Consider the following 56107-nt stretch of genomic DNA (forward strand, 5'->3'; position numbering starts at 1 on the left):
GTGTGGCAGACTCGCACTACGAGTGCTCCTGTCAAGCAGCTGGAACGGAACCTAAGCAGTCCTATCCTTGCTTGTCACAGGAGCATTCGCCATCAGACCCGCCCTACAGCATCGGCGGATCGAGGCTGAGTGCGCCTGCCCTGACTGCATTTCCGGGTGGAGAAACCCCAAGGATCCTTGGGGTTTCTCCACCCGGAAATGTTTCGGGAAGTGTCGCACGGCGGCCTTGACGCAGGTCTGTCCACAGGCTTGCGCGAGGGAGTGGGGGTGGCTGTGCACAGGCCCGGAATCCGAGTGACAGCAACGCCGCTGATCTGACCAACATCGGGGGCATGTCCGGCTTCCTGTTTCCCGACATCCCCGGCCAGATGGGCCTGGCCAGCACCCGGCAGCTCCTGAAGGCAGGGGCGTCCGAATGGGACCTGACCCAACTGGCCCTGCGTGGACAACGCGTGGTGCGCAGGGTCTATCGCTCCGGGACCGGCGAGCTCACGTCGAACCAGATGCTCGTGGCCGGGTCGCTGTGGGCGGGGCCGCACGCGGTCATGACCGGCGCCCACGCGCTCGCGGCCCACGGGCTGGTCGATGCCGATGACCTGGAGGTGAGGCCGAGATTCCTGGTCCCGGCCCAGCACCGCGCCCGTCGCAATGCCTTGGGCATGACCTCGGAGCGGACCCGCAGTATGCCGCGGAGCCTGTTGCGGGCCGGAGTCCCCGTCGCAACCCCCGAGCGGGCGCTCGTGGACACCGCCCACCGGCGAGAACTGACGGCGTCCCAGCTGAAGCTGCTGACGATGACGGTGTTGCAGCGGCGCCGAACAACCCTGGTACGCCTCGAAGCGGAGATCGCCGCACTGGGCGATGCCAACACCGGCCCCCTCCAGGACGGGATGCTCGGGTTCAGGAAGGGCGCCTGGTCGCCGCCCGAGGAGACGCTCGTCGCGGCGGTGGCGGCCGACGACCGCTTCCCACCGATGCTGGCGAACCCCCTCCTCGACGACCTCAAGGGCCGGCTGGTCGGGAGGCCCGACGGGTACTTCCCGGATGCCGGGGTCGTCGTTCAGGTGCACTCGCGCGCGTTCCACACCGGGAAGTCAGACGACGGTCGCGACCGCTGGGCGACGACCCTCGTGCGTGATGCGGACTACCAGACCTATGGATTGGTGGTCGTCCCGGTGGCGCCCGAGACGCTGAACAACGACCTGCCCAGCTTCCTGTCCACGTTGCTGCTCATCCTCGAGGCCCACCGCGGGCAGGGGGCCGGGCGAGTCCTGGTGCAGGTGCGGCCGGCCTGATCCCTGGCTTCTGGGATGGGGTGTCGTGCGGCGTTCCCGAGGACATTTCCGGGTGGAGAAACCCCAAGGATCCTTGGGGTTTCTCCACCCGGAAATGCAGTCAGGGCCGGGGCTACTTCCCGTCCGCCTCCGCCATCGCCTTGGCCAGCTGGCGCCACTCGCGCCACTTCCCGATGCGCTCGATGATCCAGCCGACCAGCAGGCCGAGGGCGACGCCGGTGATGATGCCCAGCAGCGGGCGGTCGTGGAAGATCGAGCCCGCGACGAGGCCGATGCCGACGGAGAACGCCGCCCACAGGATCGTGGCGGCCAGGTCGATGACCATGAAGCGGCGGTGCGGCAGGCGCACGTAGCCGGCGACCATGTTGATCGCGATGCGGTAGCCGGGGATGAAGCGGGCCGACAGCAGCACCTCGGGGCCCTTGTGGTGGATCAGGTGGTGGGCCCGGGCGAGGATCTTGCCGCCGCGCTCGCCCCGGAAGATCTTCTCCAGCGGGATGTGGCGTCCGATCAGGTAGGCGGTGTTGTCGCCGAGCCAGGCGCCCACGCAGGCGATCAAGATGAGGAGCCAGAGCTTCACCGGCCCGCCGTGCGTCTCCGACAGGGCCGCCATCGCGATCACGATCGACTCACTCGGCAACGGCGGGAAGAAGCCGTCGATCCAGCAGAGCATGCCGGTGACGAGGTAGGTCCACCACTCGCCGGCATGGCCGACGATCGCGTCCTGGATGGCGTCGTAGAACCTCATCGGTCAGGCGCTCCTCGGCGGGGTGGCTGGCATGGGCACGAGCATGCCAGAGGGAGGGCGTCCGACCAGCCCCCCGAGGGATGAATCGGGGCCGACCTCGGTCGCACTCCAGCCCTGATTCTGAGAGAAGATCAGCTTTCTCTTTGCTTTTTCTCAGGCTGCGTTTAGGCTGGACGGGCTGTCCGGGAGCAGGTCCCCCGGACGTCCCCATGAAAGGAAACCCCCATGAAGCTCAAGCGCACCATCGCCCTCGCCGCCTCGACGGCCGTCGCCGTCGGCGGCTCGGTCGCCCTGGCCGCGCCTGCCCAGGCCTCCTCGGTGTGGGACGCCGTCGCCCAGTGCGAGTCCGGCGGCAACTGGTCGATCAACACCGGCAACGGCTACTACGGCGGCCTGCAGTTCAGCGCCTCCACGTGGAAGGCCTTCGGCGGCCACCAGTACGCCTCGAACGCCCACCTCGCCACCAAGGCGCAACAGATCGCCATCGCCCAGAAGACGCTGGCCGCCCAGGGTCCCGGCGCGTGGCCGACCTGCTCCAAGAAGGCGGGCCTGACCAAGGCCGAGACCAAGAAGGCCGCGCCGAAGAAGGCTGAGACCGAGAAGGCGGCCCCGGAGAAGGCTGAGACCAAGAAGGCCGCCCCCAAGAAGGCCGAGACGAAGAAGGCCGCACCCAAGGCGTCCATCCAGCAGACTGCACCGAAGCGTGCGACGACCGTCAAGTCCGTCGCCACCACCGGCAAGCGGTTCATCACGGTCAAGGCCGGCGACACGCTGAGCCAGCTGGCCGCGACCCACGGCGTCCAGGGGGGTTGGAAGACCCTCTGGTCGCTCAACCAGGCCGAGATCAGCAACCCCGACCTGATCTTCGTTGGCCAGGAGATCGCCATCGGCTGACCTCCGGCCATCCTGATCGCCGGGCCGGCGTCCGTCTCCTCCCCCATGACGGACGCCGGGCCGGCTCATGTGCCAAGCGAAAGGCCCCCGCACCGTCTGGGTGCGGGGGCCTTCGTGACGGGACGGGGTCAGCGAGCGGCGGTGCCCTCGACGTAGTCGTCGTCGTGCGACTTCACCCAGCTCATCAGCTTGCGGAGCTCGCGGCCGGTGGCCTCGATCGGGTGCTGCTCACCCTTCTCGCGCAGCGACTTGAACTCCGGCGCGCCGGCCTCCTGGTCGTCGATGAAGCGCTTGGCGAACGCGCCCGACTGCACGTCGGACAGGACGGCCTTCATGTTCTCCTTGACGCGGGCGTCGATGACGCGCGGGCCGGAGACGTAGTCACCGAACTCGGCCGTGTCCGAAACGCTCCAGCGCTGCTTGGCGATGCCGCCCTCGTACATCAGGTCGACGATCAGCTTCAGCTCGTGGAGGCACTCGAAGTAGGCGACCTCGGGCTGGTAGCCCGCCTCGACGAGGGTCTCGAAGCCGGCCTGCACGAGCGCGGACGCGCCACCGCACAGGACGGCCTGCTCGCCGAACAGGTCGGTCTCGGTCTCCTCGGTGAAGGTGGTCTTGATGCCACCCGCGCGCAGCGATCCGATCGCCTTGGCGTAGGACAGGGCCAGCGGCCAGGCCTCGCCCGAGGCGTCCACCTCGACGGCGACGATCGCGGGCACACCGCGACCCTCGGCGTACTCACGGCGCACCAGGTGGCCGGGGCCCTTCGGCGCGACCATGCAGACGTCGACGCCCTCGGGGGCGGTGATGTAGCCGAAGCGGATGTTGAAGCCGTGCGCGAAGAACAGCGCGTCGCCCTCCTGCAGGTTGGGCTCGATGTCCTCGGCGTAGATCTTCCGCTGGTGCTGGTCGGGGGCCAGGATCATGATCAGGTCGGCCTCGGCGGCCGCCTCGGCCACCGACACCACGCGCAGGCCCTCGGCCTCGGCCTTCGCCGCAGACGCCGAGCCCTCACGCAGACCGACGCGGACGTCGACGCCCGAGTCACGCAGGCTGAGCGCGTGCGCGTGGCCCTGCGAGCCGTAGCCGATCACGGCGACGGTGCGACCCTGGATGATCGACAGGTCGGCGTCGGAGTCGTAGAACATCTCTGCCATGTGGGTTTCCTAACTTGTGGTGGTGGTCAGCGGACGCCCGGGCGCGCCCGGTCGACCTTGGCGGAACGATCGGTGAGGGACTTGCTACCACGGCCCAGGGCGACGAGGCCGGACTGGACCAGCTCGCGGACGCCGTAGGGGCGCAGCATCTCCAGCAGGGCCTCGAGCTTGTCGGGGCTGCCGGTGGCCTCGACGACCAGGGAGTCCTGGTGCACGTCGACGGTCTTGCCGCGGAACAGCTGCACGATCTCGATGATCTGACTGCGCGAGGCCGGGTCGGCCTTCAGCTTGACCAGGACCAGCTCGCGGCGCACCGCGGTCTCCTCGAGCTCGACGATCTTCAGCACCTCGACGAGCTTGTTGAGCTGCTTGGTGATCTGCTCGAGCACGGCCGGGGAGTCGACGGCGACCTGGATCGTGATGCGGCTGATCTCGGGGCGCTCGGTCGGGCCGACCGCGAGCGACTCGATGTTGTAGCCGCGCCGGGCGAACAGGCCCGAGATGCGGGCCAGGACGCCGGGCTTGTTCTCAACGATGACGCTCAGGGTGTGTGTCTTGTTCACAGGATCTCGTCCTCCCAGTTGGGCGCCAGGTCCTTGGCGATCAGGATGTCGTCGTTGCTCGTGCCGGCCGGGACCATCGGCCACACCATGGCGTCCTTGTGGACGATGAACTCGACCACGACGGGACGGTCGTTGATCTCGAGCGCCTTCGCGATGACCTCGTCGACCTCCTCGACCGTCTCGGCCCGCAGGCCGACCGCACCCATCGCCTCGGCGAGCTTCGGGAAGTCCGGGATGCGCCAGCTGTTCAGGTCGGTGTTGGAGTACCGCTCGCCGTAGAACAGGGTCTGCCACTGGCGGACCATGCCGAGGCTCTCGTTGTTGATCACCGCGATCTTGATCGGGATGTCGTTCAGCGCGCAGGTGACCAGCTCCTGGTTGGTCATCTGGAAGCAGCCGTCACCGTCGATGCCCCACACGAGCTCGTCCGGCTTGCCGACCTTGGCGCCCATGGCGGCGGGCACGCAGTAGCCCATCGTCCCGGCACCACCGGAGTTCATCCAGCGGCCCGGCTTGTCGAAGGGCAGCAGGTGCGCGGCCCACATCTGGTGCTGGCCGACGCCGACCGCGTAGTACGCGTCGGGGCCCGACATCTCGCCGATGCGCTTGATGACGTACTCGGGGCTGAGCATATCGCCCTTGGTGGGCTGGGGGTCCGGCGCGTACTTGGTCTTGAGGTTCGTCAGGTAGGCGCGCCAGGCCGAGTAGTCGCCCAGGTCCTCGCCGCGCAGCACCTCGTTGAGGGCGGCGATGGTGAGCTTCAGGTCACCCACGATCGGGACGTCCACGGCCCGGTTCTTGCCGATCTCGGCCGGGTCGATGTCGGCGTGGATGACCTTGGCGCCCGGCGCGAACGTGTCGAGCTTGCCGGTGACGCGGTCGTCGAAGCGCGCGCCGAGGGTGATCAGCAGGTCGGAACGCTGCAGGGCGCCGACCGCCGACACGTGGCCGTGCATGCCGGGCATGCCCATGTGCAGCGGGTCGCTGTCGGGGAAGGCGCCGCGGGCCATCAGCGTGGTCACCAGCGGGATCTGGGTGATCTTGACGAGCTCGGCGAGCTCCTCGTAGGCCTCCGACTTCACGACGCCGCCGCCGACGTACAGCGTCGGGCGGGACGCCGCCTTGATCATCTTCGCCGCCTCGCGGATCTGCTTGGCGTGCGGGTTGATCGTCGGGCGGTAACCCGGCAGGTCCAGCTCGTGCGGCCACTCGAACGGCGCGGAGCTGACCAGCGCGTCCTTGGTGATGTCGACGAGGACCGGGCCGGGGCGTCCGGTTCCGGCGATGTGGAAGGCCTCCTTGATCGCGCTCGGGATGTCCTGCGCGCGGGTCACCAGGAAGCTGTGCTTGGTGATCGGCATCGTGATGCCGCGGATGTCGGCCTCCTGGAAGGCGTCCGTTCCGACGGCGGTCGAGGCGACCTGACCGGTGATGGCGACGATCGGCACCGAGTCGAGGTAGGCGTCCGCGATACCGGTGACCAGGTTGGTGGCGCCGGGGCCGGAGGTGGCCATGCAGACGCCGACACGGCCGGTCGCCATGGCGTAGCCCTCGGCGGCGTGCGCGGCGCCCTGCTCGTGGCGGACCAGGATGTGGCGGACCAGCTGGCTCTGGCCGAGCGGGTCGTACGCCGGCAGGATCGCGCCGCCGGGGATGCCGAAGATGACGTCTACACCGACGCGCTCGAGCGACTCGACGAGGGCCTGCGCCCCGGTGAGTTCCTTGGGCCTGGTGTCATCTGCCATTGGTGATCATCCCCTTCGGTGTCGGTGTGCGGTGTGAGCTCTCGTTGCAAAGAAAAACCCCCGCTGCCGGTTTCGTGCACGGCAGGCGAGGGAGCGCGTCGGTCTGAGGCGGGACTCAGGCGACGCGCGCGGTAACTACGAGGAGGCTCATGTGCACGAGAGCCACCCTAGCGCCTTGTTCGGTTCACTTCACAACGTGGGCGTTCTGTGTCCATGATCCGGACGCCGCGGGCTGCGGCAGCGCTCAGCCCGTGATGCGCGCGTGCACCTCGTCGAGGTCGCCGGACGCCGCGCGCGTCAGCAGCGCGCCCATGCCGGCGTCGTCGGCGTAGCGCGGCACCAGGTGGACGTGGAGGTGGAAGACGGACTGGCCGGCGTCCTCCCCCACGTTCGACAGGACGTTCATCCCGGACGCGCCCAGCTTCTCGACGAGCAGGGTCCCGGTGGCGGCGATGGCCGGGGCGATCGAGGCCAGGACGTCGGCGTCCGCGAGGGCATCGCTGACGTGCGCGCGCGGGACGACGAGCGTGTGCCCGGTCTTGAAGGGGTCGAGGTCGAGGAACGCGATCGCGTGGTCGTCCTCGTACACCCGCTTGCTCGGGATCTCACCCGCGACGATGCGGCAGAAGATGCAGTCGGCCTGGGTGGTCATCAGCGAACCTCGAATCCGGCCCCGGAGAGGCCTTCCTTGACCTGGGCCACGGTCAGCGTGCCGTAGTGGAACACGGATGCCGCGAGCACGGCGTCGGCCCCGGCGCGGGCCGCGTCGACGAAGTGCTCGACGGTCCCGGCCCCGCCCGAGGCGATGACGGGCACGTCGACGACCGCGCGCACGGCCTCGATCATCTCGAGGTCGAAACCGTCGGTGGTGCCGTCGCGGTCCATGGAGTTGAGCAGGATCTCCCCCGCCCCGCGCTCGACGGCCTCGCGGCACCAGGCGATGGCGTCCAGCCCGGCGCTCTGCCGTCCGCCGTGCGTGGTCACCCCGAAGCCGGAGGGTTGGTCGGCCTCGCGTCGGGCGTCCAGGGACAGGACGATGACCTGCCGGCCGAACCGGTCGGCGATCTCGTTGAGCGCCTCGGGCCGGGTGATCGCGCCCGTGTTGATGCCGACCTTGTCGGCGCCGGTGCGCAACAGCCGGTCCACGTCGTCGGCACCCCGGACCCCGCCGCCGACGGTGAGCGGGATGAACACCGTCTCGGCCGTGCGCCTGACCATGTCGTAGGTCGTCTCCCGACCCTGCGAGGAGGCGGAGATGTCGAGGAACGTCAGCTCGTCGGCGCCCTGTCGGCCGTACAGCGAGGCGAGCTCCACCGGGTCGCCGGCATCGCGCAGGTTGAGGAAGTTCACGCCCTTCACCACGCGGCCGTCGTGCACGTCGAGACACGGGATCACCCGGATAGCCACACCCATGGGGTCAGACTAACCACAAGGCCGAGGGCCGGGAGTGTGCTCCCAGCCCCCGACCGCTCGTGGGTGTGGCGTCTCCGAGTGCATTTCCGGGTGGCAGGACCCCAAGGATCCTTGGGGTCCTTCCACCCGGAAATGCATCCGGGGGTCAGTCCTTCAGTCGTCCTCGAGGTAGGCCGCGTCCACGACCCCGCGGCGGAGGCGGCCGATGGCCTCGCGGGCGTTGTCGCGGACGACCGACTCACCGGCCGCGTCGGCGACCTGGCCGAGCAGGTCGATGACCATGCGCATCCAGCGGACGAAGTCGCCGGCGGTCAGCTCGGTCTCCTCGAGGATCTCGCCCAGCGCGACGCCGTTGCCCCAGCGGTACACGGCCTCGGCGAAGCCGATGTCGGGGTCGCGGCCCTGCTCGAGCCGGTGGTCGCGCTCGAGCAGCCGCACCTCGCGCCAGATGCGGCGCACCATGGTCTGGGCGACCTCCGACGACCGGGTGGGCATCCGTGCCGGGCGTTGCGGCTCGCCGCCGCGCGACTCGTAGGTCAGCGAGGACAGCACCGCGGCCAGCTCGGCGGGGTCGAGCTCGTCGAACGTCCCCGCACGGATGGCCTCGGCGGTGACCAAGTCGAGTTCGGAGTAGATCCGTGCCAGCATGCGCCCGGCGTCGGTCACCCCGGTCCCATCCGGGGACAGGTAGCCGAGCGAGGACAGCACGAGGCACACCTTGTCGAACCGGTTGGCGATCGTGTTCGACCGGCGCTCGGTCTGCGCGCGCAGGTCGGCGGTGTCGCGCTCCAGGCGCAGCGCCTTCTCAGCCGCGCGCGCGTGCGCCTCGCGGTCGGGGCAGGCGTGGCACGGGTGCTCCTTCACGGACGCCCTCAGCTCGGCGATCCGGCCGGCCACCTCCTCGTCCATCGCGGCCGCGTTGTACCGCCGGGCGCTCAGGTCGACCGAGCCCAGCTTGGTGTGGAACGCCGCGGCTAGGTTGCGCCGGTCCTTGGCCGAACGGCCGTCGAAGTGCTTGGGCACCCGCATGCGGCCCGCCACCACCGGCGGCGACGGGAAGTCGGTCAGCGACAGCTTCTTCACCTGGCGCTGCTCGGTCATCACCAGCGGCGACGGGTTGGCCCGGTCGCGACCGACGCCGGGGTCGATCACGACCGCCCAGCCCTCGTGCCGCCCCGACGGGATGGCGATGATGTCGCCGGGCACCAGCTCGAGCAGCACCGAGATCGACTCGGCCCGCCGGTCGGCCTTGCGCGAGCGCGCCGCCTCCGCCTCCAGGGCGCCGATCGACGCCCGAAGCCGTGCGTACTCCTCGAAGTCACCGCGGTCGCAGGCCGCGTCGGCCCACAGTGCCGCGATCTTCTCCTTGTTGCGGGTGGCGGCCCGGGCGAGGCCCACCACCGACTTGTCGGACTGGTACTGCGCGAACGACTGCTCCAGCAGCCCGCGCGCCTTCTCGCGGCCCACGCGGGCGACCATGTTGACCGCCATGTTGTACGTCGGCGAGAACGACGACCGCAGCGGGTACGTGCGTTTGGACGCCAGCCCGGCCACCGCACGCGGGTCGACGTTGCGGTGCCACAGCACCACCGCGTGCCCCTCGACGTCGATGCCCCGGCGGCCGGCGCGGCCGGTGAGCTGGGTGTACTCCCCCGCGGTGATGTCGACGTGGGCCTCGCCGTTGTACTTGACCAGCTTCTCCAGCACCACCGAGCGGGCGGGCATGTTGATGCCGAGCGCGAGCGTCTCGGTGGCGAACACGACCTTGACCAGGCCGCGCACGAAGGCCGCCTCGACGCACTCCTTGAACGCCGGCAGCATGCCCGCGTGGTGGGCGGCGATGCCGCGGCGCAGGGCCTCGGCGAACGTGGCGTAGTCGAGCGCCTCCAGGTCGTCGCGGCTCAGCCCGGTGGTGGCGGCCGAGGCGAGGGCGTCCAGCTCGGTTCGCTCGACCGCGTTCGTCAGCCGGACGCCGCTGCGCAGCAACTGCCCCACCGCCTGGTCGCAGCCGGCCCGGGAGAAGATGAAGTAGATGGCGGGGAGCAGGCCCTCGGCGTCCAGCTTCTCGACCGCGCCGTCGCGGCGCGGGATGAGGTTGGGACCCTGCTGCCCGCGCCCGGCGGCGTTCTTCTCGATCCGCTCGCGGGTGCGGCGGCCGCGCTGGCGGCGCGAGTCGTCGCGCACGAACCGGCTCTCCTGCTTGGCCAGGCTGACCAGTTCGGGGTTCACGTCGGCGGCCGAGGCGGCCCCGAGCGCGGGCGAGCGGTCCCCGGCGAGCGCGGTGGGGGCCTCGGCCTCGAACAGGTCGTAGATGCGGCGTCCGGCCATCATGTGCTGGAACAACGGCACCGGACGCCGCTCGCTCAGCACGACCTCCACCCCGCCGCGCACCTCGTCGAGCCAGTCGCCGAACTCCTCGGCGTTGCTCACGGTCGCCGACAGCGACACCAGCTGCACCGAGGGTGCGAGGCCGATGATGACCTCCTCCCACACCGCGCCGCGGAAGCGGTCGGCGAGGTAGTGCACCTCGTCCATGACCACGTAGCCGAGCCCGCGCAGGGTCGAGGACCCCGCGTAGATCATGTTGCGCAGCACCTCGGTGGTCATGACCACGATGGGGGCGTCGCCGTTGATCGTGGTGTCACCGGTGAGCAGCCCGACGCGGTGCGACCCGAAGCGCTCGCTCAGGTCGTGGTACTTCTGGTTGCTCAGCGCCTTGATCGGGGTGGTGTAGAAGCACTTGCGGCCCTCGCGCAGGGCCAGGAACACCGCGAACTCCCCCACCACCGTCTTGCCGGCGCCGGTCGGCGCGGCGACGAGCACGCCCGACCCGGCCTCGATGTGGGCGCAGCCGTCGCGCTGGTAGTCGTCGAGCGCGAACGGGAAGGCGGCGCTGAACTCGGCGAACGCGGGACCCGGCTCGGGGGCGGGGCGGTTCGTGGGCATCCTCTAGGCCTCCCGGGTGTAGACGTGCAGCGCCCCGGGCGCCGCGGAGACGGTCAGGGGCACGTGCCCGAGCGGCTCGCCGTCGGCCATGCCGTGCAGGCCGTCGCCGTCGACGACCACACGCCGGACGCGCAGCCGCTCGATGGCGGGGTGGTCGAAGGTGCGGCCCGTGGCCAGGTGCGGCAGGTAGCGCACCAGCGTCGACAGCCCCACGGGGTGGACGATCACCACGTCGAGGAGCCCGTCGGTCAGGTCGTAGTCGGGGGCGATCCTGATCCCGCCCCCGAAGATGCCGTTGTTCGCGACGGCGACGAGGATGGCGTCCACCTCGCGGTGCTCCCCGTCCAGGTCGAGGCGGTAGTGCAGCGGGGCGAACGAGCGCGCCTCGGCGATCACCGCCCCCACGTAGGACAGGTGGCCCAGGTCGACGGGGGCCTTGTTCGCGCGGGCGTTGACCTTCTCGTCGTACCCGGTCGAGACCACGCAGCCCGCGTACTCGAGCTGGCCGCGGTGCAGGTCGCCGCGCACCTCGGCGAGGTCGATGGCGCGGGTGCGGCCCGCGACGACGGCGTCGGTGGCACGCTCCCAGCCACGGCGCCGGTCGCGGCCCGGGCCGGGGGCGGGCGCCGCCAGCCCGACGCCCCGGACGAAGTCGTTGCCGGTGCCGGCCGGGATGACGCCCAGCGGCACGTCGGTCCGGGCGCAGGCGTTGAGGCCGATGTGCGCCATGCCGTCGCCGCCGACGACGACGAGGCCGTCGTAGCCCTCCGCGACGGCGTCGGCGCACGTGGCGTGCGCGTGCTCGGGCGAGTGGGCCAGGGTGCGGGTGACCCGGACGCCGGCGTCCGACAGCCTTGCCTCGACGGCCGGGGTCAGGCGTTGGCCGCGGCCGTGCCCCGCGGCCGGGTTGACCACGAGGGCGAGGTGCCTCATGCGCGCTCGAGCTCCTTGGCAGCGCGCTTGGCGCGGCGGCGGTCGTTCCAGTGGCAGATCGCCTCGGCGATCAGGAACAGCAGCATCATCGGGACGGCCAGGGCCAGCATGGAGAACGGCTCACCGCCGGGGGTCGCCGCCGCGCCGAAGACCGCACACCCGAACAATACGTAGCGGCGAGCACCGGCCAAGGCCTTGGCAGAGAGGACACCGACGAAGTTCAGCGTGACCACGACCACCGGGAGGAGGAAGCCCAGACCGAAGACGAGCATCAACTGCATCATCATCTTGAAGAAGTCGTTCATCTCGAGTAGGTTCAACACCTCGAAGCTCTCGGGTGTGAACGCCAGCATGATCGCGATCGCCGACGGCATGATGTAGTAGCCCAGCACGACCCCGCCGACGAAGAGGGGCACAGCGGCGAGCAGGAACACCAAGGCGTACTTCTTCTCCTTGGCCAACAGGGCCGGAGCGATGTAGGCCCACACCTGGTAGAGCCAGACCGGGCTGGTCAGCACCAGGCCCCCCAGCGCCGCGATCATGAGAATGAGCAGCAGCGGGGCCGTTACGCCACCCAAGACGGCCTGCACATCGAGGTTCGGACGGATCCCCTTGAGGATCTCCAGAGACTCCTCGTACGGCCGGAGCAGAACCTGGAACAACTGGTTGTTGAAGATCAGGCAGGCGATCATGCCCACGAAGATCACGACAACCGAGAAGATCAGCCGGTAGCGAAGCTCCCGGAGGTGGTCGGCCAGCGACATCACCCCATCGGCGGGAACCTTCGGGGGTCTGAGCCAGCCGAGGCTGAGACGGGCCACGGCGTCCGAGGCCTACTTCTGGTCGGCGTCGGGGCGGGGGTCCTCGACGAGCTCGGCGTCGAGGGTGCTGTCGGCCACGGTGCCGCGCTCGCGCTGGTCGAGCTCGTACTCGCGGCGGCGGAGCTCCGCCTCACGCTGCGCCTGCTCCTCGTCGGCCTTGATCTGGCGCGTCTCGTCCTTGAACTCGCGCAGCGCGCGGCCGGCGTTCTTGCCGGCGCCCGCGAGGCGGGACCCACCGAAGATGAGGAGCGCGAGAACGATCAGGATGACCCATTCCCAGCCCTGCATGTTGAACGGCATTGCAACTCCTTGCTAGGTGTACGAGGTGAAGTCTAGAAGGTGCGCGGCGGCGCCCCCACGCCGTCGACCAGCGCGAGCGCCGTGTCGACCTGGGAACCCAGTTCGCCGAGCGCGTCGAGCACCGCCAGGGCCTTGCGCCACAGCGCGATCGCGAACAGGACGAGCATGACCAACCCGGCGAGCGCGGCCCCCACGATGATCCACACCCACCACACCCGCCGAACCCTACAACACAGACCTGACGCCGGCTTCAGCGGTCCCCGCCGAGCGCCTCGCGGGCGGCCTCGATCGCGGACGCCGCGGCCTGCGGCGGGTCCACGCGCGCCACGGCCGGGCCCAGCCGGAGCAGGAGCCGGCGGAACCAGCCCGGGTCAGCGACCCGCATCCGCACGCGGAGCAGCCCGTCGGGCAGTTCCTCGGTGGCGACGAGCGGGTGGTACTCGGTGATCCAGCGACCCCCCGGGCGCAGGTCGAGGGTGACCTCGACCGCGTCGGGGCGGTCGTCGAGCCACCCGGACGCCAGCGCCGGGGCCGGCCCGTGGTCGGTGGTGGCCTGCTCGAGGGGGTCGACGGCGACGATGCGGTCGAGCCGGTAGGTGCGCCAGCCCGCGCGTTCGTGCGCCCACGCCGTGAGGTAGCCGTAGCCGTCGCGGGTACCCAGGCGTGCCGGGTCGACGACGGGCGTCGTCGCGACGCCGCGCGAGGCCCCGTGGTAGGTCAGCCGCACGGCCACGCCGGCGGCGATCGCGTCGGCGAGCTGACCCCGGATCGACTCCTGCCCCGCCGACACCGCGATCGCGACCTTGTCGGTGCCTCCGCCGACGGCGCCCTCGAGCTTCGCCCGGGCCGAGCGGACCGCGGGGCCCAGGTCGGCGTCCGCCATCTCGTCGAGGGCGGCGAGGGCGACGACGAGGCTCATGGCTTCCTCGGGGGTGAAGCGTTGTGGGCGGGCAAGGAACTCGGCGTTGGTGAGGCGGATGGTGCCGGACTCGAGGGCGTCCATGTCGACCTCGATGAGGTCGCCGGGCGCACCGCCGGGCAGGCCGCAGTACCAGAGCACCTTGAGGTCGGCGACGAGCTGGCGCGGGCTGACGTCGAACATCTGCGCGGTGGCCGCGAGGTCGGCGTCCGGGTGGGACTGCAGGTAGGGCACCAGCGCGAGCAGACGCGGCACCTGGCTGGCCGAGGTCATCGCCATGCCGCCACCGCCTCGAGGTGGGCGCGCACGGCGGCGGCGAGTTCGGGCGGGTCGAGCACGACGACGTCGGCGCCGTGCCAGGCGATGTCGCCGGCCGCATCGGCGGGGTTCTCCGCGACGCGGAGGCGCCAGGCGGTGAAGCCGTCGGGGGCTGGTCTCTCGGGGGCCGGTTCGGCCGGCTCGGCGAAGCGGGTCAGGTCGGGCGCGGTTCCCTCGCGGACGGCGACGGTGGCCACGGCGTCCCGGCGGGCGTCGAGGGAGGCGAGGTGGCGTTCGACGACGGCGGGGTCGGGTGGCGTCGTGGTGCCGGCTTGCTGCGTGGGGGGCGACTCGATGCGGGACACCTTGAACGAGCGCCCCTCCCCGCGCGTGCGGTCGAGGCCGATCAGGTACCAGGCGCCCTTGCGGTTGACCAGGCGCCACGGCTCGACGACGCGATCGACGCCGCGGTAGGTGAAGGCGACCGGTCGGGCCTGCAGGGTGGCCTGCCAGAGGGTCTCGAAGGCGGGTTCGCGCGCGCCGACGCTGGGGGCGAAAGTGGCGACGCGGTCCGCGTCGGGATCGAGCCCGGACGCCCTGAGCTTGGCCAGCGCCTTGGTCGCCTCGCCGCCGAGGCGGGCGTCGTCCCAGACGGTGGAGGCCACGCCCAGGGCTGCGGTTTCGGCCGGGGTGAAGTCGATCTCGGGCAACTCGAAGTCGCTGCGCCGGATGCGGTAGCCCAGCTCGTCGGGGAACAGCACCGAGTTCGAGCCCGTCTCGACCGGGACGCCCATCTGGCGCAGGTCGTCCTTGTCGCGCTCGAAGGTGCGCTCGAACGCCTGGTCGGACAGCCCGTGGTAGCCCTCGACGAGCTCACGGATCTGCTCGCGCTCCACGAAACGGCGCGCCATGAGCAGGCAGATCGTGAGGTTCATGATCCGTTCCGACTTGCGCGCTGACACGGTGTTCAGGCTAGCGGTGGGCGTCGCGTTCGTGGCGCAGCGCTGGGGCGGGCATGTCGATTCGGGACTTTGCTGGTGGAGGCGACTGCACCATCAAGTCCGACCCCCCAGAAATGACGGTGGCGGACCTTCCACCGGCAAAGTCTCGAACCGACACTGCCGCTCCGTGTCGGATCGCCGCGAGACGTCCCCCTGATTACCCCACGGGTAACAATCCGTCCGAAAGTGGTCCTTTACAGTCACAAAGCGCGCCTCGTAGCCTCGTCCCATCAACGTCGATCGGCCAAAGGGGGCGAGATGGAACTGCGTCTGCTGCGCTACTTCCTCGCCGTGGCCGAGACCGAGCACTTCGGGCGCGCCGCCGAGCAGCTGCACATGGCCGCCCCGCCGTTGAGCCGGGCGATCCGCCAGCTCGAGCACGAGGTCGGCGCCCAACTCTTCACCCGCGACACCCGTCAGGTGCGCCTGACCGAGGCCGGCCGCGTGCTGCAGCGCGAGGCGTCCCTCGCCCTGGCCGGGCTCGAGGACACCGTCGACCGCGTGCGCCGCATCGGGGCGGGCAAGGTGGGCGTGATCCGGCTCGGGGAGACGGGGTCGGCGACCTACGGTGTCCTCGCGCTGTGCGGCGGCGACGACGTCGTGTGCCCGCCCGACCTGATGGCCGAGGTCGCCGACGGCGTGCCGAACGGACGTCTGGTCGTGCTCCCCGAGGTGGGCCACCTGGCCCCGGCCGAGGACTCCCAAGGCGTCGTCGACGCGCTCAGCCCCGCCGGAACCAGCCCCGCACCGTCCGGCCCAGCCAGGTGGCGGGGACGTCCTCACCGGTGACCAGGTGCTCCAGCACGTGGTCGTAGTGCAGGGCGTCCGCCATCTCGGTGAGCCCCCGCGGCGTGCCGACGCTGATCAGGACGTCACCCGAGCGCACCTCCTCGTCGTCGCCCGGCAGGTAGATGTGCTCGTCGCCGCGCAGCACCAACACCGGCACGGCGGCGACCACGCCGTCGCGGTCGGCCGGGTGCCGGAACAGGTCACCCAGCCGCACCGACCCGCCGCGCAGGCGGCGCACGACGGCCGGGGTGTCGTGCTCCCCCACCACGATGCGGTGGCTGTCGGGCGACCCGCGCCCCAGCATGCCCAGCAGCCGGTCGAGCACGACCTCCGCCTCGTCGTCGGGCATCTCCCACACGTGGGCGACGAACTCCCAGAAGTCGGGGGTCACGACGCGGGCGAGGGCCTCCTGCACGGTCAGTTGGGCGGGCACGAACACCGAGTCGGGGGCGAACGCACGCAGCAGCGCGTCGTTGCGTTTCGACCGTTGCCGCACCGCCAGGAACAGGTCGGGATCGACCAACCGGGCGTGTCCGGCCAGCGCCAGGTTCTGCGCGTCGTCCGAGCCGCCGGCGATGAAGCCCACCGCCCCCTCGACGTCGGGTGCCGCGTCGACGTCGACCAGCGTCGAGTCGAGGCCTGCGTCCTCGAGGTCGGCGGCGATCTCGGGCCCGAAGTGGTCATCGGACGCGATGACCCACAACCCGTCCTCGTGCTCCTCGGCATCCGGTGAGACCAGGGTGCCCGGCGCGGCGAGCAGCCACGTCAGCAACCGATAGGTCGACGGACGCCGCACCCGCATCACCAGGTAGTTGCCGTACCGCTCGAACGGGTTCACCACCGCGGAGGCCCCGAACTCACGCATCGCCTTCGCCGTGCCCCGGGAGTTCGCCCGCGCGATCACCGGGACGTCGTGGCGCAGCAGCGTCACCGCCATGACGATCGACAGGTTCACCGCATCGGAGTCGGTCAGCGCCAGCACCCCCGCGCAGTACTTGCTGCCCAGCCCCGCCAGGCCCAGCACGCCCGGGTCGCGGGCGTCCCCCACCAGCCCCGGGATGTCGCTCGACAGCTGCGCGCCCGCCAGCGCGTCGACCGACTCCTGGTCGGCGGCGACGACGACCGTGCTGCGGCCCAGGGTGTCCAGGGTCTCGGCCGCGAGGCGTCCCATCTGGCCGTAGCCGACCAGGATCAGGAACGGCCGCCGCAGCCGCTTCACCCGGCGCACGAACGACTGCCGGGCCAGCGCATCGCGGAACGGCTTGTCCTGCAGCAGGCTGAGCAGGGCGCCGAGCGCGTAGGCCCAGCCGATGACCGAGGCGTAGATGCAGATGGTCAGCCACAGCCGCTGCTCGCGCACCAGCTCGTAGGGGGTCTCGCCGAAGCCGATCGTGAGCGCGGTGTACGACATCAGGTAGAACGCGTCGAACACCGACATCTGGTACGGCATGCCCTGGTCGTCGAGACCCGGCACGAGCGTCAGGCCGGCCACCGAGATGGTGAACACGACGACGACCACGATCAGCGGCGCGCGCATGCGGCGCAGCACCAGGAACACCGCGTCCGCCGACGGGGCGGGCGGCGGCACGCGCACGAACCGGCGGCGCAGGGTGCGCTGCCCGCCGTGTCCGTGCGCGGGCTCGGGCGTGGCGCTGGGCAGTGTCATAGGGGGACGCCGTGGGCTCGGCTCAGTGCCGCCGGAAGTTCGCGGTCTCGATGACCATGAGCACGACCGACACGACGTTGGCCAGCAGCGCGCCCAGGGCCAGCGACACGACGCTCGACATGGCGTGCACCGACAGCGGCTCGAACGCGATCTGGGTGAACCAGATCCACGCCAGGGCGGCGGCGATCAGCTGGATCGTGGCCACGAGGCTCGCCGCCAGGTGGATCGCCCCGATCTGCGTGCGGTCACCGAACTTCAGGATCGCGGCGATGACGTTGACGACCACGGCCGCGTACAGCTCGAGCACGTTGTGGTGCTCGGGGTTGCCGATGTCGCCGGTCACGTAGCCGAAGTTCAGCGTCGCCGCGAGCAGCACGAAGAAGCCGAAGACGACCTTCTCCAGGTTCATGCGCCCACACTAGGGCGTTCGGGCCTCGATCGGCGTCAGGCGACGGCGGAACCGAACAGGATGTCGACGACGTAGACCACCGTGTCGCCGGCCTCGACCGGCGGGTTCTGGCTCGGCTTCTCGTAGCCGACCTTCGGCGGCACGACGAGCACGACGCGCGAGCCGATCGGCTGGCCGACGATGCCCTGCTTGAAGCCCTCGAGCGTCTGGTTGATCTGGCCCGCGACCGGGGCGGCGAACTTGTCGTCGATCAGCTCGCCCGTCTTCCACGAGTACATGCGGTACTTGACCAGCACGTAGTCGTCGGCGCCGACCGCGCGCTGGGCACCCTTGATCACCGGCACGGCGACGAGCTCGGCCGGCGGGGTCGAGGCGGTGTCGATCGTCACGGTCGGCTTGCCCTCGGCCTCGCCGAGCGTGACCGGCAGCTGGGGGGTCTCGGCGGCGCCCACGGCGTCCTTCACCGAGACTGCCACGACATCCACAACGAACACGAGCGTGTCACCGTCTTGGACCGACTCTGGTCGGGTGGGGACGCCGTCGTAGCCCTGAGAGCCGGGCATCGCAATCAGGACACGTTGACCCGGCTTGGCCCCCGTCATGCCGATCGTAAAGCCCTCGACCATCTGGGGCAGCGCAAGCATCGCAGGGGTCCCCTGATCCCAAGATGAGCCGAACTGCTCCCCCGTCCGGCCGTTGAACCCAACGTAGTGCGCCTCAATTACGCTGTCGGCAGCCGCAGCCGGCCCGTCGGCCTGGCCCTCGACCAGCGTGCGCGTGCGGGTCTCGTCGATCGCGAACGGCGTCGGGATCGTGAGCGTCGGCGCGGACCCGGGCTCGCCGACCACCTCGATGCCGTCGATGCTGTTCGACACCGGCACCGGCTCGCGGCTCGGCGTGGGAGTCGGCTCCGCGCTCGGCGTCGCCGCGGCGGTCTCGGCCGCGGTCGGCGCGGCGGACGGCGTCTCGGCGGGGGCGCCACCACAGGCGGCCAGGATCGCGGACAGCGCGACCGCCGAAGCGGCCAAGGCGATGCGGGAGGGGCGTCGGTTCAGCACTCGGCCATGCTACCGGCGATCACGAAGGCGGCCGGAACCCGCCCAGCAGCCTGAACCGCGGTTCGTCGCGCATCCGCTCCGCGAGCTCGGACGCCGCGGGCACCGTGTGCGCGAACGGGTCGTCCAGCGCCACCCGCACGGGACCACCCGGCAGGTCGCGCACCTCGAAGCCGGACCAATCGACGACATGGTCGCGGCCCCGGTCCTGCGCGGCGGCAAGCAGTTCGCCACGCACGCGCGCGCGGGTCAGGCCCGGGGCCACGGTGGTCGCCGCGGCCACGGCCTCGTCCGTGGTGTGCCGGACGCCGTGGCTCGCCTCCCACAGGGCGGCCAGACCGACGGGACGTCCGGATTCGCTGCCGAGCTCGTGCCACCGCAGGTCGAGGGCGTCCAGGCGCGGGTCGTCGTCGGGCAGGCCGTGCCGGTCGCGCCAGGCCTGGATCGTGCGGAGCTTGGCGTCCCACTCCAGGCCGCTGGGGCGGCCGGCGTCGAGGGCGTCCAGCGCGGCGCGCCACGCGAACCAGCCCGGGCCGGTCTCGTCGTCGTCGGCAGCGAACGCCTCCACCAACCCCAGGTAGGTGCGCTGCAGCCCGCGCGCGGTGACCCAACCTCCGTCGGTGGCCGGGACGCCGGCGTCCGGGTCGCGGTTCCAGGCGCGCAGGGCGGCGAGAGCATCGGCGGGCCCGACCGGCGGGGTGCCACCGGCCTCGGCGGCGCGCAGCACCAACTCGGTGGCGACGACGACGAGCCACATCGGGTGTTCGAGGGAGTTCGTGTCGCCCGAGATCACGTGCAGGCGGCGGTAACGGTCGGGGTCGGCATGCGGTTCGTCGCGGGTGTTGATCAGCGGGCGGCTGCGGGTGGTCTGGTTCGACACGAGGTCGCCCAGCACGTCGCCGCGCTGGGACAGCGCGAAGGATCCGCGCCGCCAGTGGCCGGCCCCGCCGATGAGCAGCCGGGAGACCAGGAACGGGACGAGCCACTCCCCCAGCACGTGCGGGTCGAGGGACCGCGCGACCAGGTGGTTCTCGTGGCTGCCCCACGTGTTGCCGTGCGGGTCGACGTTGTTGCGGAACAGCCGGAAGGTGGTGTCCCGGCCCTCCTCGGCCTCGAGGTCGCGGGCCCGGGCGGCAAGGTCGAGGAGGAGGGCGTCCCCGGCCTTCTGGGCGGTGACCAGGTCGCGCGCGGTCGCGCACTCGGGGGTCGCGTACTCGGGGTGGGAGCCGATGTCGAGGTAGAGGCGTCCGCCCGCCGGGTGGAACAGGTTGGTGGTGGCGAGCTCGCGCGCGACCGGCGCGAACAGCCGGTTGGCCGCCTCGTCGATGGGCAGCCGCCGGCCGTCGCTGGTGCCGGTGAGGCCGTACTCGGTCTCGATCCCGTGGATGCGGGCCACGTCAGAGCTGGACGGCGTCCAGCAGCGAGCCCAACTCCTCGCGGGTCAGGTCGCGGATCTCGCCCGAGCGGAGCTGCCCCATGCGCATCGGCCCGATCTGGGTGCGCGCCAGCGTGCGGACCGGGTGGCCGATGGCGTCGAACATGCGTCGGACGATGCGGTTGCGCCCCTCGTGGAGCACGACCGTGACCATCGTGCGCTGCTCGGTGCGGATGCCGAGCTTGACCTCGTCGGGCTTGACCCAGCCGTCCTCGAGCTTGAGGCCCTTGGCGAGGCGCTTGAGGGTGGCGTTCTCGACGAAGCCCTCGACCTCGGCGACGTAGGTCTTGGTGAGCTCGTAGCTGGGGTGCATCATCCGTTGGGCGAAGTCGCCGTCGTTGGTGAGCAGCAGCATGCCCTCGGTGTCGGTGTCGAGGCGCCCGACGTGGAACAGCCGCTCGCGCGAGTGCTGGCCCAGGTAGTCGGCGACGGTGGGGCGACCCTCGGGGTCGTCCATGGTGCAGACCACGCCGCGGGGCTTGTTCAGCACGGCGTAGACGTGGCGTCGCGGCGGCGGGATGCGGCTGCCGTCGACGCGGATGACATCGCGCTCGGGGTCGACGCGACGGCCCTGCTCGGTGACGAGCTTGCCGTTCACCTCGATGCGGCCCTCGTCGATCATGATCTCGGCGGCGCGGCGCGAGGCGATGCCCGCCTGGGCGAGCACCTTCTGCAGCCGGATGCCCTCGAACTCCTCCGCCATCAGGAGGGCTCGGAGAGCCGGTCGAGGTCGGCCTGGTCGGGCACCTCGTCGGCGTCGATCGTGGGCTGCGCCGCCTCCGCGTTCTCGGACGCCTCGGCCTCGGCCCACTCGGCCGCCTGGTCGGCGGTGGGGATCTCGGTGTTCTCGCTCATGTCCCCATCTTCCCGCGCGACGGGCGTCTCGGCCAGCCCGGCCAGCTCGGCCTCGAGCAGGGACGCCTCGGGCAGGTGCGGCGCGATGGGCGGCAGCTGGTCGAGGGTGGTGAAGCCCATCTTCTCCAGGAACAGCGGGCTGGTGCGCCACAGCATCGCGCCGGTCTCCTCGGAGTGGCCGGCCTCCTCGATCAGGCCGCGGGTGGCGAGGGTGCGCATGACGCCGTCGACGTTCACGCCGCGGATGGAACCGACGCGGGACCGCGAGATCGGCTGCAGATAGGCGACCACGGCGAGCGTTTCGAGCGCCGCCTGCGACAGGCGGGACTGCTGCCCCTCCAGCACCCAGTGGGCGATGACCTCATGGTGCTCGGGGCGGGTGTAGTAGCGCCAACCCTCTCCCACCTGGCGGAGCTCGAAGCCGCGGCCGGTCTCGTCGTAGAAGGTGGCGAGGTCCTCGAGGGCCTCCCAGACCACCGGGGTGGGCACGTCGAGGGCCTGGGCCAGTTCTGCGGCGCCCATCGGCTCGGTGGCCATGAGCAGCAGGGCCTCCAGCGGCCCGGTGATGGTGGTGTCATTCATGCGTGCGCCTCCCCTGCGCCGAGGGCCCCAGTTCCCGCCGCCGAGGGCCCCGGTTCGTTGGTGTCGAACTCGTCGAATTCGTCCGAAATCGTCAGGTCGCCCTCAGCCGTGCCCGTCCACCGGATGGTCAGCTCGCCCAGCGGCGTGAGCTGCTCGAAGGAGACCGCGCGTTCGCGGGCCAGTTCGAGCAGCGCCAGGAACCGGGCCACGACGACGAGCCGATCGCTGGCGTCCGCCACGAGGCCGCGGAAGGTCGAGGCGCCGAGCCGGCGCAGGCGGTCGACGAGGATGTCGGCCTGCTCGCGGACGCTGACCGCGGGCGCGTGCAGGTGCGCCAGGGAGACGGTCGGTTGCTCCTTGGGCTGCAGGGCGCGGGCGGCCAGCCACGCGAGTTGGTCGCCGTCGATGGTGATCTCGACCTCGGGCAGGAGGCGGGCGAAGGCGTCCTCGAGGCCGCCGGGGCGCGCGTGCCGCAGCGACTGCTGGTCGAGGCGCTCGCTGATGATCCCCGAGACGACCTTGAACGCGCGGTACTGCAGCAGGCGGGCGAAGAGCAGGTCGCGGGCCTCGAGGAGGGCGAGGTCCTCGGCGTCCTCGACCTCGCCCTGGGGCAGGAGGCGGGCGGCCTTGAGGTCGAGCAGCGTGGCCGCGACGACGACGAAGGAGGAGGTCTGGTCGAGGTCCCAGGCGTCGCCCATCGCGCGGATGTGGGCGATGAACTCGTCGGTGACCTTGCTGAGGGCCACCTCGGTGACGTCGAGCTTGTGGCGGCTGATCAGCTGCAGGAGCAGGTCGAAGGGCCCCTCGAAGTTGTCCAGGCGGAGGGTGAAGGGGCTCTGGGTCGTCACTGGGCGAGCCGCTTGAGGACGTCGGCGTCGGCCCCCTGCTCGGCGATGGCGGCCAGCGTCGAGGCGATCGCGGCGCGGACGATCCGGCCGCGGTCGACGGCCAGGCCGTGCTCGGCGCGCAGGTCGAGGCGGAGGCGCTCGAGGGCGAGGAGTTCCTCGGAGCTCACGTAGACGGTGATCTTCTCGTCGTGGCGCACGCGGCCGGTGTGCTCGACGGTGCCGTCGACGGACGCCGCGGGCTTGCGCCGGCGCGGGGGCTTCGCGTCGGCGGCGGCGTCGGGGATCGGCCGGGCGACGTCGGCGTTCTCGGCGAGCGCCTCGGAGGTGGACCGGAACAGCTCGGAGGCGCCGGGCAGGCCTACGCGCCGGGGCATCGGGCGAGCACCTCCCGGGCCAGGGTGCGGTAGGCGGCCGCGCCGGGGCTCGAGGACGCGTAGGTCGTGATCGGCTCGCCGGCCACCGTGGTCTCGGGGAACTTCACCGTGCGCTTGATGACGGTGTGGAACACCTTGTCGCCGAACGCCTCGACGGCCCGCTGGAGCACCTCGCGGCTGTGCAGCGTGCGGCCGTCGTACATCGTGCCGACGATGCCCAGCACCTCCAGGTCGGGGTTGATCCTTTCGGTCACCTTCGCGATCGTGTCGGTGAGGAGGGCCACGCCGCGCAGCGCGAAGAACTCGCACTCGAGGGGGATGATCACCTGGTCGGCGGCGGTGAGGGCGTTGACGGTGAGCAGGCCGAGGCTCGGCGCACAGTCGATGATGATGACGTCGTAGCGGTCGCGGACCGGCTTCAGCACCCGGCGCAGCGTGTGCTCGCGGGCGACCTCCGAGACCAGCTGCGGCTCGGCGGCCGACAGGTCGATGTTGGCCGGCAGCAGGTCGAGCCCGTCGACGTTGGTCTCGAGGATCACGTCGTCGATGTCGACGTCGCGGCCCAGCAGCAGGTTGTAGATGCTGAGCTCGAGGGTGTGCGGGTTGACGCCCAGGCCGACCGAGGCCGAACCCTGGGGGTCGAAGTCGACGAGGAGCACCTTGCGGCCGGTCTCGGCCAGCGCGGCGCCCAGGTTGATCGTCGTCGTGGTCTTGCCGACGCCGCCCTTCTGGTTGGTCATCGCGATGATCGTGGCGCGCTTCGGGCCGGGGCCCGGGGCCGTCGGCTCGGGGAGGTCGGGCCAGGGGCGACCGGTCGGGCCCAGGCCGTCGCTCGTGGTGTCGGTGTCATCCTCGAAGAGCGCCGGGTTCTGGCTCACGATCGTCGTATCCCCTCATCCTGCTGTGGAACCGTCCTGACGCGAACACTACGCCCCAAAAGGCGACAAAGTGACTCCGGCACGCTGGCGACAACATTGGTTGAAGTGTCAATTATTTGGTACGGTGGAGCCATGGATGACGTGCGCTGGCTGACCGACGACGAGATCGACACGTGGCTGAAGTTCCGGGCCGTGGTCGAGCTCTACCCCGGCCTGCTCGACGCGCAGCTGCGCCGTGACGCGCAGCTGACCCACATGGAGTACCAGGTGCTGGCCATGCTGTCGGAGGTGCCCGACCGCACGCTGCGCATGACCGCGCTCGCGGCCCGCACCAACGGCTCGCTGACCCGCATGTCGCACGTCGTCACCCGCCTCGAGCAGCGCGGCATCGTCGCCCGCAGCGCCTGCGCGCTCGACGGCCGCGCCACCAACGTCACCCTGACCGACGCCGGCCACGACGCCCTCGTCGCCGCCGCACCGGGCCACGTCACCCAGGTGCGCGAGTCCTTCCTCGACGCGCTCTCCCCCGCGCAGCTGGGCCAGCTCGACGCCATCTGCGACGCGATCCTCGACCGCATCGACCCCGAGGGCAAGATGACCACGCGCTGACGCGGGGACATCGTCGCCCAGCCGGTTCCAGATTCTTCGACCCTGCCGGAAAGCCCAGTCCGACTGGTGAGTTCATCCTTCAACCAACTGATCGAACCGGGTTGGCGACAATGTCACCCCGGCGCGTGACACCGCCTGCCCAAGATCTCGGGCGTGAGACCACGAAACAGCCCCTTCGAGGGCACCGGGATCGCAACCTGGCGCCCCCGGTCACGCGCTGACCAGGCTTGGGCACGCCGGGCGCTCCGGCGCGGCGACCTGGTCGAGGTGCTGCCCACCGTCTACGCCCCGTCCTCGGCCCCCATCACCCTGGAGCTCCGGGCCGCAGCCCTGAAGGACCTCGACCCCGACGCCATCATCACGGGTGCTGCCGCCGCCCGCCTGACGTGGTGGCCCCAACTGGCCACCGACATCCTGTCGGCGACGCGGCCAGGCAGCCTGGTCGCGGTCCCGGGGTTCCGTTGGGAGCAGCGTGACATCCCCCGCGACCTCGTCGTCGACCGCGGCGGGCTCACCCTGGCGAACGCGGCCCTGTCCGTCCTCGACCTCATCCCCGACAAGGGCGGCAACGCCATCGACGAGGCACTGCGCCGCAAGGCCTGCACGCTCCCCGACCTCTGGGCGGCGTTCGAGCTCACCCGCGGCCGGGCGGGCAACGGACTGCGGCGGGCGTTGCTGCACGATTCCCGCGACCTGCCCTGGTCGGAGGCCGAGCGGCACCTGCACCAGCACTACCGCGCCTGCGCCCTCCCCTTCGCCCACGCCACCAACTTCTGGGTCACCCTCAGCGACGGGCGTCGCACCCCGCTCGACTTCGCCCTCCCCGACCTGCGCCTCGGCTTCGAGGCCGACGGCTTCGCGTGGCACGGTGACCGGAAGGCCTTCGAGTACGACCGCGACCGGGACTCCGACCTCGCGGCCCAGGGCTGGTGGGTCATCCGGTTCTCGGCGAGCTTCCTCGAGCACGAGGCCACCGAGGTGCGCCGCCGGATCACCGCGATCGTCCGGGATCGAGCCCGATCCCTCGGGGTCCCCTGCCCTACCGTGCCCGCGGGTGCGCGGTGAGGAACACCTCGCGCAGGTGCTCCACCGTCACCAGCGTGTAGATCTGGGTCGTCGTCACCGACGCGTGCCCGAGCAGTTCCTGCACCACGCGCACGTCGGCCCCGCCGTCGAGCAGGTGGGTGGCGAACGAGTGCCGCAGTGTGTGCGGGCTCACCGGAACCCCCAGCTGGGCCCGCTCGGCGCACTCGGCGAGCACGTTGAACGCTGACTGCCGGCTGAGCCGGCCCCCGCGCGCGTTCAGCAGCAACGCGGGCCCCGGCCGGGCCGCCCTGGCGATGAACGTCGGACGCCCCCGCACCAGCCAGTCGCCGATCGCCGTGCGCGCATACGAGCCCAGCGGGACGATCCGCTCCTTGCGACCCTTGCCGAACAGGCGCAGCCCCAGGTCGGGGTCGTCCAGCTGCGAGCTCACGTCGTCGACGTCGAGCGCGCACACCTCCGAGACGCGCGCCCCGGTGCCGTACAGCAGCTCGAGCAGCACCGCGTCGCGCAGCCCGACGGGCGTGGTGCGGTCGGGCACGTCCAGCAGTGCCTGCACCTGGTCCACCGACAGTGCCTTGGGCAGCCGCTTGCCCTGCCTGGGTGGGGAGACGCGGGCCGCGGGGTTGGCGTCCGCCTCGCCGTCGCGCACCGCGAACGCGTGGAACGAGCGCACCGCCGCCCCCGCCCGGGCGACGCTGGACGCCGCGAGCGCGGGCCGGTCCTCTCCCCCGGCCCGCAGCCAGGCGGCGAAGTCCTGCACCTGCTCGGGCCGCACGTCGCCGACCGAGCCCACCCCGGCGTCCGCGAGGAAGCGCACATAGCGCGCGAGGTCGCGCCGGTAGCCGGCAACCGTGTGCGCGGAGGCGCCCACCTCGGCCTCGAGGTGGTCCAGGTAGGCGCCGACCGCCCGCTCGAGCGAGCTCAACGCGGCCGGGTCTCCCCGCCCAGGGCGTGGATCCGCGCGTCGCGCTGCTCCTTGACCGCGCGGGCCGGCCACGGGGCGTCCGCGGGGCGCAGCGACTCGACCCGGCCGGTGCGCAGCGCGGCGTAGGCGGCCAGCGCACCCGCCACCATGGTCGGGTTCTGGATGCGGCCCGCATAGATCGCGTCGACGAGGTCGTCGAGGGCGACGAGGCAGACGTCCATGTCGGCCTCCTCGTGCTCGACGACGAACCCGTCGGGGCGTCCGGTCGGGGTGAGGCCACGCGCCAGGTAGACCCGCAGCGTCTCCTGCAGGCAGCCCGGCGAGGTCATGTAGTCGACCAGGATCCGCCAGTCGGACGCCGCCAGCTCGACCTCCTCGGCGAGCTCGCGGCGGGCGGCGTCCACCCAGGACGTCTCCCCCGCGTCGATCAGCCCGGCGGGCGGCTCGACGAGCCGGAAGCCGACCGGGTGCCGCAGCTGGCGCACCACGACCACGCGCTCGGCGTCGTCGAGCGCGATGATGCCGACCGCGCCGGGGTGCAGCAGGTAGTCGCGCCTCATCACCTCGCCGGCGGGCGTCTCGACCTCGTCCCGGACGAAGTCGGAGACCAGCCCGCCGCCCAGCAGGGTGTGGGAACGCACCGGCCAGCCGAGGGGCTCGTCGGTCACCTCGTCCCCGGACAGCACGCGCAGGTCGACCATGGCGTCAGTCAACCAGACGCTGGCTCCGTCGGTGCTCCACCGCGGCGGCCAACAGCGCCACGAACAGCGGGTGCGCCTTGGTCGGGCGCGACTTCAGCTCCGGGTGGGCCTGGGTCGCGACGTAGAAGGGGTGTCGCTCGCGGTCGAGCTCGACGAACTCGACCAGCCGCCCGTCGGGCGAGGTGCCCGAGACCTTCAGGCCCGCCTCCTCGATCTGCGCCCGGTAGGCGTTGTTGACCTCGTAGCGGTGGCGGTGGCGTTCGGTGACCTCGGTGGCGCCGTAGGCCTCGGCGACGACCGACCCCTCGGCGAGCGTCGCCGGGTAGGAGCCGAGCCGCATCGTGCCGCCCAGGTCGCCGGCCCCCTCCACGAACGCCTCCTGGTCGGCCATGGTCGAGATCACGGGGTGGCGGGTGCCCGGGTCGAACTCCGTGGACGCCGCCCCGGCCAGGCCGGCCAGGTTGCGGGCGGCCTCCATCACCATGCACTGCAGGCCCAGGCACAGGCCCAGGGTGGGCACCTGGTTCTCGCGCGCGTAGGTGAGGGCGCCGAGCTTGCCCTCGACGCCGCGGATGCCGAACCCGCCGGGCACGACGATCGCGTCGACGTCGCCCAGCTGGGCAGCCGCACCCTCGGGGGTGGCGCAGTCGTCGGAGGCCACCCAGCGGATGTTGGCGCGCGCCCAGTTCGCGAAGGCCCCTGCGCGCAGCGCCTCGGAGACCGAGAGGTAGGCGTCCGGGAGGTCGACGTACTTGCCGACCAGGGCGACCGTCACCTCCTCCTTGGGGTGGCGGACGCGCTCGAGCAGGTCGTCCCAGCGCTTCCAGTTGACGTCGCGGAACGACACCCCGAGGCGACGCACCACGTAGGCGTCCAGCCCCTCGTCGAACAGCACCTTGGGGATCTCGTAGATCGACGGCGCGTCGGGGCAGGAGACCACGGCCTCCTCGTCGACGTCGCACATCAGCGCGATCTTGCGCTTGATGGACGCCGGCACGTCGCGGATGCAGCGCGCCACGATCGCGTCGGGCGTGATGCCGACCTGGCGCAGCGCGGCCACCGAGTGCTGGGTGGGCTTGGTCTTGAGCTCGCCGGAGGGCCCGATGTAGGGCACCAGCGACACGTGCAGGAAGAAGCAGTTGTCGCGGCCCACCTCGCGGCGCACCTGGCGGGCGGCCTCGAGGAACGGCAGGGACTCGATGTCGCCGACCGTGCCGCCGATCTCGTGGATCACGACGTCGGTGCCCTTGCCGGTCATCGCCATCATGTCGTCGCGGATCTGGTTCGTGATGTGCGGGATCACCTGCACCGTGTCGCCGAGGTAGTCGCCGCGGCGCTCCTTGGCGATGACGGTCGAGTAGACCTTGCCGGTGGTCACGTTCGCGTCGGCGGACAGGTCGACGTCGAGGAACCGCTCGTAGTGGCCGATGTCGAGATCGGTCTCCGCGCCGTCCTCGGTCACGAACACCTCGCCGTGCTGGAACGGGTTCATGGTGCCGGGGTCGACGTTGAGGTACGGGTCGAGTTTCTGCATCGTCACGCGAAGGCCGCGGGCCACGAGCAAGGAGCCGAGGCTGGACGCCGTCAGGCCCTTCCCGAGCGAGGAGGCGACGCCCCCGGTCACGAAGATGTGCTTGGTCTGGTTCGGTTCTCCCACGGGCCTCCAGCATAAGTCGCGTCGAGGACCGCGCGACACCACCGCGTGTTCCAACTGCGTTACAGGGGTGGCGGGGCGGCTACGCTGGGCCTCCCCACAAGGGGCGACGCTCGAAAGGACCCCATCCATGCGCATCCCCCGCACCCTCGCGATCGTGCTGGCCGGCGGGAAGGGGTCGCGTCTGGGCTCCCTCACCGACGACACGGTCAAGCCCGCCCTGCCGTTCGCCGGGCCGTACCGGCTGATCGACATCGCCCTGTCGAACCTGGCGCACTCGCACCTGTCCGACGTGTGGATCGCCGAGCAATACCTGCCCCACTCCCTCAACGAGCACCTCGCGCAGGGCCGGCCGTGGGACCTCGACCGCCTCCACGGCGGTCTGCAGGTCCTCGCGCCGTTCGAGGGGGCCACCGGCGAGGGCATGGCGCAGGGCAACTCCGACACCCTGTGGCGCCACCGCGAGCGCATCCGGTCGTTCGGCGCCGACCACGTCCTGGTGCTGAGTGCCGACCACGTCTACACCCTCGACTTCCTCGAGGTGCTCACCACGCACACGACGTCGGACGCCGACCTGACCGTCCTCACCACCCGGGTCGACGAGGACCCGAGCTCCTTCTCGGTGGTGCAGGTCGACGAATCCGGGCGCGTCACCGATTTCGACTACAAGCCCGACGAGCCACAGGGCAACCTCGTCGCGGCCGAGGTGTTCCTCTACCGGGCCCAGACCCTGCTGGACGCCCTCGACGAGCTCGGCGGCGAGACCGGCGGCCTCGGCGACTACGGCGAGGACCTCTTGCCCCACCTCGTCTCGACCCGCCTCGTGGTCGAGCACCGCCTCGACGGCTACTGGTGGTCGACAGCGTCGTGCTGCACGGCGCCCACATCGGCCCCGGCGTCGAACTCGTGCGCTGCGTCGTGGCGACCGGCGCCCGCGTGGTCGGGGGCACCCGCCGCGGCTCGGAGGACCGCGTCACGCTCGTCGGCCCCGACGGCACGATCACCGATCGGGCCTGACGTGCTGGACTGACGGCGCCCGACCCGGAACGATTCGGTCATGGATGTCGAACTCGCCGAGGTCAGGGACTTCCTGGCGGCCCACCACCCCTACAGCCAGCTGCCCGAGGCCGTGCTCCGCGAGCTGCCCAAGCGCCTGGTCACCAGGTACTTCCGGCGCGGCGCCTCGCTGATCGAGGTCGGGCAGAGGAACGACTACCTGCACATCGTCCGCTCCGGCGGGGTGCACATCATCGACAGCCACGGCGTCCTCGCCGACACCGCCGACCCGGGCGAGTCGTTCGGCCTGTCGTCGGTGTGGGCCGGCGCCCCCAGCCGCTTCCGCATGGTCGCGGTCGAGGACACGCTGTGCCTGCTCATGCCCTCCGACGTGTTCCGGCACCTCATGGGCGTCTCCGAGCCGTTCAGCAAGTTCTTCCTCGACCAGCGCGACGGCCGCATGCGCTCGGGCGTCGAGATGGTGCGCGTGGACGAGTCGGGCTCGGCGATCCTGCGGACGCGGGTGCGGCAGATGCTGCGCAAGAAGCCGGTGTCGGTCGAGCCGACGCTGTCGATCCGCGGGGCGGCGCAGAAGATGTCCGAGATGCGCATCTCGGCCCTGCTGGTCACCGAGTCCGAGCGGCTGGTCGGCATCGTCACCGACCGCGACATGCGCTCCAAGGTCATCGCCAACGGGCTCGACCCCAACGGCCCGATCAGCTCGATCATGACCCCCAACCCGACCACCACCCACCCCGACGCCCTCGCGTTCGAGGTCATGGTGCTGCTCACCCAGCACGGCTGGCACCACCTGCCCGTGGTCGAGGACGGCGAACTGCTCGGCATGGTCACCGCCGGCGACATCATGCGCCTGGAGCAGGCCAACCCCAGCTACCTCGTCGGCGAGATCGACAAGCAGACCTCCGTGGACGGCGTGGTCGAGTCGGCCAAGAAGCTGCCCAACGTCGTCTTCCAGGCCGCCGCGCAGGACGCCACGGCCGACGACATCGCCCGCGTCATCACCGCAACCATGGACGCCCTCACGCGCAAGCTGATCCTCCTCGCCGAGGCCGAGATCGGCAACGCGCCCGTGCACTACTGCTGGGTGGCGCTCGGTTCGCAGGGACGCCTCGAGTCCGGCATGCAGTCCGACCAGGACAACGCGCTGCTGATCTCCGACGAGGTCACGCCCGAGCAGCTGGAGTGGTTCGGCGAGCTCGCCCGCCGCGTCGTGGACGGCCTGGTCCGCTGCGGGTTCCCGCTCTGCCCGGGCGACATGATGGCGTCCAACCCGCAGTGGCGGGTGCCGCTGCGCACGTGGGGGGGCTACTTCGCCCAGTGGATGAACGCCCCCGAGCCCGAGGCCCTGCTGAACGCCCAGACCTTCTTCGACATGCGGCCCGTGCACGGCGACCGCACGCTGTACGAGCGCCTGCAGACCTCGGTCATCGCGCGGGCGCCGCAGGCCACCCGCTTCCTGGCCTACCTCGCCAAGCAGGCGCAGCGGTTCGAGCCGCCGCTGGGCCTCTTCCGCGACTTCGTCACCTCCGACGAGACCGGCGGCAAGATCGACCTCAAGTCCGGCGGCATCGCGCCGATCGTCCAGATCGCGCGGCTGGCCGCGCTGTCCAAGGGCGGCGCCCAGCTGAACACGATCGACCGGCTGCGGGCGGCGTCCTCGACCAACGCACTGTCGGAGGAGAAGGCCGCCGACCTGACCGACGCCTTCGAGTTCATCAGCTACGTGCGCCTGCAGCACCAGGTCAAGCAGATGAAGAAGGGGCAGCAGGCCGACAACCTGATCGACCCGGCCAGCCTGAGCTCGTTCGAGCGCCGGCACCTGAAGGAGGCGTTCGCGATCATCCGCAAGACACAGGGGACGCTGGCCTACCTCTACCGCACCGACGTGACGAGCTGACATGGCGTGGCCCTTCTCCCCGTCGCTGGCCAAGCGCCGCGACAAGGCCGCATCCCGGGCGACCGGGGCCCTGGCCGACTTCTACGCGGCCGGGTTCCCGGGTGACGAGACGCCGGCGTCCGAGTTGCGGCTGCTCAGCCTCGACTTCGAGACCACCGGGCTGGACGCCACCCGCGACCAGGTGCTGAGCATCGGCTTCGTGCCGGTGGACGGCGACACGATCGCGCTCGGCGGGGCGGCCCACCGGGTGCTCAAGGTGACCACCGAGGTCGGCCAGTCGGCGGTGTTCCACGGCATCACCGACGACCAGATCGCCTCCGGCACCCCGGTCGAGGACGCCGTCGCCGACACCCTGGCCGCCCTGTCCGGGCGGGCCATGCTGGCGCACTTCGCCAAGATCGAGACCGAGTTCCTGTCGCTGTTGTGCGAACGGCTCTACGGCGCGCCGCTGGTCGTGCCCGTCGTCGACACGCTCGTGCTGCAGGACCGCCTGGTCAACCGCGGCTTCGACGACGAGTCGCTGGCCGGCCAGCTGCGCCTGTGGAACGCCCGCACCCGCTACGGGCTGCCGGTCTACAAGGCCCACAACGCGCTGACCGACGCCGTCGCGACCGCCGAGCTGTACCTCGCCCAGGTCGCGGAGAACGCGGCGGTCAAGGCGCAGACCCTGAAGACGCTGAGGTCGGCCTGACGCGGGCGGTCGCGCGGGGCGGCTGGGCTTGTCGTGGCAGGATCGGGGCATGGCAGAAACCTCAGCGTCCCGTTCGCGCGGCAGCGTCTCCGCCATCGACCGGGCCACGTGATGGGACCGGTTGTGGCAGCCGTTCTGGATGCTGCCCATGCTGCTGACGGTCGCCGCGATGGTGCTCGGCGTGGTCCTGCCCGAGGCCGACCGCGACCTGCGCGAGATCGCCTGGTGGGTGTTCCCCGGCGGGGCGGACGCCGCCCGCGGCGCCCTGACCACCATCGCGTCGGTGACGATCTCGACGGTCGGCGTGGTGTTCTCGATCACGATGGTCGTGCTGCAGCTGGCCTCGAGCCAGTTCACGCCGCGCGTGCTGGGCTCGTTCCTGTCGAACCGCATCGTGCAGGTCACCTTCGGCATGTTCATCGCCACGTTCGTGTTCTCGCTCACGGTGCTGCGGTCGGTGCTGAGCGAGGACGAGGATGGCAACGGCTTCGTCCCGCGGGTCTCGGTGTCGTTCGCGTTCGTGCTCGTGCTCGCGTGCGTGGGCCTGTTCCTGGCGTTCATCCGCTCGATCACCGACAGCATCCAGGTCAGCACCGTCATCTCGCGCATCGGCGACCGCACCGCCCGGCTGGTCGACCGCGTGCTGCCGGTCGCCGAGGACGAGCAGGGGTTCAGCGCCACGTGGTCCCCGGTTGCTGATGCGCCTCGAAGCCTGGTGCCCGTCGACCGCCGCCACGGGCACGTGGACGAGATCGACCTGCCCCGGCTGGTGGAACTCGCCGCCTCCCGGGAGGGGGTGCTCGTGCTCGCGCCGCGGCTGGGCGATTTCGTCACGACCGGGCAGGAGCTCGCGACCTTCTGGGGCGACGACTGGGACGACGACGCCACCGCCGCCGCCAACGGCCTCGTCCGCCTGACCACCGACCGGACCATGCGCCAGGACGTCAGCTTCGGCTTCCGCCAGCTCGTCGACATCGGCGACCGCGCGCTCTCGTCGGGCGTCAACGACCCGACCACCGCCACCCAGGTCGTCAACGAGCTGCACCGGCTGTTGCGCGCGGCCGTGCAGCGAGTCTCCCCCAGCCCCTACCTCACGGACGCCGAAGGCGCGGTCCGGCTGGTGGTCGATTCGACCGATGCGCGCGATCTCCTGCGGATCGCCGTCGAGGAGATCGCGTTCTACGGCCGTGAGTCGCCGCCCGTGACCGCCCAGCTGGCCGCCATGCTGGACGACCTCAGCTCCGTGTCCCTCGAGCGCTACCGACCGACCATCGCGGCGCTGCGCGCCACGCTGGACGACGCGCAGGTGGGGTGATTCGGTCGGGTCGCGCACGGTCCACCTCATCTTGAATCATTCTTTCGTGCTATTCAACGATTCGTACGTCACGCCTAAAATGGGTGCATGACGGTGCACGAGGTCGAACGGGTCCTGGAGGACCTGTGGGCCGACCTCGCGCCCTGGCCGACCGCCGACGATCTGGTCGCTGAACTCGACCACATGACCTCCGAGGCCTTCCGCCTTGCCGAGAAGCTGCACGTGGCCGAAGCCGAGGTCGCAGCGATGCGCGGGTCGATGACCGAGGCCACTCCCCCGATGTGGCAGTTGGATGATGCCGGCCTGTTGGTCGAGCTCGCGGCCGCGCAGAAGGCGGCCACGGTCGCGCACGCGCGGTGGCTGGCGGTGTTGGCCGAGGCCGACCGCCGGGGTGTCGTGGAGCGGGAGCACCACATGCCCACCAACTCATGGCTCGCTGCCGGCACCAGCCACTCGACGCGCACCGCCCGCGCAGAGGTAAGGCTGGCGGAGTCGCTCACCCGCCACGAGCACGTGGCCACGGCGTTGGGTGAGGGGCGGATGAGCGTCGAACAAGCCGCCACCATCGTGGTCGGCCTCGACCGGTTGCCCGACGACCTCGACCCGGTGACCCGGGATGCGGTCGAGGCGCAGATGGTCGACTACGCAGGCGAGTTCAACCCCACCGCCCTACGCCGGTTGGTCAACCACGCCATCGACGTGGTCGCCCCCGAGGTCGCCGAGGAACACAACGGCAAACTCCTCGACCGCGCCGAACGCGAACAGGCCCGCACCCGCCACCTCGCGTGGCGCACCGACCCCGACGACGGCAGCCTCCGCTTCTGGGGCAAGCTCCCCGCCCTCGACGGCGAACTGTTCAAGCAACACCTCAGTGCGATCGCCACCCGCAGTCGACTCGCCGACGCCGCCATGGGGCATCGACACCGCCCACGGCCAAGCCCTCGCCGACGCGCTCGCCCTCGTACTGTCCCACCACGCCTCATGCGACGGCGGGCCCGCCCAAGGCGGCGACCACACCCGCGTCATCGTCACCATAGACCTCGACGCCCTCCTCAGCGGTCTGGGCGCCGGCACGCTCCTCGAGGGCGGCGAACCCATCAGCGCCGGGCAGGCGCGTCGACTCGCGTGCACCCACGGGATCATCCCCGCCATCCTCAACAGCGACTCGGTCCCCCTCGACCTGGGCCGAACCCAACGGTTCTTCACCCCCGCCCAACGCCTCGCCCTCGCCCTCCGCGACGGCGGTTGTGCCTTCCCCGGCTGCGACCGCCCACCCTCAGACTGCGAAGCCCACCACGCCAAGGAGCCCTGGCACCAAGGCGGCAGGACCGACCTGGCCGACGGGGTGCTGTTGTGCCCGCACCACCACCACCTGGTCGAACCCGACCCCCACAAACCACCCGAGATGAACTGGCAGATCACCTTGGACCACCGAGGCAAACCCCAGTTCCACACACCCCAGAACCGAACCGGCCACCGCACCACCCGCCAACACCACCGCTACCGCTGCTGACAGCAGGGAGGATGGGTCAGGGCTGGGTACGCGCGCCGAAGATGGACGTGCCCAGCCGCACGCAGGTGGAGCCGCACTCGACGGCGAGCTCGAAGTCGTTGGACATGCCCATGCTCAGCACGTCGAAGCCGCCGCCATGCTCATCGCGGAGGCGCTCCTGCAGGTCGGTCATGGTGGTGAAGCAGGCCCGCACGACCGACTCCTCGGGGCTGTTGGCCGCGAGCGTCATCAAGCCGCGCACGTCGAGTCCGTCCAGGGTCAGCAGCGCGCGCACGGCGTCGGGCAGCTCTTCGGGGGTGAAGCCACCCTTGGTGTCCTCGCCCGAGGAGTTCACCTGCACCAGCACCGGCAGCCGCCGGTCCAGCGACTGCACGCGTCGGTCGAGCGCCTCGGCCAGCCGCAGCGAGTCGAGCGCCTGGAACTCGGCCGCCAGCTCGGCCACGACCTTGGCCTTGTTCGTCTGCAGGTGGCCGATGAAGACCCAGCCCAGGTCGGGTTCGGCAGCGGCCTTGGCCTCCAGTTCCTGGGGTCGGCTCTCGCCGAAGCGTGCGTAACCGGCGGCGTGGGCGACCCGGATCAACTCGATGGGGTGGGTCTTGCTCACGGGTAGCAGCTCGACCGAGCCGGGATCGCGGCCCGCCCGCGCGCAGGCCGCGTCGATGCGGGCTCGAGCTGCGTCCAGGTTCGCGGCGACGTCGGTCATGCCCAAGCCTTACCACGCGCGGCCCGACGGCGCATCTCGGCAGGCGTGGAACCCTCAGGGCCAGCGCGCCGCCAGCGACAGCACGGCGAGGGAGGCCAGCACGGCGAAGCCCAACGCGATGCCGGTGTAGAACTCGGTGACCTCCTGGTCGACCTTCTCGAAGCCGACCGAGCGGGCGATGCTGGAGTAGACCCGCTCGAGCTCGTCGCGCGAGCCGGCCTCGAACGCCTCGCCGCCCGACTCGCGGGCCACGACGTTCAGCTCCGCGGGGTTCACCGGCACGGGTTCGCGACGCCCGTTGCTGACGACGTAGCCGTTGGGCGTCCCGTACGCGATCGTGTAGATCGGGAAGCCGGCCTCCTTCGAGTCCCGCGCGGCGACCGTCGAGGAGCGGCCGATGTTGGTGTAGCCGTCCGACAGCAGCACGATCGCGCCGGGGGTGGGCTCGTCGGGCTTGTCGGGGTCGGGTGGCACGAGCTGCATGGCGTCGAGCGACGAGTAGATCCCCTCGCCGATCGCGGTCGAGGGGGCCAGCTGCAGGTTCTCGATGGCGCGCTTGACCAGCCCGCGGTCCTGCGTGGGCGGGGCGATGATGGACGACGAGCCCGCGAACGCCACCAGCGACACGTTGAACCCGCGCGGCAGCATGTCGACGAAGCCGGACGCCGCCTCCTTCGCCGCGTCGAGCCGGTTGGGGTCGACGTCGGTCGCCTCCATGGACCGGGAGACGTCGATCGCCACCACCACTGTGGCCCGCTCGCGGGGGACGTCGACGGCGTCCTTGGGCTGGGCGAACGCCACGGTCAGCGACGCGAGGCTCACGACGGCGGCGACCACGGCCACGTGCCGTTTCCACGCGGCCTGCTTCGGCATCACCTTGGCGAGGTTGTCTATGCCCCGGGTGCGCGCCCGCGTGCGCGACCGCTGCAGCAGGCCGAAGTACAGGAGCAGGAGCAGGGGCACCGCCGCCAGCAGCCACAGCCGCTGGGGGTGGAAGAACGAGATCAGGGGGACCAGGCCCACGGCGTCCGTCATGGCCACCTCGCCCCCAGCGAGACCGCGGCCAGCGCGGCGAGCACCGCGAAGGCGAGACCGTAGCCGGCCCACGTGGCGGTGGTCTCCTTCTTGACCTCCTCGTAGCCGACCTCGGAGCGGATGTTCTCGTACACCCGGCTGAGGTCATCGGCCGACTCGGCGGCGAAGGTGGCCCCGCCCGAGCTCTGGGCGATCGACTGCATGAGGTCGCGGTCGGGCGGGACGCGCTCGCGCTTGCCGTCGAGGTCGACCGACCCGTTCTCGGTGCCGTAGGCGATCGTGTAGACCGGCACCTCGGCCTCGCGTGCCTCGGCGGCGCCCTGCAGCGGTGACCGGCCGGCGGTGTTCATGCCGTCGGAGAGCATCACGATCGCGCCGGGAGCGGTCGAGCCGTCGTCGCCGCGCGGGGCCATCTGGATGGCGCTCAGGGCGGTGTAGAGGGCGTCGCCGATCGCGGTGGAGTCCTGCAGCGCGAGGGCGTCGATGGCGCGGTTGGCGTACACGCGGTCGGTCGTCGGTCCGAGGCGGGTGGCCGGGTTGCCCGAGAGGCTGACCACGGCCACGTTGTACTGCTCGGGCAACTGGCGGATGAACTCCTTCGACAGCTGCTGGGCGGCCTCCAGACGGGAGGGCTTCACGTCGGTGGCGGCCATCGACTGCGAGACGTCGATCACCAGCACGACCGTGGCGCGCTCGCGCGGCACCCGGTCGATGCCGTTGGGCCGCGACCAGGCCAGCACCAAGGTGACGAGCGAGGCCAGCGACAGCGCGACCGCGAGGTGGCGGCGCCACTGCGACTGCTTGCGCACGACGCGACCCAGGACGGCGGTGTTGGTGAACCGCATGCCGTGGCGGTTCTTGCGCAGGGTCGCCCAGATGTAGGCGGCGATGAGCAACGGCACGACGAGCAGCACCCAGAGGCGCTCGGGCTGGAGGAACATCTCCGACAGGTTCACGTCGTCACCCCCTGAGGCGGCTGGTGCAGCTGGGCGGCGACGCGGCGGTAGGCCAGCACGAAGCGGGCGATGTCCTGCACCCAGTCGCGGTCGGTGCGCAGCTGGATGTGCCCGACGCCGGCGCGGCGCAGGGCGATCCGGATGCGCTCGCGCTGGGCCGAGGAGGCCGCGTCGAAGCGGGCGCGGGCGCCGGCGTCCGAGGTGTTGACGTAGCGGGCGAAGTCGGACTCGGGGTCTCGGATCAGGATGTCACCGACGTCGGGGAACTCGACCTCACGCCGGTCGACGACCTCGACGGCGATCACCTGGTTGCGGACGGCCAGGCGGCGCAGGGCGCGCTCCCACTCGGGCTCGACGTCGGGGTTGAGCTCGGTGTCGCCCGGGGAGAGGAAGTCGGAGACCACGACCCGCAGGCCGCGGCGGCGCTGGGTGCGCGCGAGCTGGTCGATGCCGCGCTCGAGCGTGTACGGGCCCTCGGTGCGGTCGGGCACGATCGGCTCGGTCAGCATGCGGCTGAGCAGCGAGTACAGCGCCATCCGCCCCGAGCGGGCCGGGATGCGCACCATCGTGTCGGGCCGCATGATCAGCCCGCCGAACCGGTCGCCCATCTGCTGGCCGAGGAACCCGATGGTCGCGATCGCCGCGATGCCGAGGTCGCGCTTGGTGACGCCCTCGGTGCCCCAGTTCATGGACGGGGTGACGTCCAGCAGCGCCCAGACGTCGAGCTCGCGGTCGGCGATGGTGTCGCGCACGTGGGGGGTCCGGGTGCGGGCGGTGACCGCCCAGTCCATCTTCCGCACGTCGTCGCCGGGCACGTAGACGCGGGCGTCGTTGGTCTCGGAGCCGGGGCCGGGCAGCAGGCCGCGGTGGTCGCCGTGGAGGAAGCCCTCCATGCGGCGCACGATCGTCAGCTCGAGGCGCTTCAGCGCCTGCTCGGGGGCGAGCTTGCCGAGCGGCAGGGTCGCGGCGGTGGGCTCGCGCAGGACGGACGCCACCGCCCCCAGGTCGCCCTGGGGTGGGGTGGGTGCTTGGGCGCGTGCCATGTCAGCGGTCCTCAGCGCGCCTCGTGGCGGGGCTCGTACCGGTGCTCGTCACGGGCCTGCTCGCGCTGCTGCTCGTTCCAGACCGGGGTCGGGGCGGGCACCATCGCGACGATGCGCTCGACCACCTGGACCGGGGAGATGTTGTCGGCGATCGCGTCGAAGCCGAGCACGAGGCGGTGCGCCATGACGTCGCGCGCGACGGCCTGCACGTCGGTGGGCAGCACGTAGTCGCGGCCGTGGATCAGGGCCAGCGCGCGGGCGGCGGCGACCAGGCCGAGCGTGGCACGCGACGACGCACCGATCTGGATGACCGGCGTCAGGTCGGGCATGCCGAACTCGGCCGGGGTGCGGGTGGCGAGCACGAGGCGGACGATGTACTCGGCGACGAGGTTGTGGACGAAGACGTTGCTGGCCTGGTCCTGCAGGGCGCTCACCCGGGCCGGGTCGAGGATCGTGCGGGCCGTCGGCGGCTTGACCGACATGCGGCGCAGGATCTCGAACTCCTCGTTGCCGCGCGGGTACGGCACGTCGACCTTGAGCAGGAAGCGGTCGCGCTGCGCCTCGGGCAGCGGGTACACGCCCTCGGACTCGATCGGGTTCTGGGTGGCGATGACGATGAAGGGCTGCGGCACGGCGTGGGTCTTGCCGCCGATGGAGACCTGCTTCTCGGCCATCAGCTCGAGCATCGCCGACTGCACCTTGGCGGGCGCGCGGTTGATCTCGTCGGCGAGCACGAAGTTAACGAACACGGGGCCCAGCGAGATGTCGAAGCGCTCCTGCTGGGCGGAGTAGATGCGCGTGCCCACGATGTCGGAGGGCACGAGGTCGGGCGTGAACTGGATGCGCGCGAAGTCGCCGCCGACCACTTGGGCGAACGTCCGCACGGCCAGCGTCTTGGCGGTGCCGGGCACGCCCTCGAGGAGGACGTGGCCCTTGGCGAGGAGGCCGACCATCAGCTGCTCGACCATGTGCTCCTGGCCGACGATGACCGACTGGACCTCGGAGATCGCCTCACCGAGGGTCTGGGCCGCCTCGCGGGTGGAGGTGGCCTGGGCGGAGGTTGTCACGCGGGTCGCTCCTCATCGTTCGTGGTCGGGGCAAACCTTACCCGGTCACCCCCAGCGCCCCTCGGCGGGTGCAGCCGAGCGATCAGGCACAATGGGCGACGATGACCGAGCCGCTGCTGCACCCCCTCCTCGGGGTGGACCCGCCCCGCGTGGGCGACTGGTGGCTCGACGCACGCCTCGCAGCCACGCCCTCGGGTGTCGCCTACACGGCCCACTCCGAGGCCGGTGACCACGTGATGGTGCTCATGCTGAGCGAGGGGGCGACCGCCGACGCCGCGGCCGTGGACCGGTTCGCCGGCACCGTCGACCGGATGCACATCGACACCGTCCTCGCGCGCGGTGGGCGCGGCCAGCAGGGCGGACGCCTCGGGCACAAGTACGTCGCCGCCGCGGACACGCCGCAGCCGCCCGACGCGACGCCGGAGGCGTCCTGGGTGGCGCTGGCCTGGGACGGGACCACGGCCGCCACCACCGAGGCCGAGCGCGTCCTCGCCGAGGTCGACCTGAGCTGGCTCCCGCCGAAGGGGACGCCCTCGGGCCCGGACTACGAACTGCCGTGGGTCGACAAGGTCCGCCCCGGCCTCGCACGCCAGTGGCCGCTGCCCTGGCCCGGCCGCCACGACCGGGCGGGCTGGCTCTCGATCCTGGTGTCGTGGCTGATCATGATGCTGCTGATGGCGCTCGCGGTGCTGATCGCGATCCTGATCTTCCAGGCCACCCCGCCGCAGTCGCCCCCGCCGCCGGTTCCGACGTCGGCCTCCGGCTCGGGCGGGGGGTCGGCCTCCCCCGACTCTGCCTCACCGTCCCCGCAGTCAGGGTCGCCCTCGCCGGATTCGGCGTCTCCCCCCCCCGACTCGGCCTCCCCGTCGCCGGCGTCCCCCGCGGAGAGCCCGGGCCCGAGCGCGTCGGCCTCCTCCCCCACACCGGACCCGCGCCTGTGACCGCGGTCCGCCTCATCGCCACCGACCTCGACGGCACGCTCCTCGACCCGTCCGGGCGCATCAGCGACGCCGACGCCGACGCCGTGCTGGAGGCCGCGGCGTCCGGGGTCGTCATCGTGGTGGCCACCGGTCGCCCTCTGCGCTGGCTGGGCTGCCTCGACCCCATCGCTGACGCCGACCCCCTGGTGGTGGCCAGCAACGGCGCCGCCGTGTACGACCTTCACGCCGACCGGGTCGTCACGAGCCACCCGCTCGCCCCCGAGTTGATCGCCGACCTCGCCCAGGACCTGCGCGCCGCGGTGCCCGGGCTGCTGTTCGCGCTCGAGGAGGGGCGGACCTTCCGCAGCGAACCCGGCTGGACCGGCCACGTGCCCGACTCCTCGCGCTCGCCCGAGGACGAGGCCGCGGTCACGGTCCAGGGCGTGTGGGCGGAGGTGCTGGCGGGCTCCCGCGAGGTGGTCAAGTTCCTGGCCGCCCACGAGGACGCCGACCCCGACGAGCTGGTGGCGCGGGCGTCCGCGGTGCTGGCGGGGCGCGCCGAGGTGACGCACTCGGTGGCCCGCGGCCGCAAGGCCCTGCTCGAGGTGAGCGCACCGGGGGTCTCCAAGGCGGTGACGATCGCCCGCCTGGCCCACGAGCGCGGCATCACCCCGGCCGAGGTGGCGGCGTTCGGCGACATGCCCAACGACCTCGCCATGCTGGAGTACGCGGGGATGCCATTCGTGATGGCCAACGGGCACCCCGCGTTGCTGGAGCGCTTCGCCGTGATCGGGTCGAACGCCGAGGGCGGCGTGGGGGCGCAGATCCGCCGCCTGCTGGGCTGAGCCGGGGGCAGCGCAGGAAAAGGTTGACGCGACGAATTTCGCGTCACGGCCTTTCGGGGTTACAGTGGTATTAGTCTGAAGTACCAACTCGCCCGCACACCCCCGACCGCGCGGTAGCAACGAAGCTCCCGAACCACCTGACTCGAGAGCTTCCACCATGAGATTCCGTCCAGCTGTACCCACCCACCTTCCCGACCACAACGACCTGGCCCCGGTCGACGACCACCGGCCGAACACCCGCCGCTGGGCGACCCGTGCGGCCTACTCGCCCGTCATGGTGGTCGTCTCGCTGCTCGCGCTGATCGGCATCCTCGCCTACGGCTGGTTCCTGCTGAATCCCGGGAACCGCGGCGACCTGTTGCCGTGGCTGCTCGTCGTCGCCGCCGAGGCGATCCTCATCTTCCACGCCCTGATGGCGATGTGGACGATGCTGTCGGCGTCCGACCCCCGCAACTTCGCCTTCCACGCCGCGAAAGACCGCCTCTACGACGCGGACGCCAACGCCGAACTCGCCGACACCGACGACGCCACCGAGTGGCCCCTGCACCTGGCCGACGAGCCGGCCGACGTCGACGTCCTCATCACCGTCTACGGCGAGCCGCTCGACGTGATTCGGCGCACCGCCACCGCGGCGCTCGCGATCCGAGGCGCCCACGGCACGTGGATCCTCGACGACGGCCGCTCCGACGCCGTCCGCGACCTCGCCGCCGAGCTGGGCTGCCACTACGTCCGCCGGCTCACCAACCACGGGGCCAAGGCGGGCAACGTCAACAACGCGCTCACGGTCGCCAAGGCCCCCTACTTCGTCATCCTGGACGCCGACTTCGTGCCCCGCCCGGAGTTCCTCGAGGAGACCCTGCCGTTCATGGCCGACCCCAACGTCGCGTTGGTGCAGACCCCGCAAACGTACGGGAACATGCACAACATCATCTCCCGCGGCGCCGGCTACATGCAGACCATGTTCTACCGGTTCATCCAGCCGGGCCGGAACAGCTTCAACGCGGCCTTCAGCGTCGGCACGAACGTGCTCTACCGGCGCAGCGCCGTGCTCGACATCGGCGGCCTCTACGTCGACTCCAAGTCCGAGGACGTGTGGACGTCACTGACCCTGCACGAGCGCGGCTGGCGCAGCGTCTACATCCCCGCCACCCTCGCCGTCGGCGATGCTCCCGAGACCATCGAGGCCTACACCAAGCAGCAGCAGCGGTGGGCCACCGGTGGCTTCGAGATCCTGTTCACCCATTTCCCGCTCAGCCCGCGCCGGCGCCTCACGCTCGACCAGCGGCTGATGTACTTCGTCACCGCGAGCCACTACCTGACCGGCATCGCGCCGGGCCTGCTGCTGTTCGTGCCCGCGCTGGAGATCTTCTTCGACCTCCGCCCGGTGAACCTGACCGTCGGGCCGCTGGAGTGGTTCGGCTTCTACGCCGGCTTCTACGTCCTGCAGGTGCTGCTGGCCGCCCTGACGATGGGCACCTTCCGCTGGGAGGTGATGATGCTGGCCCAGTGCTCGTTCCCGATCTACCTGCGGGCCCTGCGCAACGCCTTCGTCGGCGCCGACACCAAGTGGAGCGTCACCGGCGCCACCGGGCGCTCGTCGTCCCCGTTCAACTTCATGATCCCGCAGGTGCTGGTGTGGGTGTTCCTGCTCGGCACCACCGCCGTGTCGATCTACCGCGACATGACGCTGGGGTACCTCAACATCGCCACCGTCTGGAACGGCATCAACCTGATCGCGCTGTCCGCCTTCATGGCGGTCGCCTTCGGCGAGCAGGCCGGGTTGCGCGGACGCCGCGCCACCATGCCGCCCTCCCCCGACCCGCTGCCCCTGCCCCCAGAGCCGATCGAGGAGCAGGTCGAGGTGCTGGACCGCAGCGCCATTGAGCGCGCCCGCGACGACGTCGACTCCCTCCTCGCCGGGCGCGCAGCCCAGCAGGACGGCTCCCCGGCACCGGACGAGACCGGCCCGCGTCCCCAGCCGATCCACCGCCGGGCGATCACCCCCGGCGACACCCCCAATCCCCTCTCGGAGGTTTCCCGATGACCTGGTCCAACCGCTTCCGCCTACTGGGCGGCATCCTCGCCGTGCTGGTGCTCGTCGCCGGCCTGACCCTGCTGTTCAACCACCGCCAGGCCCGCGTCGCCAGCTTCGAGGCCACCGTCAGCGCACCCACCGCCCAGGTCGGCTCCGGCTACGGCGGCGTCCTCACCGAGCAGTTCGTGCGCGCCGGTGACACCGTCGCGGTCGGCGACCCCCTCTTCACCGTCATCAGCCCGGAGGTGAACCGCGAGCGCCAGCAGGGCGTCGAGCCGCAGTCCACCGCCGCCTACCAGGTGGACACCACCACCGGTGCGATCACCTACCTCGCCGTCATCGACGGGCAGGTCACCCAGGTCAGCGGCGTCCTCGGCTCCTACCTCATGCCCGGCGCGTCCCTGGCCACCATCTCCGCGACCGACCCCAAGTCGGTGCTGGCCCGCTTCGATCTGGAGGCCGTCGACTACGGCCGTGTCGAGCCGGGCGCGCCCGTGACGATCAACCTCGCCAACAACGCGCAGGTGCAGGGATCGGTCGCCGACGTCACCGTCACCACCCAGGACGGCCGCGCGATCACCCAGGTGCGTGTCGAGTCCGAGGGGCTGACCGACCCCCGCCACGAGGCCCTCACCCGGTCCGGTTCCCCCGTCCAGGCCGTGATGTCGCTGCGCGACGACGGCATCCTGGCCGGCCCGACCGACGCCTTGCTGCAGTTCCTGGTGAAGGTGGGTCTGCGATGAGGGCCCCGCGACTCGCCGCCGCGCTCACCGTCGCCGCACTCGCGCTGGCCGGCTGCACGGCCGGGCCCGATCAGGCGCCCACCTCTCCGTCGGCACCCCGTCCGGGCGGGGCCTCCGGCTCCCCCGTCCTCGCGCCGGACGCCGTCGCCGAGGCCACCCGGGCGCTGCCGCAGCGCGATGGGCTCGACCTGAAGACGACCCGGCTCGCCGAGGGCCTTCTGCCCCCGACGAACCGCTGGTTCTCCGGCCTCGCCTTCGGCGACACCCCGCAGCCGGTCTTCCCCTTGCCCTACGTGTTCTCCCTGGCCGAGGACGGGTTCGGCTTCGGCGTCCCCGTGGTCGTGACCACCGGGCAGACGATCATGGGCAGCAACGACCCCGCCCTCGACCTGGTCCTGCCCCAAAGCCCCAGCTGGCAGGTCAGCGCGTACGACGAGGCGTCGGTGACGGTCACCGACACCGTCTCGGGAGGCGCGGTCACGATCGCGCAGGGCTCCCCCTACGTGTGGTTCACCGCCGGCGAGGAGACCACCCTGTCCGCGGCCGGCGCCGGCTGGCGCTCCGAGGGCGACGTGTGGCGCACCAAGTTGGGCAACGACGAGTACGCCCTGGTCGGCGAGGGCCTGGAGGTCTCCGGCGACGACGTGACCGTCCCCGCCGGCGGTCGCGCGACCTGGTTCGTGCTGCCGGCCGGCGGCGACGCCGCCCGGCTGGCCGAGCTCGCCGTCCCCCTCGAGGGGACCTCCGCGCACTGGTCCGTCGAGGACCAGGCGCGCACCCGGCTCGTCTACGCCACCGAGGGCGGACGCCCCACCGCAATCGCCGCCCTGCCGCACCACGCCGCGGGCGGGGCGTCCGACTGCGAGCTGGGCACCTACCCCAGCATCTTCGGCACGCTGGCGCTGTGCGAGGGCACCGAACTGGAATGGTCTGCGCCCCTGTACGAGGCGCGCACCGGGCTCGACCTGTCGGGTCTGGCGGACGCGGAGCGCGAGGAGCTGGCCACCCAGCTGGCCGCCGACGTGGCGTCCGCCCAGCCCTACCCCGCGGACACCTACTTCGGCGGCAAGGCGCTCTACCGCGACGCGCAGCTGTGGCACATCGCGCGCCAACTGGGCGCCACCGAGCAGGAGCAGGTGCTGCGCGAGCGGCTCGTCAGCACGCTCGACCGGTGGATGGACCCTGACGGCTGCGCCACGGGGGACGCGTTCTGCTTCACCTACGACACCACCAACCGCGGCATCGTGGGCCGGACGCCCTCGTTCGGTTCGGACGAGTTCAACGACCACCACTTCCATTACGGATACTTCCTCTACGCCGGTGGCGTGCTGGCCGCCGAGGACCCGGAGCTCGCCGAGCGGTGGGCGCCCGTGATGGACCTGCTGGCCGCCGACATCGCCGCGTCGCCGGCGTCCGACCTCTACCCCGAGCGCCGGACGTTCGACGTCTACGCGTCGCACTCGTGGGCGTCGGGCACCAGCCCGTTCGCCGACGGCAACAACCAGGAGTCGAGCTCGGAGGCGGTCAACGCGTGGGCCGGCCTCACCCTGTGGGCCCGGGCGCGCGGCAACGCCCCCCTGGCCGACCACGCCCGCTGGATGCACGCGCTCGAGGCGCAGGCCGCCCGCGCCTACTGGACGGACTTCGACCGGGCCGACCCGGTGTACGAGGGCCTGTCGCATACGATCCTGCCGCTGAACTTCGGCGGCAAGCGGGACTACGCGACGTGGTTCTCCGCCGAGCCGGCGGCCGCGCTGGGGATCCTCATCATCCCGGCCAGCCCGTCGTCGGACCACCTCGCGGGCGACCCCGAGCGCATCCGCGCCAACGTGGCCGAGGCGACCGCCACGCGCGGGTTCGACCAGCAGTACGGCGACTACCTCCTCATGTACGCGGCGCTGGCCGGCGAGGAGGACCGGGCCGAGGCCCTGGCCACCGCGCGGGAGGTCTCGGACGAGGCGATCGACGACGGCAGCACCCGCACGTATTTGCTCGCCTTCCTCATGTCGGCGGCCTCCTGACGGCAGGATAGACGCATGAGCGACCACATCCCCGACGAACTGGACCCGTCCGGCCGCGACCTGCGCGCGTACACCGACGAACTGCGACCCGACCACCGCGTCGTGCGCAACGCCCGCGGCGAGTGGGTGCTGCTGCGCCACGCCGACGTCGTCGAGGCCGCCTCGGACGCCGAGCGGTTCAGCAACGCGGTCTCCCAGCACCTGCAGGTGCCCAACGGCCTCGACGGGGACGCCCACCGCGCGGCCCGCGCGACCCTCGACCGCTACTTCACCGACGAGGCGCTGGCCCCGTTCGAGCCGGTGTTCCGCGGGATCGCGCGTGACCTGTTCGCCTCGCTCCCGCGCGGCGGGACGGTGGAGGCCGTGCACGATGTCGGCGCCATGTTCGCGGTCCGCGCGCAGAGCGCGTGGCTGGGCTGGCCCGCCGACCACGAGCCGCACCTGCTCGCGTGGATGGCCGACAACCACGCCGCCACCCGCTCGGGCGACCGGTCGCGGACCGCAGTGGTGGCGTCCGACTTCGACGCGATCATCCGTTCGATCACCGACCCCCGGCGCACCGACCTGGACGCCGCCCCCGATGACCTCACGACCCAGCTCATGCGCGACACCGTCGAGGGCCGGCCGTTCACCGACGAGGAGATCGTGTCGATCCTGCGCAACTGGACCGGCGGCGACCTGGGCTCGATCGCGTTGTGCGTCGGCGTCCTGTTCGCGTTCCTGGCCGACAACCCCGACGTGCAGCGTCGGCTGCGGGCGGGGGTGGGCAACGCCGAGCTGGACGCCGCGATCGACGAGGTGCTGCGCATCGACGACCCGTTCCTCAGCAACCGGCGGAAGACGACCTGTCCGGTGCACGTGGCCGGCGTCGACATCCCCGAGGGCGCCCACGTGAAGTTGCACTGGACCTCGGCCAACCGGGACGCCGCGGTGTTCTCCGACCCCGACGCGTTCGACCCCGCGGCGAACGCCGAGCACAACCTCGTCTACGGCATCGGTCCGCACGTGTGCCCGGGGCGTCCGCTGGCGACGCTCGAGCTGCGCGTCGCGGTGCAGGAGGCCCTCGCGGCCACCGAGTGGATCGACTGGGCGCCGGGCGAGCAGGCCGAGCGCGAGGTCGCCCCGGTCGGGGGCTACGCGCGGGTGCCGGTCGTCCTGACCTGACGGGTCACCGGGCGAACGCGTCCAGGGTGAAGAATCCGTAGCCCCGGGCGCGGGTGCCGTCGATGATGCAGGACAGCGCGTCGGCGTCCAGCGTCGAGCCGTCGGTCGGGTGGGCCCCCACGTGCAGGAGCACGACCTGGCCCGGCTGCACCGTGTCCAGCACGCGCTGGCACACGTAGGCGGCCGAGCGTCCGCCGGAGGTGCCCTGCCACCCGAGGCTGTCGACGGTCCAGCGGAACGGCACGTAGCCGGTGCGGCGTTGACCACCGTCGTCGTCGTGGTGTTCCGGTCGCCGAACGGGTAGCGGAACAGGGGCTTCGTCGACCGCCCGGTGAGCGGTGCGATGGCCGCGTCGGCGCCGCTGAGCTCTGCGCGGATCTGGTCTGCGGTGGGGTGCCGTCCTCCCGAGGCCAGCCGGCCGGTCAGGGCGGTGAGCAACGTACGGACGAGCTTCATGGGGTGCCTCCTGTCCTCCGGGGGGGGTGTGCCCCACCTTGTCGGACGCAGCACCACCGCGGAAGGTTACGGGTCAGGCGTAACCGAGTTCGTGCAGTCGGTCGTCGTCGATGCCGAAGAAGTGCGCGATCTCGTGCACGACGGTGATGTGCACCTCGTCGATGACGTCCTCGACCGTGTCGCAGATCGCCAGGGTCGGATTGCGGAAGATCGAGATCGTGTCGGGCAGCACGCCCCCGTAGCTGACCCCGCGCTCGGTGAGGGGGATGCCCTCGTAGAGGCCGAGCAGCTCCGGGTCCTCGGGCGGGGCGTCGTCGGCGATGACGATGATGCAGTTGTCGAGCAGGTCGATCAGCTCGTCGGGGATCGAGTCGAGCGCCTCGTTGACGTAGCCCTCGAACTCGTCCGCCCCCATCTCGATCGCCATGGCTGCACCCTACGGGGTCAGGGCGTCACGGACGGGGTGCGGGCTCCCCTCGGCGGCGGGCGAGCTCGGCCTCGGTGCGGGCCAGCCCGCCGTGCTCCAGGCCGGCCAGCCGGCTGCTCCCCTGCCACACCAGCGAACCGTGCCGACGCACGGTCACGGCGAGCTCGCCGGAGAGGTGTTCGAGGGCCCCGGGCGTGTTCCGGTGCTCGGCGGGCAACGGGACGGGGAGGACGTGGGCCTGCGCGAGGGGCGCGTGGGCGTCCACCTCGATGAACCAGCCCCCGCCGCGGCCGCGCAGGGTCCACGTGTCGTCGGCCACCCGCGCCCGTACCGGAGAGGTGCCGGGGTTGCCGAGGCGCACGACGCGCCCGCCGGGCAGGCGCACGACGAGCCCGGTGACCTCCGTCCGGAGCGGCCCGGCGTACACCTCGCCGCCGGCGAAGGCGACGCAGGCGTCGGCGTCCGCGAACCCCTGGGCCTGGCCCCACCACCAGCTCTCGGGGAACCCGCCCCTCCCCCAGTTCTTCTCCCCGTAGACCTGGGCACCGGTGAGCTGCCAGCGGTCGCCGTCCACTTCTACCGACCCGGACGCCGTCCCGCCCAGGAGCCACGGGTGCCAGTACTGGTTCAGGCCGGGCACCGTCTGGAAGACGCTGGACCCCCCGAAGGCCCGGTGCGGCCACCGCCAGGGTTCGGAGATGACCAGGTCGAGGTGGGCGCCTGGCACGTCCACGCGCAGGCGGCGGTCGTCACCGACGAAGGCGTCGTCGGAGCGCGCGCCCACGGCGTCCGGGTCGGCCCAGGCACCGTCGAGGGCGTGCGTGACGAGGCGTGCCGGGACGCCGTCCCCCGGCGAGGTCGCCACCCCGATGGTGGCCCACGGCCCGCGCGGGGAACGGTTGACGCCGATGAGCGCGATCAGGACACGTCCGGAGCCGACGTCGGTGAACCGCCAGAAGTAGCCCTCCATGTCGACCCCGTGGGCGCGGGTCGGGTCGCCGAAGGGCAGGTCGGCGCCGGTGGCCCGGTAGCGGGACAGGAGCGAGCGCACGGCGTCCGGGACCCCCATCACGAACCCTCATGCCAGGTGTCGCGCACCGCGGCGCCGCCCTCGACGACCTCCTCGTCGGCGCCGGGCAGCTGGGTCCAGTCGTCCTGGGGCCGGTAGCCGAGGTCGAGCATGGTGTTCGTCATGCTCCACCGGCGGTTGGGGTTGTCGGAGATCGCGTAGAAGAGCCCAAAGGGGCAGTCGGCCTCGATGGCCCGGCGGAAGACGCGCTCGGTGTCGTCCTCGCTGAGCCACATCGCGTGGAGGATGTCCTCGTCGGTCTCGGTCGGGTCGGGGGTGACCCAGCCGATGCGCAGCGCGATGAACTCCAGCCCGTGCTCCTCGTGGTAGAACCGGCCCAGCGTCTCGCCGAACACCTTGCTCACCCCGTAGAGAGAGTCGGGGCGCGGCAGGTGGTGCGGGTAGACCGGCCAGTCCTCATGACGGTCGTACATGCCCATGGCGTGGTTCGACGAGGCGTACACCACGCGGCGGACGCCGGCCTCCCGGCAGGCCTCCAGCACGTTGCGCAGGCCGATGATGTTGGGTCCAAGCACGTCGTCCCACGTCGACTCCGGGGACGCCGCCCCGGCCAGGTGCACCACGGTGTCGATGCCGTCCATGAGCGCCAGGACCTCGCCATAGTCCTCCAAGTCGGCTCGCCGCAGCGTCTGCTCGTGCTCGGGCTTCTTCGGTGTCCGCCCGTGGGGGACTACGTCGTAGTCGCCGGCCAGGCGTTCCTCAAGGAGGCGCCCGATCCCGCCCGTCGCGCCGGTGATCAGGACCCTGCGTCGTTGCTCGTCTGCCATGCGCTCCATCGTTTCGGCTTGTCATCCCGAGATCAAGGGGCCCGGGGGTCACCCAGCGGCAGCGGCGTCCAGTGCAGCCGACAGGTCGGCGACGGTGCCGCCGATGTCGTGCAGCTTGGTGAGGCCGAACAGCCCGATGCGGAAGGTGCGGAAGTCGGCGCCCTCACCGCAGTGCAGCGGCACTCCGGCGGAGACGCGGATGCCGGCGGCGTCGAGACGCGCGACCATGTCGGGGGCCTCGGCGTAAGAGACGACCACGCTGGGCGCCTGGGCCCCGTCCGCGGCGACCGAGGCGAAGCCTCGCTGCTCCAGCGCGGCCCGGGCCTTGCGGCCGAGCTCCCCCTGCAGGTCGGTGCAGCGGGTGAAGCCTTCGGCGCGGACCTCCTGCATCACCGCGACGTTCCTGGCGATGGTGTCGGTCGGCATGGTCGCGTGGTAGTCGGCCACGCCCTGCTCGGCGTTCTCGCTCACCCGCAGCCACGCGGACAGGTCCCCGCTGAAGGTGGTCGACGGGGCAAGCCGGGCGCGGGCGCGGTCGGACATCACGACGAACGCACCGCAGGGGCTGCCGCCCCAGGTCTTCTGGGGCGCGCTGATCAGGACGTCGACGTCGGTGGCGCCGAGGTCTGTCCACAGGCAGCCGGCGGCGATGGCGTCCAGCACGAACAGCCCGCCGGCTGCACGGGTGGCGGCACCCACGGCGGCGATGTACTCCGGCGGCAGGAGGATGCCGGCCGATGTCTCGACCTGGGCGGCGCACACGACGTCGGGCGCGAAGGCCTCGATCTCGGCGAGCACCTCGTCCAGCGGGGCCGGCGACCAGCCGCGGTCGTCGCCCTGCCGGGCGCACAGCACCCGGTACTCGGCGGCCGCACCTGAGGCGTCCAGGATCTGCCGCCACCGGTAGGAGAACAAGCCGTTCTGGAGGATCAGCACCCGGCGTCCGGTGGCGAACTGGCGGGCGACGGACTCCATGCCGGCGGTCCCGGTGCCCGGCACAACGGTGGCGTGGGGCGCGGAGTAGGCGGACCGCAGGATGTCGACGGTGTCGCTGAGCGCGGCCATGAACTCGGGGGCGGCGTGATGCAGGGCGCGGTCGGTGTAGACGACCGAGAACTCGTGGTGTCGCATGGCGCTCCTTCGGGGTGGGCTGCTCCGACCGCGCGCCAGCCTAGCCCGGCTCGGCCGTCGGGGGTGCGACCCGGCCGAGGGCCCGCGAGAACCGGAGGATCGAGTCCATGGTGAGCGCGAGGTCCTGGCGCGCGCGGAGCTTGGCGCGGGGGAAGTCGATGGCCAGGTTGTTGATGCTGAACACGGCGGTGACGCCCTCGTCGTAGACCGGTTCGAAGCCGTCGGCGATGTCCCCCACCACCGCCACGACCGGGACGCCCAGCGGCGCGGCCCGCCGCCCGACCCCGACCACGACCTTGCCCGACAGGGACTGGGAATCGATCTTCCCCTCGCCGGTGAAGACGAGGTCGACCCCGTCGAGGACCGCCTCGAAGTCGACCGCGTCGAGGACCACGTCGATCCCCTGCCGGAGTTCGGCCCCGACGAAGGCCATGAGCCCCCCGGCCAGCCCCCCTGCCGCGCCGGCCCCGGGGACGTCGGCGATCGACACCCCCAGGTCGCGCTCGATCAGTTGGGCGCCGAGGACCAGCTGCCGGTCGAGCTCGGCCACCAGCTCGGGCGTGGCCCCCTTCTGCGGACCGAACACGTGGGCGGCCCCCCGCTCGCCGTGCAAGGGGTTGTCGATGTCGCACATGACCGTCACCCGGCAGGCGGCGACGGCCGGATCGAGGCCGCTCGCGTCGATCCGCGCGATCTTGTTGATCGTCCCGCCGGTGGGCACGAAGGCCTCGCCCTCGGCGTCCACGAACCGGGCGCCGAGGGCTGCGGCCGCACCCATCCCGAGGTCGTTGGTGGCGCTGCCCCCGGCACCGACGATGAGGTGCCGGGCCCCCGCCCGGGCGGCGGCGAGCATGAGCCCGCCGACGCCGTGGGTGGTGGTGCGGTCGGGCGCCTGGCGGCCGTCGACGAGCGGCAATCCGGCGGCGGCTGCCATCTCGATGACGGCGGTGCCGTCGGGGAGCCGGCCGTAGAACGCCTCGACCGGCTCACCGGCGAATGGGCCCGTGACCGTGGTCGTGACCCGCTCCCCTCCGACGGCGGCGAGGAACGCGTCCACGCTCCCCTCGCCCCCATCGGCCACGGGCAGCTGGACCACCCCGGCGTCCGGGACGTGCCGGCCGATCGCCGCGGCCATGATCGAGCAGATCTCGGACGAGGACATGGTCCCCTTGAAGGAGTCGGGGATGAGGACGACCTTGCGCATGCGGGGACTCCCTGGCCTCAGAGGATCAGCGACAGGATCCAGATGAAGATGATCGACACCATACCCATGATCAGGGTGACGCCGGGACCCCCGCGGACGCCGTCGCCGAGCACCTGCGCGCCCTCACCAGGAGCTGGGGCGCGCCCTGGGGGTCATCCTCGTGAGCGGGGTCGCGGACGAGACGCACGACGTCAGCCACGGCTTCGCCCAGGCCGAGAAGGCGCTGCAGGCCGCCGGACGCCGGGGCGAGCCCGTGCTCTGGTACGGCGAGATCGCCCTCGAGCTGGTCCTCGGCGAGGTGACCCCGGAGGCCCGACAGGCGTTCCTGGCCCGGGTGTTCCGTGGTGTCCCCGAGACCGCACTCCCCCGCTGGGTCGAGGTGCTGCGCGTGTACTACGCCCACGACGGGGCGCTCCAGCAGGCGGCCGACGCGCTCTTCATGCACAAGAACACCCTTGGGGGCCGGCTCGACCGGCTCCAGGCCCTGACCGGCCTGAACCCGCGCTCGCGCGCCGACGGGATGCTGTTCCAGTTGGCCGTGGAGTTCCTCAGCCGACCCTGAACTCGGTCATGACCGTCTGCCGGGTCACACCGAAGGCAGTGTCAGACATCAACCGGAACAGCCGACAGGCATCACCCGAAAACGAGTAGAGCCTCAGCCGAAGCTCGAACGTCAAGCTTCAACCGAGGCAATACACGTCGGATGGTGGGGCGTGCGGGGCTCGAACCCGCGACCCAGGGATTATGAGTCCCCTGCTCTGACCGGCTGAGCTAACGCCCCCGACCGCGGGGCAACCCTACCGGCAGCCGGAGCGAGGTGCGGCGTCAGCCGCGCCGGTGGGCCATACGGGAGACGAGCCAGTCGCCGATCGACTGCACGAGCTGGACGATGATGATCAGCACGACCACCGACATGAGCAGCACGGGCTCGTTGAAGCGCTGGTACCCGTACCGGATGGCGAAGTCACCCACGCCACCGCCGCCGATGACGCCGGCCATCGTCGAGTAGCCGATCAGCGTGACCAGGGTGAGTGTCGCGCCCGCGACCAGCCCGGGCAGCGACTCGGGCAGCAGCACCTTGCGGACGATGTCCCACGTGGTGGCGCCCATCACCTGCGCGGCCTCGATCTTGCCCGGCGCGACCTCGCGGAGCGCGGCCTCGACCACGCGGGCGTAGAAGGGGATGGCGCCGACGGCCAGCGGCACGATGGCCGGCGTCGGCCCGTAGGCGGTGCCGACCAGCCAGCGGGTGAACCCGATGAGCGCGATCATCAGGATCAGGAACGGCAGCGAGCGGGCGATGTTCACCACGGCGCCCACCACGGCGTAGAGCCCCCGCGAGGGCACCAGGCCGTCGGACGCCCACAGGCGCAGCAGCACCCCCACGGCCGTGCCGAGCAGCACCACGATGAGGAAGGACCAGCCGACCATCCAGGCGGTCTCCCCCAGCGCACCGAGCAGTTCGGGCAGGGCTTCGATCCACGTCTTCTGGGTCACAGGTGCACGCTCACTTCATGCTCGGCGAGGTAGGCGGCCACGGCATCCTTGTCGTAGGAGCCGTCGGGGTGCGAGAACGCGACCCGCAGGCGTCCGACCTTCTGCCCGGCCACGGTCTCGACCGCGCCGCCCAGGATCGACACGTCGAGCCCGAACCGGCGGGTGAGCCCCGAGATGACCGGCTCGGTGGTGCCGCCGTGCGCGAACCCGAGCACGACCGAGGTGTGGTCGGGGTCGAGCGAGGCGTCGCCGACCGGCAGGAGGATGTCGGCCAGCTGGGAGTCGGGGTCGGCCAGCAGCTCCAGCAGCGGCCCCTGCTCGACGACGCGACCGGACGCCATCAGCGCGGCCGCGTCGCAGATGCGGCGCACGACCTCGGACTCGTGCGTGATCAGCACGATCGTGACCCCGGTCTTCCGGTTGATCTCCTTGAGCAGGTCGAGGATCTGCTCGGTGGTGGCCGGGTCGAGCGCCGAGGTGGCCTCGTCGCAGAACAGCACGTCGGGGTGGGCCGCGAGCGCGCGGGCGATGCCGACGCGCTGCTTCTGCCCGCCCGACAGCTGCGACGGGAACGCGTGCTCGCGCCCCTGCAGGCCGACGAGCTCGATGAGTTCGGCGACCCGCTTGCGCCGCTCGGCGGCGGGCACGCCCTGCACCTCGAGGGGGAAGGCGATGTTGTCGGCGGCGGTCCGGCTGCCCAGCAGGTTGAAGTGCTGGAAGATCATGCCCATCCGGTGGCGGGCCTTGCGCAGCCCGGACGCCGTCAGCTCGGTGAGGTTGAGCTCGCCGATGGTCACGCTCCCCGACGTGGGGCGCTCGAGCGCCGTCAGACAGCGCATGAGGGTCGTCTTGCCGGCGCCCGACCGGCCCAGGATCCCGAAGACCTGGCCGGCCGGGACGCTCAGCGAGACGTCGTCGACCGCAGTCACGGCGCCGTCACCGGTGCCGTAGACCTTCGTCAGTGAGGTGACCTCGATCACGAGTGGTTCAGCCGATCACTTGGCGGGGAGGACGGAGCCCTTGAAGGTGTCCTCGATGAACTTCTGCAGCTCGGGGCTGGTCAGCGCCTCGTTGACCTTCACCACGCGCGGGTCGTCCTTGAGGGCCTCCTTGACCACCAGCACGTTGGCGTAGGGGTTGTTGTCGGCCGACTCCAGCTTCAGGGCGTCGGACGCCGGGGTGAGCCCGGCCTCGAGGGCGTAGTTGCCGTTGATGATCGAGAGGGTGACCTGGGGGTCCTTCAGCGTGGCGGCGAGCTGCGGGCGGTCGATCTTGAGCCAGGAGATGTTCTTGGGGTTGCCCGTGACGTTGGTCTCGGGGGTGATCTGGCTGTAGTCGAGGCCCTCGTCGTCGGCCTTCACGTCGAGGGTGATCAGGCCCGCGTCGGCGATCAGGAACAGGGCGCGGGCCTGGTTGGTGGCGTCGGCCGGGATGGCGATGACGGCGCCATCCGGCACGGTGTCGAGGGTGACCTTCTCGGAGTAGAGGCCGAGCGGCTCGACGTGGACCGGCGCGAGCGCGACCAGGTCGGCGCCCTCGTGCTTGCTGTTCCAGTCGTTGAGGTAGGGCACGTGCTGGAAGAAGTTGGCGTCGAGGTCGCCGGCGTTGACGAGCTGGTTGGGGTCGATGTCGCCCGAGATCTCGGTGACGTCGATCTTCACGTCGCCGAGCAGGCCCTGCTTCTCGGCCTCCTCGAGCAGGACGGCGTGGGGGGTGACGTCGGCGATGATGCGCAGGGGCTGGGAGGTGT

The 56107-nt window shown here is 71.4% G+C and carries 56 protein-coding genes, 1 tRNA gene and 1 pseudogene (1 of these 58 cut by a window edge); 17 read left to right on the forward strand and 41 right to left on the reverse strand.

The annotated features are described in order from the left end of the window. Positions 1 to 332 precede the first annotated feature (332 nt). Positions 333 to 1295 (forward strand): hypothetical protein, encoded by a 963-nt coding sequence (locus H5397_RS03000; RefSeq protein ID WP_182814841.1) that lies wholly within the window; start codon positions 333 to 335, stop codon positions 1293 to 1295. A gap of 112 nt (positions 1296 to 1407) precedes the next feature. Here the strand turns inward: H5397_RS03000 and H5397_RS03005 are convergent, their stop codons facing one another. Next, positions 1408 to 2043 carry a DedA family protein gene (locus H5397_RS03005; RefSeq protein WP_182814842.1) on the reverse strand — a complete coding sequence of 212 codons (636 nt, stop codon included), beginning with the start codon at positions 2041 to 2043 and terminating at the stop codon, positions 1408 to 1410. 225 nt (positions 2044 to 2268) lie between these two features. Here H5397_RS03005 and H5397_RS18635 point away from each other — a divergent pair, with 225 nt between their 5' ends. Next, positions 2269 to 2937 (forward strand): transglycosylase family protein, encoded by a 669-nt coding sequence (locus H5397_RS18635; RefSeq protein ID WP_182814843.1) that lies wholly within the window; start codon positions 2269 to 2271, stop codon positions 2935 to 2937. Positions 2938 to 3065: 128 nt separating this feature from the next. On the opposite strand, the gene ilvC is transcribed toward H5397_RS18635, so the two are convergent. The 12 genes from ilvC to H5397_RS03070 all read right to left on the reverse strand — a co-directional run bounded on the left by ilvC (position 3066) and on the right by H5397_RS03070 (position 14954). Continuing rightward, on the reverse strand, positions 3066 to 4094 hold the full coding sequence (ilvC, locus tag H5397_RS03015) for a ketol-acid reductoisomerase (RefSeq protein WP_182814844.1): 1029 nt from the start codon (positions 4092 to 4094) through the stop codon (positions 3066 to 3068). A gap of 26 nt (positions 4095 to 4120) precedes the next feature. After that, complete coding sequence (gene ilvN / locus H5397_RS03020; protein WP_182814845.1) at positions 4121 to 4657, reverse strand: acetolactate synthase small subunit; 537 nt, start codon at positions 4655 to 4657, stop codon at positions 4121 to 4123. Beyond that, entirely contained in the window at positions 4654 to 6402 is a 1749-nt protein-coding gene (locus H5397_RS03025) for an acetolactate synthase large subunit (protein WP_182814846.1), read from the reverse strand. The genes ilvN and H5397_RS03025 overlap by 4 nt, the downstream gene beginning before the upstream one ends. Positions 6403 to 6646: 244 nt before the next feature. Next, positions 6647 to 7054: an HIT family protein gene (locus H5397_RS03030; RefSeq protein WP_182814847.1), complete on the reverse strand. Its 408-nt coding sequence runs from the start codon at positions 7052 to 7054 to the stop codon at positions 6647 to 6649. Further along, positions 7054 to 7815 (reverse strand): imidazole glycerol phosphate synthase subunit HisF, encoded by a 762-nt coding sequence (gene hisF / locus H5397_RS03035; protein ID WP_182814848.1) that lies wholly within the window; start codon positions 7813 to 7815, stop codon positions 7054 to 7056. Before hisF ends, H5397_RS03030 begins: the two co-directional genes overlap by 1 nt. A 153-nt stretch (positions 7816 to 7968) precedes the next feature. Beyond that, complete coding sequence (locus H5397_RS03040) at positions 7969 to 10761, reverse strand: RNA helicase (RefSeq protein ID WP_182814849.1); 2793 nt, start codon at positions 10759 to 10761, stop codon at positions 7969 to 7971. A gap of 3 nt (positions 10762 to 10764) precedes the next feature. Continuing rightward, on the reverse strand, positions 10765 to 11694 hold the full coding sequence (locus tag H5397_RS03045) for a diacylglycerol kinase family protein (RefSeq protein ID WP_182814850.1): 930 nt from the start codon (positions 11692 to 11694) through the stop codon (positions 10765 to 10767). Further along, entirely contained in the window at positions 11691 to 12515 is an 825-nt protein-coding gene (gene tatC, locus H5397_RS03050; protein ID WP_220491946.1) for a twin-arginine translocase subunit TatC, read from the reverse strand. The genes H5397_RS03045 and tatC overlap by 4 nt, the downstream gene beginning before the upstream one ends. 12 nt (positions 12516 to 12527) lie before the next feature. Next, a complete protein-coding gene (locus H5397_RS19035) occupies positions 12528 to 12815 on the reverse strand; it encodes a twin-arginine translocase TatA/TatE family subunit (protein ID WP_182814851.1) in 288 nt (95 codons plus the stop codon). 32 nt (positions 12816 to 12847) lie between these two features. After that, positions 12848 to 13030 carry a hypothetical protein gene (locus H5397_RS03060; RefSeq protein WP_182814852.1) on the reverse strand — a complete coding sequence of 61 codons (183 nt, stop codon included), beginning with the start codon at positions 13028 to 13030 and terminating at the stop codon, positions 12848 to 12850. A 35-nt stretch (positions 13031 to 13065) separates the two neighbouring features. Further along, positions 13066 to 14013, reverse strand: a complete 948-nt coding sequence (locus tag H5397_RS03065) for a YafY family protein (protein ID WP_182814853.1) — start codon at positions 14011 to 14013, stop codon at positions 13066 to 13068. Next, the gene (locus tag H5397_RS03070) at positions 14004 to 14954 is read right to left on the reverse strand and encodes a YafY family protein (protein ID WP_182814854.1); all 951 of its coding nucleotides are present in this window, start codon (positions 14952 to 14954) and stop codon (positions 14004 to 14006) included. The genes H5397_RS03065 and H5397_RS03070 overlap by 10 nt, the downstream gene beginning before the upstream one ends. A gap of 297 nt (positions 14955 to 15251) precedes the next feature. Here H5397_RS03070 and H5397_RS17930 point away from each other — a divergent pair, with 297 nt between their 5' ends. Next, entirely contained in the window at positions 15252 to 15782 is a 531-nt protein-coding gene (locus tag H5397_RS17930; protein WP_182814855.1) for a LysR family transcriptional regulator, read from the forward strand. Here H5397_RS17930 and H5397_RS03080 read toward each other — a convergent pair. From H5397_RS03080 to H5397_RS03120, 9 genes are read right to left on the reverse strand one after another with little or no spacing between them, the layout of a single operon-like run. Then, entirely contained in the window at positions 15715 to 17448 is a 1734-nt protein-coding gene (locus H5397_RS03080) for an NAD(P)-binding protein (RefSeq protein ID WP_182814856.1), read from the reverse strand. The genes H5397_RS17930 and H5397_RS03080 overlap by 68 nt on opposite strands. A 22-nt stretch (positions 17449 to 17470) precedes the next feature. Continuing rightward, a complete protein-coding gene (locus H5397_RS03085; RefSeq protein ID WP_182814857.1) occupies positions 17471 to 17857 on the reverse strand; it encodes a DUF6394 family protein in 387 nt (128 codons plus the stop codon). A gap of 35 nt (positions 17858 to 17892) precedes the next feature. Continuing rightward, the gene (locus H5397_RS03090; protein WP_182814858.1) at positions 17893 to 18915 is read right to left on the reverse strand and encodes an FKBP-type peptidyl-prolyl cis-trans isomerase; all 1023 of its coding nucleotides are present in this window, start codon (positions 18913 to 18915) and stop codon (positions 17893 to 17895) included. Between the two features lie 19 nt (positions 18916 to 18934). Then, positions 18935 to 20308: a proteasome accessory factor PafA2 family protein gene (locus H5397_RS03095; protein ID WP_182814859.1), complete on the reverse strand. Its 1374-nt coding sequence runs from the start codon at positions 20306 to 20308 to the stop codon at positions 18935 to 18937. A 1-nt stretch (position 20309) separates the two neighbouring features. Next, positions 20310 to 21050 (reverse strand): pseudouridine synthase, encoded by a 741-nt coding sequence (locus H5397_RS03100; protein WP_182814860.1) that lies wholly within the window; start codon positions 21048 to 21050, stop codon positions 20310 to 20312. Further along, a complete protein-coding gene (gene scpB, locus H5397_RS03105; protein ID WP_182814861.1) occupies positions 21050 to 21784 on the reverse strand; it encodes an SMC-Scp complex subunit ScpB in 735 nt (244 codons plus the stop codon). Before scpB ends, H5397_RS03100 begins: the two co-directional genes overlap by 1 nt. Next, entirely contained in the window at positions 21781 to 22632 is an 852-nt protein-coding gene (locus H5397_RS03110; protein WP_182814862.1) for a ScpA family protein, read from the reverse strand. The genes scpB and H5397_RS03110 overlap by 4 nt, the downstream gene beginning before the upstream one ends. Beyond that, the gene (locus H5397_RS03115) at positions 22629 to 23006 is read right to left on the reverse strand and encodes a hypothetical protein (RefSeq protein WP_182814863.1); all 378 of its coding nucleotides are present in this window, start codon (positions 23004 to 23006) and stop codon (positions 22629 to 22631) included. The genes H5397_RS03110 and H5397_RS03115 overlap by 4 nt, the downstream gene beginning before the upstream one ends. After that, a complete protein-coding gene (locus tag H5397_RS03120) occupies positions 22991 to 23884 on the reverse strand; it encodes a ParA family protein (RefSeq protein ID WP_309224261.1) in 894 nt (297 codons plus the stop codon). The genes H5397_RS03115 and H5397_RS03120 overlap by 16 nt, the downstream gene beginning before the upstream one ends. Positions 23885 to 24016: 132 nt before the next feature. Between H5397_RS03120 and H5397_RS03125 the strand changes: the two genes are divergently transcribed. Together H5397_RS03125 and H5397_RS18730 are read left to right on the forward strand one after the other, a co-directional pair. Continuing rightward, positions 24017 to 24493 (forward strand): MarR family winged helix-turn-helix transcriptional regulator, encoded by a 477-nt coding sequence (locus tag H5397_RS03125; RefSeq protein ID WP_182814864.1) that lies wholly within the window; start codon positions 24017 to 24019, stop codon positions 24491 to 24493. A gap of 153 nt (positions 24494 to 24646) precedes the next feature. Further along, positions 24647 to 25558, forward strand: a complete 912-nt coding sequence (locus H5397_RS18730; RefSeq protein WP_182814865.1) for an endonuclease domain-containing protein — start codon at positions 24647 to 24649, stop codon at positions 25556 to 25558. Here the strand turns inward: H5397_RS18730 and H5397_RS03135 are convergent. Genes H5397_RS03135 through H5397_RS03145 form a run of 3 tightly spaced genes read right to left on the reverse strand, consistent with a single transcriptional unit; the run spans position 25533 to position 28823 of the window. Next, entirely contained in the window at positions 25533 to 26465 is a 933-nt protein-coding gene (locus tag H5397_RS03135) for a site-specific tyrosine recombinase XerD (protein ID WP_220491947.1), read from the reverse strand. The genes H5397_RS18730 and H5397_RS03135 overlap by 26 nt on opposite strands. Then, positions 26462 to 27166, reverse strand: coding sequence for an NUDIX domain-containing protein (locus H5397_RS03140; RefSeq protein ID WP_182814867.1), 705 nt, complete (start codon positions 27164 to 27166; stop codon positions 26462 to 26464). Before H5397_RS03140 ends, H5397_RS03135 begins: the two co-directional genes overlap by 4 nt. 4 nt (positions 27167 to 27170) lie before the next feature. Further along, positions 27171 to 28823: a CTP synthase gene (locus H5397_RS03145; RefSeq protein WP_309224262.1), complete on the reverse strand. Its 1653-nt coding sequence runs from the start codon at positions 28821 to 28823 to the stop codon at positions 27171 to 27173. 127 nt (positions 28824 to 28950) lie between these two features. Between H5397_RS03145 and H5397_RS03150 the strand changes: the two genes are divergently transcribed. From H5397_RS03150 to H5397_RS03165, 4 genes are all read left to right on the forward strand, one after another. Beyond that, positions 28951 to 29850, forward strand: coding sequence for a glucose-1-phosphate adenylyltransferase family protein (locus H5397_RS03150; protein ID WP_220491948.1), 900 nt, complete (start codon positions 28951 to 28953; stop codon positions 29848 to 29850). Between the two features lie 27 nt (positions 29851 to 29877). Continuing rightward, positions 29878 to 31734, forward strand: coding sequence for a putative nucleotidyltransferase substrate binding domain-containing protein (locus H5397_RS03155; protein WP_182814869.1), 1857 nt, complete (start codon positions 29878 to 29880; stop codon positions 31732 to 31734). Between the two features lies 1 nt (position 31735). Next, positions 31736 to 32425 carry an exonuclease domain-containing protein gene (locus H5397_RS03160; RefSeq protein WP_182814870.1) on the forward strand — a complete coding sequence of 230 codons (690 nt, stop codon included), beginning with the start codon at positions 31736 to 31738 and terminating at the stop codon, positions 32423 to 32425. A gap of 139 nt (positions 32426 to 32564) precedes the next feature. After that, positions 32565 to 33740 carry a DUF2254 domain-containing protein gene (locus H5397_RS03165; RefSeq protein ID WP_255438584.1) on the forward strand — a complete coding sequence of 392 codons (1176 nt, stop codon included), beginning with the start codon at positions 32565 to 32567 and terminating at the stop codon, positions 33738 to 33740. A gap of 36 nt (positions 33741 to 33776) precedes the next feature. Here the strand turns inward: H5397_RS03165 and H5397_RS17940 are convergent, their stop codons facing one another. Continuing rightward, positions 33777 to 34091, reverse strand: a complete 315-nt coding sequence (locus H5397_RS17940) for a hypothetical protein (RefSeq protein ID WP_255438585.1) — start codon at positions 34089 to 34091, stop codon at positions 33777 to 33779. Between H5397_RS17940 and H5397_RS19040 the strand changes: the two are divergent. Further along, positions 34020 to 35253: pseudogene (locus H5397_RS19040) on the forward strand (DUF222 domain-containing protein). The gene H5397_RS17940 and the pseudogene H5397_RS19040 sit on opposite strands and share 72 nt — an antisense overlap. A gap of 16 nt (positions 35254 to 35269) precedes the next feature. Here the strand turns inward: H5397_RS19040 and H5397_RS03180 are convergent. Genes H5397_RS03180 through H5397_RS03200 form a run of 5 tightly spaced genes read right to left on the reverse strand, consistent with a single transcriptional unit; the run spans position 35270 to position 40057 of the window. Next, complete coding sequence (locus H5397_RS03180; protein WP_182814873.1) at positions 35270 to 35956, reverse strand: YggS family pyridoxal phosphate-dependent enzyme; 687 nt, start codon at positions 35954 to 35956, stop codon at positions 35270 to 35272. A 54-nt stretch (positions 35957 to 36010) separates the two neighbouring features. Then, entirely contained in the window at positions 36011 to 36979 is a 969-nt protein-coding gene (locus tag H5397_RS03185) for a VWA domain-containing protein (RefSeq protein WP_182814897.1), read from the reverse strand. Between the two features lie 8 nt (positions 36980 to 36987). Then, positions 36988 to 37932 (reverse strand): VWA domain-containing protein, encoded by a 945-nt coding sequence (locus H5397_RS03190; protein WP_182814898.1) that lies wholly within the window; start codon positions 37930 to 37932, stop codon positions 36988 to 36990. Between the two features lie 11 nt (positions 37933 to 37943). Then, positions 37944 to 38990, reverse strand: coding sequence for a DUF58 domain-containing protein (locus H5397_RS03195; RefSeq protein WP_182814874.1), 1047 nt, complete (start codon positions 38988 to 38990; stop codon positions 37944 to 37946). Positions 38991 to 39001: 11 nt separating this feature from the next. Then, entirely contained in the window at positions 39002 to 40057 is a 1056-nt protein-coding gene (locus H5397_RS03200) for a MoxR family ATPase (protein ID WP_182814875.1), read from the reverse strand. A gap of 101 nt (positions 40058 to 40158) precedes the next feature. On the opposite strand from H5397_RS03200, the gene H5397_RS03205 reads away from it, so the two are divergent. The 6 genes from H5397_RS03205 (at position 40159) to H5397_RS03230 (ending at position 47785) form a co-directional block, all read left to right on the forward strand. Continuing rightward, positions 40159 to 40998: a hypothetical protein gene (locus H5397_RS03205; protein ID WP_182814876.1), complete on the forward strand. Its 840-nt coding sequence runs from the start codon at positions 40159 to 40161 to the stop codon at positions 40996 to 40998. Further along, positions 40995 to 41822, forward strand: a complete 828-nt coding sequence (locus H5397_RS03210; RefSeq protein ID WP_182814877.1) for an HAD-IIB family hydrolase — start codon at positions 40995 to 40997, stop codon at positions 41820 to 41822. The genes H5397_RS03205 and H5397_RS03210 overlap by 4 nt, the downstream gene beginning before the upstream one ends. Positions 41823 to 41979: 157 nt before the next feature. After that, a complete protein-coding gene (locus H5397_RS03215; RefSeq protein ID WP_182814878.1) occupies positions 41980 to 43866 on the forward strand; it encodes a glycosyltransferase family 2 protein in 1887 nt (628 codons plus the stop codon). After that, positions 43863 to 44600 (forward strand): HlyD family secretion protein, encoded by a 738-nt coding sequence (locus H5397_RS03220; protein ID WP_182814879.1) that lies wholly within the window; start codon positions 43863 to 43865, stop codon positions 44598 to 44600. Before H5397_RS03215 ends, H5397_RS03220 begins: the two co-directional genes overlap by 4 nt. Further along, positions 44597 to 46621, forward strand: coding sequence for a glycosyl hydrolase (locus tag H5397_RS03225; protein ID WP_182814880.1), 2025 nt, complete (start codon positions 44597 to 44599; stop codon positions 46619 to 46621). The genes H5397_RS03220 and H5397_RS03225 overlap by 4 nt, the downstream gene beginning before the upstream one ends. 15 nt (positions 46622 to 46636) lie before the next feature. After that, positions 46637 to 47785: a cytochrome P450 gene (locus H5397_RS03230; RefSeq protein WP_131169907.1), complete on the forward strand. Its 1149-nt coding sequence runs from the start codon at positions 46637 to 46639 to the stop codon at positions 47783 to 47785. 4 nt (positions 47786 to 47789) lie between these two features. On the opposite strand, the gene H5397_RS03235 is transcribed toward H5397_RS03230, so the two are convergent. The 6 genes from H5397_RS03235 to H5397_RS03260 all read right to left on the reverse strand — a co-directional run bounded on the left by H5397_RS03235 (position 47790) and on the right by H5397_RS03260 (position 52860). Beyond that, positions 47790 to 48029: a hypothetical protein gene (locus H5397_RS03235; RefSeq protein WP_220491950.1), complete on the reverse strand. Its 240-nt coding sequence runs from the start codon at positions 48027 to 48029 to the stop codon at positions 47790 to 47792. Between the two features lie 285 nt (positions 48030 to 48314). Continuing rightward, on the reverse strand, positions 48315 to 48668 hold the full coding sequence (locus H5397_RS03240) for a metallopeptidase family protein (protein WP_182814881.1): 354 nt from the start codon (positions 48666 to 48668) through the stop codon (positions 48315 to 48317). 25 nt (positions 48669 to 48693) lie between these two features. Continuing rightward, positions 48694 to 49737 carry a tocopherol cyclase family protein gene (locus tag H5397_RS03245; protein WP_182814882.1) on the reverse strand — a complete coding sequence of 348 codons (1044 nt, stop codon included), beginning with the start codon at positions 49735 to 49737 and terminating at the stop codon, positions 48694 to 48696. Beyond that, positions 49737 to 50525: an NAD(P)-dependent oxidoreductase gene (locus H5397_RS03250; protein WP_182814883.1), complete on the reverse strand. Its 789-nt coding sequence runs from the start codon at positions 50523 to 50525 to the stop codon at positions 49737 to 49739. Before H5397_RS03250 ends, H5397_RS03245 begins: the two co-directional genes overlap by 1 nt. Positions 50526 to 50573: 48 nt before the next feature. Further along, entirely contained in the window at positions 50574 to 51656 is a 1083-nt protein-coding gene (locus H5397_RS03255) for an aminotransferase class V-fold PLP-dependent enzyme (RefSeq protein WP_182814884.1), read from the reverse strand. A gap of 40 nt (positions 51657 to 51696) precedes the next feature. After that, entirely contained in the window at positions 51697 to 52860 is a 1164-nt protein-coding gene (locus H5397_RS03260) for a glycerate kinase (protein ID WP_182814885.1), read from the reverse strand. A gap of 160 nt (positions 52861 to 53020) precedes the next feature. Between H5397_RS03260 and H5397_RS18735 the strand changes: the two genes are divergently transcribed. Then, on the forward strand, positions 53021 to 53422 hold the full coding sequence (locus H5397_RS18735) for a CdaR family transcriptional regulator (protein WP_182814886.1): 402 nt from the start codon (positions 53021 to 53023) through the stop codon (positions 53420 to 53422). A gap of 142 nt (positions 53423 to 53564) precedes the next feature. On the opposite strand, the gene H5397_RS03270 is transcribed toward H5397_RS18735, so the two are convergent. The 4 genes from H5397_RS03270 to H5397_RS03285 form a co-directional block, all read right to left on the reverse strand. Next, a tRNA-Ile gene (locus H5397_RS03270) sits at positions 53565 to 53641 on the reverse strand. A gap of 44 nt (positions 53642 to 53685) precedes the next feature. Continuing rightward, positions 53686 to 54357 carry a methionine ABC transporter permease gene (locus H5397_RS03275; protein WP_182814887.1) on the reverse strand — a complete coding sequence of 224 codons (672 nt, stop codon included), beginning with the start codon at positions 54355 to 54357 and terminating at the stop codon, positions 53686 to 53688. Continuing rightward, positions 54354 to 55337 (reverse strand): methionine ABC transporter ATP-binding protein, encoded by a 984-nt coding sequence (locus tag H5397_RS03280; protein ID WP_182814888.1) that lies wholly within the window; start codon positions 55335 to 55337, stop codon positions 54354 to 54356. The genes H5397_RS03275 and H5397_RS03280 overlap by 4 nt, the downstream gene beginning before the upstream one ends. Before the next feature lie 15 nt (positions 55338 to 55352). After that, positions 55353 to 56107, reverse strand: the 3' portion of a protein-coding gene (locus H5397_RS03285; RefSeq protein ID WP_309224263.1) for a MetQ/NlpA family ABC transporter substrate-binding protein. 103 nt of this gene lie beyond the right edge of the window; 755 of the gene's 858 nt are visible here — the last part of the coding sequence; its start codon lies off the right edge, out of view; the stop codon is at positions 55353 to 55355.

Source organism: Propioniciclava sp. MC1683, assembly GCF_014164675.1.
GTDB lineage: Bacteria > Actinomycetota > Actinomycetes > Propionibacteriales > Propionibacteriaceae > Propioniciclava.

What these genes read in the sequence shown, in the direction of transcription:
- H5397_RS03030 (WP_182814847.1), bottom strand. Translation starts at nt 7,054, where the DNA reads ATGACCACCCAGGCCGACTGCATCTTCTGCCGCATCGTCGCGGGTGAG.
- H5397_RS03065 (WP_182814853.1), bottom strand. Translation starts at nt 14,013, where the DNA reads ATGGCGATGACCTCGGCCAGCCAGGTGCCGCGTCTGCTCGCGCTGGTG.
- H5397_RS03215 (WP_182814878.1), top strand. Translation starts at nt 41,980, where the DNA reads ATGAGATTCCGTCCAGCTGTACCCACCCACCTTCCCGACCACAACGAC.
- H5397_RS03260 (WP_182814885.1), bottom strand. Translation starts at nt 52,860, where the DNA reads ATGCGCAAGGTCGTCCTCATCCCCGACTCCTTCAAGGGGACCATGTCC.
- H5397_RS03180 (WP_182814873.1), bottom strand. Translation starts at nt 35,956, where the DNA reads ATGACCGACGTCGCCGCGAACCTGGACGCAGCTCGAGCCCGCATCGAC.
- H5397_RS03195 (WP_182814874.1), bottom strand. Translation starts at nt 38,990, where the DNA reads ATGGCACGCGCCCAAGCACCCACCCCACCCCAGGGCGACCTGGGGGCG.
- H5397_RS18635 (WP_182814843.1), top strand. Translation starts at nt 2,269, where the DNA reads ATGAAGCTCAAGCGCACCATCGCCCTCGCCGCCTCGACGGCCGTCGCC.
- ilvC (WP_182814844.1), bottom strand. Translation starts at nt 4,094, where the DNA reads ATGGCAGAGATGTTCTACGACTCCGACGCCGACCTGTCGATCATCCAG.
- H5397_RS03080 (WP_182814856.1), bottom strand. Translation starts at nt 17,448, where the DNA reads ATGACACTGCCCAGCGCCACGCCCGAGCCCGCGCACGGACACGGCGGG.
- H5397_RS03220 (WP_182814879.1), top strand. Translation starts at nt 43,863, where the DNA reads ATGACCTGGTCCAACCGCTTCCGCCTACTGGGCGGCATCCTCGCCGTG.
- H5397_RS03240 (WP_182814881.1), bottom strand. Translation starts at nt 48,668, where the DNA reads ATGGCGATCGAGATGGGGGCGGACGAGTTCGAGGGCTACGTCAACGAG.
- hisF (WP_182814848.1), bottom strand. Translation starts at nt 7,815, where the DNA reads ATGGGTGTGGCTATCCGGGTGATCCCGTGTCTCGACGTGCACGACGGC.
- H5397_RS03205 (WP_182814876.1), top strand. Translation starts at nt 40,159, where the DNA reads ATGACCGAGCCGCTGCTGCACCCCCTCCTCGGGGTGGACCCGCCCCGC.
- H5397_RS03245 (WP_182814882.1), bottom strand. Translation starts at nt 49,737, where the DNA reads ATGGGGGTCCCGGACGCCGTGCGCTCGCTCCTGTCCCGCTACCGGGCC.
- H5397_RS03230 (WP_131169907.1), top strand. Translation starts at nt 46,637, where the DNA reads ATGAGCGACCACATCCCCGACGAACTGGACCCGTCCGGCCGCGACCTG.
- H5397_RS03140 (WP_182814867.1), bottom strand. Translation starts at nt 27,166, where the DNA reads ATGGTCGACCTGCGCGTGCTGTCCGGGGACGAGGTGACCGACGAGCCC.
- H5397_RS03005 (WP_182814842.1), bottom strand. Translation starts at nt 2,043, where the DNA reads ATGAGGTTCTACGACGCCATCCAGGACGCGATCGTCGGCCATGCCGGC.
- H5397_RS03000 (WP_182814841.1), top strand. Translation starts at nt 333, where the DNA reads ATGTCCGGCTTCCTGTTTCCCGACATCCCCGGCCAGATGGGCCTGGCC.
- H5397_RS03190 (WP_182814898.1), bottom strand. Translation starts at nt 37,932, where the DNA reads ATGTTCCTCCAGCCCGAGCGCCTCTGGGTGCTGCTCGTCGTGCCGTTG.
- H5397_RS03040 (WP_182814849.1), bottom strand. Translation starts at nt 10,761, where the DNA reads ATGCCCACGAACCGCCCCGCCCCCGAGCCGGGTCCCGCGTTCGCCGAG.
- H5397_RS03250 (WP_182814883.1), bottom strand. Translation starts at nt 50,525, where the DNA reads ATGGCAGACGAGCAACGACGCAGGGTCCTGATCACCGGCGCGACGGGC.
- H5397_RS03100 (WP_182814860.1), bottom strand. Translation starts at nt 21,050, where the DNA reads ATGGCGGAGGAGTTCGAGGGCATCCGGCTGCAGAAGGTGCTCGCCCAG.
- H5397_RS03225 (WP_182814880.1), top strand. Translation starts at nt 44,597, where the DNA reads ATGAGGGCCCCGCGACTCGCCGCCGCGCTCACCGTCGCCGCACTCGCG.
- H5397_RS03125 (WP_182814864.1), top strand. Translation starts at nt 24,017, where the DNA reads ATGGATGACGTGCGCTGGCTGACCGACGACGAGATCGACACGTGGCTG.
- H5397_RS03115 (WP_182814863.1), bottom strand. Translation starts at nt 23,006, where the DNA reads ATGCCCCGGCGCGTAGGCCTGCCCGGCGCCTCCGAGCTGTTCCGGTCC.
- H5397_RS03160 (WP_182814870.1), top strand. Translation starts at nt 31,736, where the DNA reads ATGGCGTGGCCCTTCTCCCCGTCGCTGGCCAAGCGCCGCGACAAGGCC.
- H5397_RS03255 (WP_182814884.1), bottom strand. Translation starts at nt 51,656, where the DNA reads ATGCGACACCACGAGTTCTCGGTCGTCTACACCGACCGCGCCCTGCAT.
- H5397_RS03045 (WP_182814850.1), bottom strand. Translation starts at nt 11,694, where the DNA reads ATGAGGCACCTCGCCCTCGTGGTCAACCCGGCCGCGGGGCACGGCCGC.
- H5397_RS19035 (WP_182814851.1), bottom strand. Translation starts at nt 12,815, where the DNA reads ATGCCGTTCAACATGCAGGGCTGGGAATGGGTCATCCTGATCGTTCTC.
- H5397_RS17930 (WP_182814855.1), top strand. Translation starts at nt 15,252, where the DNA reads ATGGAACTGCGTCTGCTGCGCTACTTCCTCGCCGTGGCCGAGACCGAG.
- H5397_RS03165 (WP_255438584.1), top strand. Translation starts at nt 32,565, where the DNA reads ATGCTGCCCATGCTGCTGACGGTCGCCGCGATGGTGCTCGGCGTGGTC.
- H5397_RS03155 (WP_182814869.1), top strand. Translation starts at nt 29,878, where the DNA reads ATGGATGTCGAACTCGCCGAGGTCAGGGACTTCCTGGCGGCCCACCAC.
- scpB (WP_182814861.1), bottom strand. Translation starts at nt 21,784, where the DNA reads ATGAATGACACCACCATCACCGGGCCGCTGGAGGCCCTGCTGCTCATG.
- H5397_RS03025 (WP_182814846.1), bottom strand. Translation starts at nt 6,402, where the DNA reads ATGGCAGATGACACCAGGCCCAAGGAACTCACCGGGGCGCAGGCCCTC.
- H5397_RS03085 (WP_182814857.1), bottom strand. Translation starts at nt 17,857, where the DNA reads ATGAACCTGGAGAAGGTCGTCTTCGGCTTCTTCGTGCTGCTCGCGGCG.
- H5397_RS03150 (WP_220491948.1), top strand. Translation starts at nt 28,951, where the DNA reads ATGCGCATCCCCCGCACCCTCGCGATCGTGCTGGCCGGCGGGAAGGGG.